Source organism: Stenotrophomonas sp. YJH_SMC_94-11 (assembly GCF_059370435.1).
In genome coordinates this window covers 1-57043 of sequence record NZ_JCAFTR010000014.1, presented here as the reverse complement: position 1 = coordinate 57043, position 57043 = coordinate 1, and the positions used below count along the sequence as shown (strand labels likewise).

Here is a 57043-nt window from a genome sequence, read left to right as displayed (position 1 = left end):
TTTCACCGATGAGGCCAGATACGGCAAACCCGTCCAGCGTATCGGATCGTTGCGTGGGCGGCTTGTACGGGCGAGATATCAAGCCTTGTTGAGAGATGGCAGGCCCTGACGGGCCGAATGGAGCCTACCTATGGGGGCTCCAGGCGTAGCCGTCGATGATCACACCATCTGCCGGCGCTGGGTCTCTTCAAGGGCAGGCTCGGCCTGCTGCGGCGAGGCGGCCAACTGCTTGTCCAACTGATGAATCTGCCGCAGCGACTCCGCAACGGATGGCTGAAGGGCCGTTTCAATGTTGATGGGGGCACGCAGATGGCCCGGGTCATCCAAGGCTCCTTGAATGACGAAGATGTTCTCCGGCCTTGGGGGCTGACCAGTCGGCAAGCCCAATACCACATGGTCGATCCGTTCCAGACCTAGTGCCCGGGCAAGTTGGGTGAGGCTGGCCGCGATGCGTTGGCTGGATTCATCAGATGTGCGACCCAGCGATGCGTCCAGCGCATGGACGCCGGCGAGTGCCTGCTGGTGAAGCGATGCCGAGGCATCGCTCAGCGATGGGATGCTGGTTTCCGGCCGTTCGGTTGCCGGTTGCGGCTGCGAAGGACTGGTGGGCCGCACGCGCTCTGCCTTGCGAATGGACTCGATCAGCTCCCGCGGCGTATCGGTGAACAGCAGTTCGCCTGCATCCAGGGACTGCCCAGTAACCTTGTTCACGGTACTGGTCGCCCACGATGCGCAGGTATTGCCATATGACCAGGTGACATTTTCGCCCAAGGCCTGGTCAAGTCGCTTGACCTGCTCGGGAGTCAATTCGTAATAGCGTGAGGCCGAAGATGTGGCCCGGGCTTCCATGCCTTCGCGGATGTCCGAACCTGGGCCATTGTCCTCAACGAGTGGATGGTTGTCTGGCCACAGGCCATGGAACGTCGTATGGCCGTTTCGCGTCACCGAGATCCAGGCGTGGCCGTCCACGAACTGATTGAACGACCCCTGTGTATTGGGGTCTACGTGACTATGGATGCCGAGGACGACCTTGTCGCTCATGGGATGCCCTTACGGAAAAATCTGTGTTTCGCCATCGGCGTACAGCATCACCACGCGCGGCGCCATCAAGGGAATTTCCTGACGGGCCGGGCCAGCAGGTCCGGGCTTCACGTCGCGCCGCAGCATGGTTGTGCATTGGCCGGATATGGGACAGCGATCGACAACGACTTTCATGGTGTCCCCTTCCACGACATAGCTCATCCCTGCCGCGTAATACATGCTTTCCATCGGTTCATTGAACTGGACCTGGAGCTTCGACGCGGAGAGCTGGGTGACGACGACCGGCTCAAGGCTCGATTTGGAATAGCTGGGTTTCACGTGATCTCCTGAACACCCTGACAGGGGGGCCGCCAGCGCAACCCACGCGAGCGCAGCGTACACATGGCGGCGAGTGATGCAGGCTCTCGTCACGGAGCGGCTCCTTCGTTGGTCCGCTGATTATGCACGGGACGGCCTATGAGGCGCGTGCAACAGAGCACAGCCTGGAGACCAGGTGCAGGAGCTGGCAACGGTATACGGTCAGGACCGCGCCTGCCCCGAGATCGCCGGCGGGTGTGTGGAGCAGCGCCGGGCAGGGCACGGCGCCGCCATTACCGCTTACCAGGTGTACTTGATCCGCCCGTACACATACGCGCCGTTGAAGCCGAACGGCGAGTAGTTGCTGTACGGCAGCATGCCGAAGGTGGAGTTCTGCAGGTCTTCGGTGCGGTCCGGGTACTTGTCCAGCAGGTTGTCGGCGCCCACGGTCAGGGTCCAGTTGCTGCTCGGCTTGTAGCTGGCCGAGGCATCCACCACCCAGGCATCGCCGTAGGTCTGGTCGCGCAGCGCGGTCGCCGAGTTGCGCACGGTGAACTTGCCGTAGCGGGTTGCGGCCAGGCCCAGTTCCCAGTGGTCCGAACGCCAGGTGCCGCTCAGGATCGCCTTGTCGCGCGGGTAGCTGTCCTCGATGCGACCGATCTCATCACGGCCGATCAGCGACTGGGTCAGGCCCAGGGTGCCGAACGCCGCCGGAGTGCCGCCGACACGGCGCACTTCGGTGTCGTTGTAGCTGTAGGCGGCGGTCAGCTCCAGGCTGCTGGCGCTGAACGGCACCGTGTAGCTGGACACGAAGTCGACGCCACGGGTGCGCGTATCCAGGCCGTTGGTGAAGTACGAGAACGCAGTCACCTGCGGCAGGCCCAACCCGGCCAGCAGCGCACTGGAGGCCGCGTTGGTAGTGATGCTGGACGACAGCGCGATGCGGTCATCGATGTCGATCTGGTACGCATCGACGGTGATGTACAGGCGGTCGACCGGCTGCAGTACCAGGCCCAGGCTGTAGGAGGTGGAGGTCTCGGCCTTCAGCGGCGAGGCGCCCAGTGCCTGCGCGGCCGGGCTGGTGGTCGGGAAGGTGCCGCGCTCGACGAACACGCCGTTGAGGAACTGGCTGGTGACCGCCTGGTAGCCCTGCTGCGCCAGCGACGGTGCACGGAAGCCGCTGGAGGCGGTGGCACGCAGCGCGACCTTGTCGGTGAACGCATAGCGCGCCGACAGCTTGCCGGAGAAGCGGTCGCCGAAGTCCGAGTAGTCCTCGTAGCGGCCGGTGATGCCGGCCGAGAACTTCTCGGTCAGGTCCGCTTCCAGGCCCGCATAGACAGCGTAGTTGTGGCGGTCGGCATGCACTTCATTGGTCGGGGTGAAGCCGGCGAAGCCCTGCGCGCCGCTGCCGGTGTACGAGTTCAGTTCGCCCGGGTTCTGGTCCCACTTCTCCTTGCGGTACTCACCGCCGAAGGACAGCGTGACCGGGTAGGCAAGGCCCCAGTCCAGCGACTTGGTCAGGTCGGCGTTGAAGATGTCCTGCTGGTACTTCAGCGTGCCGTCGTAGAACGAGCGCGGGCTGGTCGCACCGAGGCTGTAGTTGATGCTGTTGCGGGTGTGGAAATCGAGGGTGTTCTCGCCGTGGTTCAGGCTCAGGTCCCAGGTCCAGCCGCTGTCGGTGTTGCCCTTGACCCCGGCCACCAGCGAGCGGTCCTTGGAATACTGGTTGATCTCCGGCACGTAGCCGTCCGGATAGGTCTGCGCCAGCAGCGCGCTCTGCCCGCTGTGGTTGCGCGAACGGTAGAACGCAAACGAGGTGATGTCGCGATTGCTGAGCAGCGCGCTGGCGTAGCCGGTCACGTGGTCGCTGAAGTCGAAGCTGGCGTTGGCCGACGCAGCAGTGGCATCCACGCGCGGGTCGCCGACGATGAAGGTCTTCTGGCCGATGCTGGGGAAGTTGCCGGTGTTCGGCGTGGTGCCGCGGTACGGCCCGGCGCGGTTGCTTTCATCCTGCTGGCTGATCTGGCCGGCCACGTGCACGCGGCCACGGCCGTTGCCGAACTCGACGCCGGTATCGCCGGAAAGCTGGTACTTGTTGCCGTCGCCGGCGGAGTACTGGCCGTAGTCCACGGCCAGGCTGCCGCCACTGCCGCTGCCCTTGAGCACGATGTTGATGACGCCGGCAATAGCGTCCGAGCCGTACTGCGCCGACGCGCCGTCGCGCAGCACTTCCACGCGCTCGATCGCGGCGATCGGGATCGCGTTGATGTCCACCGCTGACGAGCCACGACCGATGCTGCCGTTGACGTTGATCATCGCTGAGGTGTGGCGGCGCTTGCCGTTGACCAGCACCAGCACCTGGTCCGGCGACAGGCCGCGCAGTTGCGCCGGGCGCACGCCGCTGGTGCCGTCGGTCAGTGCCGGGCGCGGGAAGTTCAGTGAGGGCAGGGCGCGTGAAAGGGCGGTGGCCAGTTCGCTGGTGCCGGTGGACTGCAGCGCTTCGGGGGTGATGATGTCGATCGGCGACTGCGATTCGGCGACGGTGCGGTCGGCCACGCGGGTGCCGGTGACGATCACGGTGTCCAGGGTGTTGGCGGCGGTGCCGGCCTGCTGGGCGGCGGCGACGAACGGAGAGCCACCGAGTGCGACAGCGACGGCGGCGGCGATCAGGCTGGTCTTGCGGGTCATCGGGATGGGCTCCGGTTGGCGGGGGCGGCACCGGAATCGACATCACGGGGGTGAGGCGGACGGCGGTTGTTGCGGTGCGCAATACAGCAATTAACGGGATATTCAGTGCCTGTCAAATGCCGGTCATCGGAAAAAACGTTGCAGCAGCAACCATTTAGCCCGGACAGGCATCGGCGGGGAGGAGACCCGGGACGCGCGCGGCGAGGACGTGGGAGAGAGGAACGTCGGCCACTGCGCATCCCGGGACGCGTCAAGTATTCGTTAACGCTAGAATTGCGTCGCAGGAACAGTGCTCACCAGCACATTCCATCCGGTTATATGGACCCCTTCCCCGATGATCTCCCTTCGTAATTTCGCCTTGCGCCGCGGCGAGCGGCTGCTGTTGTCCAATGTCGACCTGACCCTGCACGCCGGTTACCGGGTAGGTGTGGTCGGCCGCAACGGTGCTGGCAAATCCAGCCTGTTCGCGGCGGTGAAGGGCGAACTGGAGGCCGACAAGGGTGACGTCGACCTGCCCGGCAAGGTCCGTATCGCCAGCGTCGCCCAGGAAACCCCGTCGCTGCCGGACCCGGCGCTGAGCTTCGTGCTGGGCGGCGATACCGAGGTGGCCGCGGTGCTGGCCGAAGAGGCCGAGGCAACCGCCCGCGAAGACTGGGAGGCGGTGGCCAACGCACACACGAAGATGGCCGAGATGGGCGCCTACGACGCCGAAGCGCGCGCCGGCAAGCTGCTGCACGGCCTCGGCTTCCCGGCCGAGACCCACCACCGCGCGGTGTCCTCGTTCTCCGGTGGCTGGCGCGTGCGCCTGAACCTGGCCCGCGCGCTGATGATGCCCAGCGACCTGCTGCTGCTCGACGAACCGACCAACCACCTCGATCTGGACGCGGTGTACTGGCTGGAACAGTGGCTGCTGAAGTACCCGGGCACCCTGCTGCTGATCTCGCATGACCGCGAGTTCCTCGACAACGTGGCCACCCACACCCTGCACCTGCACGGCGGCGGCGCCAAGCTCTACCCGGGCGGCTACACCGATTTCGAGCGCCAGCGCGCCGAACAGCTGCGCCAGCAGCAGATCGCGCACGAGAAGGAGCAGGCCGAGCGTGCCCACCTGCAGAGTTTCATCGACCGCTTCAAGGCGCAGGCCAGCAAGGCCGCGCAGGCGCAGAGCCGCATGAAGCGCCTGGCCAAGCTGGCCGGCACCGAAGCGGTGCGCGCCGAACGCGAGTTCCGCATCGAGTTCGCGCCGCCGGCCAAGCTGCCGTTCTCGCTGATCCGCCTGAATCACGTCGAGGCTGGCTATGGCCAGGACGCGGTGATCCTGCACAACGTCGGATTCGGCCTGGAAGCGGGCCAGCGCATTGGCCTGCTCGGCCCGAACGGCGCCGGCAAGACCACCCTGGTGAAGACCCTGGTGGGTGAACTGGCGCCGATCGTCGGTGAGCGCATGGCGCACCCGGACCTGAAGATCGGCTACTTCGCCCAGCACACGGTGGAGTCGCTGCACGAAGGCCAGTCGCCGATGGAGCACTTCCGCGAGATTGCCCCGGATGCGCCGAACCAGTCGTTCCGCGATTTCCTTGGCAAGTGGAATTTCCCGGGCGACCGTGCGTTCGAGCCGGTCGATGGTTTCTCCGGTGGCGAGCGCGCGCGCCTGGCGCTGGCGCTGATCGCCTGGCAGCAGCCGAACGTGCTGCTGCTGGACGAACCGACCAACCACCTTGACCTGGAAATGCGCGAAGCGCTGGCCGAAGCGCTGGCCACCTTCGAAGGCGCGATCGTGATGGTCTCGCATGACCGCCACCTGATCGGCCTGGTCTGCGATACCTACTGGCGCGTGGCCGATGGCGTGGTCGAGCCGTTCGACGGTGACCTGGATGCATACGCCGCGTGGCTGCGCACCCGTCCGCAGGCGCAGGGCACGAAGGCCCGCATGGAGCAGGTGGAAGAGCCGGTGGTGGTCAAGACCGCCCCGGTGGCACAGGTGGTGCAGAAAAAGCCCGTGAACCCGCACAAGCTGGCCGCCGCCGAGGCCAAGGTGGCCGAGCTGGAAGGTGTGCTGGCCGAGCTGGACCGCCAACTCGCCGACCCGGCCAACTATGCCGATGCCAGCCGCATGGCGGTGATCGGCCGCGATCGGGAAACCGCTGCCGCGCAGCTGGAAAAGGCCGAAGCGGCCTGGATGGAACTGCTCGAGTCCTGACCGGTAGTGCCGGCCGCTGGCCGGCAGCGCGATGCGCCCACAACGATCAAGGGATTGCCGGCCAGCGGCCGGCACTGCCTACGCGCCCTGCGCCTGCAGCCACTCGCGGAAGCGCTTGGCCGGCTCGCGCTCGGCGCGCGAACGTAGCCGCGTCAGCCAGTATCGGCCCAGCTCCAGCGTGGTGCCGAACGGCTGCAGCAGGCGGCCTTCGGCCAGTTCCTGCTCGAACATGCGCAGCGGCAGCAAGGCCACGCCGGCACCGCCGGCGGCGGCCATCGCCACCGTCAGCGAGGAATCGAACACCGGCCCACGTGCTTCCACGCCGCTGACGCCGGCCGCCTGCAGCCAGCGCGGCCATTCGTCGCTGCGATAGGAACGCAGCAACGGCAGCGTGGCCAGGTCGCGCGGCTGCTTCAGCCGCCGCGCCAATGCCGGGGCGCACAGCGGCGCGAAGGGCGCATTGAGGATCGCCGTGCAGGCCTGGCCCTGCCAGTCGCCATCACCGAAGCGGATGGCCAGATCCAGCCCCTCGCCGGCCAGGTCGATGCGGTTGTTGTGGGTCTGCAGGCGCAGCTCGATGTCCGGATGCGCGGCCTCGAATGCGGCCAGCCGTGGCAGCAGCCAACCGGTGGCGAAGGTGCCGACCACCCCCAGCGTCAGCACTTCGCGGGCGGGCCCGCCGGTGTAGCGCGCGATGCTGGCCGAGATGCGTTCGAACGATTCGTTGAGCACCGGATACAGTGCTGCGCCTTCATCGGTCAGCGCCACGCCGCGCGGCAGGCGATGGAACAGGCGGATGCCGAGCCGGTCTTCCAGGCCCCGGATCTGGTGGCTCAGCGCGGCCTGGCTGACGCACAACTCGAGCGCGGCACGGGTGAAGTTCTGATGGCGGGCGGCGGCTTCAAAAGCACGCAGCGCGTTGAGCGGCAGGGTCGGGTGCAGCATCGGAAAGCCGTGAGCCAGGGTGATGGCTGATCCTACCGTTCAATAAGGAATTTCGTAAATCTCAACAAGTTGATTACGACAGGCATGAGTTCAACTTATGGCTTGCCATTATTCTTCGCGCTGGTCGGCTGCAGGGGAAGCGCCAATAATCGAGCGGTCACCAGGAGAACCCCTATGCTCGCCCGTCGCCGATTCCTGCAGTTCAGTGGTGCTGCCGTTGCGTCCTCGCTGCTTGCCCCGGCGCTGGCGCAACCGGTTTCCGCCTCGTCTGGCATAACCGCCGCGAACGCCGCCATTGCCGGCGCCGCCGATTTCGCCGCGCTGGAGAAGGCCAGCGGTGGCCGTCTGGGCGTCACCGTGCTGAACACCGGTAACGGCCGTCGCATCGGCGGACATCGTCAGGACGAGCGCTTCCCGATGTGCAGCACGTTCAAGTCGATGCTGGTTGCCCATGTGCTGAGCCTTGCCGATGCAGGCCGCGTTTCGCTCGACACACGTGTGCCCATCGCCGAAAAGGATCTGCTGTCCTACGCCCCGGTGGCGCGCCGCCATGTGGGCAAGGACCTGACGGTGCGCGACCTGTGCCGGGGCACGCTGACCACCAGCGACAACACGGCGGCCAACCTGCTGCTGGAGGTGGTGGGCGGGCCGTCGGCGCTGACTGCATTCCTGCGCGGGCAGGGCGACAGCGTTACCCGCAATGACCGCAACGAGCCGGACGTGAATCTGTTCGCGAAGGGAGATCCGCGCGATACCACCAGCCCGGCCGCGATGGCCACCAGCTTGGCCCGCTTCGCGGTGGGCAATGGCCTGCAGCCGGCATCGCGCCAGCAGTTCACTGATTGGCTCATCGACAACCAGACCGGCGATGCCTGCCTGCGCGCCGGGCTGGGCAAGCGCTGGCGGGTGGGGGACAAGACCGGCAGCAACGGTGATGACACGCGCAACGACATTGCCGTGCTGTGGCCGCATGCGGGCGGCGCAGCGTGGGTGGTCACTGCCTATCTGCAGGGCGCGTCGGTCGATGACGATCAGCGCGCAGCGGTGCTTGCACGGGTGGGGGCGCTGGCCGACGCGATGATCGGATGAGGTAACCGGGGTCATTCGAAAATGGCTTGCCGGATCGGTTCAGCGCGCGCATCCTGCGCGCGTTCCAACCCCACGGAAGACCCCATGAGCCATGAACTGATCTACCTGTTGCTGATCTTCGCGCTGCTGGTGATCCCACGCGCGTTGCAGCGTTTCAGCCTGCCTGCCCCGTTGACCTGCCTGCTGTTCGGCATCATCGGCATGCTCTGGCTGGGGGATCAGGCACATGATGCGGTGATCGGACTGCTGGCCACCCTGGGCATTTCCTCGCTGTTCCTGTTCGCCGGCCTGGAAGTGGATCTGCAGGCGCTGCGCCGGGGTATGTGGCCGCTGCTGGCACATCTGGTCATCCGTACCGGCACGCTGTTCGGCGTCGGCTGGTTGGCCTGGCGTTACGCAGGATTGCCGTGGCAGGCCGCCGGGCTGCTGGCGTTGGCGCTGCTGACGCCCTCCACCGGTTTCATCATGGACTCGCTGTCGCGGCTGGGCCTGAGTGAGGACGAACGGTTCTGGGTGACCAGCAAGGCCATCGCCGGTGAGCTGCTGGCGCTGGCTGCCTTGTTCATCGTGCTGCAGGCCGGCGATCCGGGCCACATGGCGCTGTCCAGCCTGGCGCTGCTGGCGATGATGGTCGGCCTGCCGCTGCTGTTCATCGCGCTGGGCCGCTGGGTGGCGCCGCACGCGCCGGGCTCGGAGTTCTCGCTGCTGGTGATGGTCGGCATGGTGGCGGCTTACATCACCTACCTGCTGGGTGTGTACTACCTGGTGGGGGCATTCATCGCCGGCCTGGTCGCGCGCCTGCTGCACCAGCGCATGCCGCTGCTGGCCTCGCACGAGAACCTGCACGCGCTGCGTCTGTTCGCCTCGTTCTTCGTGCCGTTCTACTTCTTCAACGCGGGCACCAAGGTGCCCAGCGAAGCGTTGAGCTTCGAGGCGCTGGGGCTGGGCATCGTGATCACCCTGGTGGTGCTGCCGCTGCGCATCGGCGTGGTCTGGCTGCAGCGCCGGGTGATGTTCGGCGAGAGCTTCCGCAGCAGCCTGCGGGTCTCGCTGGCGCTGGCCCCGACCCTGATCTTCACCCTGGTGCTGGCGGCGATCATGCGCGAGCGCTTCCAGATACCCGCAGTGCTGTTCGGCGCGCTGCTGCTGTACGCCGCGCTGACCACGCTGCTGCCGTCGCTGGTGTTCCGCACGCCGTTCGACGTCGATCCGGTGGAGCAGGAACCGGCGGGCGAGGGCGAGGCCGCACCGGTCGCGGCCACCGAAGTCAGCCAGGCCGAGCCGCCGAAGGCGCCGCTGCCACCGCTGGGCTGAGCCGCAGCCGCGTACAGCGGCTTGCACTCCCGCGCGTCAACACAGACACTGCGCGCCCGTGAAGCGCGCCCTGCCGTGGGCGGCCACAGCCAGGAGCAACAGGCGTGACCCAGGAAAGCAACCCAGACCGCAGCCTGTTGCCGGGCAAGATCCTGTTGTGGTTTTCGGCAATCGCGCTGCTGGTCCTGCTGGGCTGCAGCTGGTCGATGCCCCCGGTCGATGCCTCCGGTTTCCGGCAGACGCAGACTGCCCTGTCGATCGACTGGTTGCTACGTGGCGGGCCCTGGCTGGACTACGTGACCCCGGTGCTGGGCGCGCCCTGGTCGATTCCCTTCGAGTTCCCGTTCTACCAGTGGTTGGCGGCGTTGCTGTCCAGCCTCACCGGCATGAGTGCGGACAACAGCGGGCGGCTGGTCTCCACTGCTTTCCATGTCGGCTGCGTCTGGCTGGTCTACCGCACGCTGCTGGCATGGCGCCCTGACCGCACGCTGGCGCTGTGCGTGGCCGGCGCCTTTGCCGTCTCGCCGTACGCGCAGTTCTGGGGGCGCTCGGTGATGATGGAGTCCAGCGCGGTGTTCTTCGGCCTGCTCTTTGTCTGGGCGATGGCACGCCTGCGCAGCCAGCCGCGCGTGTGGGTGGGCCTGGTCGCCATCGTCGCGGCGGTGCTGTCGGCGGCCATCAAGGTCACCTCGTTCTTCGGCTTTGCCGCGTTCGTTGCGCTGGCCTTCCTGTGGCTGGCCCTGCACGAGCACGGCTGGCGCCCGCAGTGGCTGCAGCAGCATTGGCAGCTGCTGTTCTGGGGTGGTCTGTCCGCGCTTGCCGCGCTGGCCACGCTCAGCCTGTGGCTGCAGCATGCCGATGCGCTGAAGGCGCAGTCGGCGCTGGGCCGGCAGATCACCTCCGATGCACTGTCCACCTGGAATTTCGGCACCCTGCAGCAGCGCCTGGATCCGGCTACCTGGTGGGGCACGGTGTTCAAGAAGCGCTTCTCCGGTGCGATCGGCTCCAACTGGATCTTCCTGGTCTTCGTCATCGCCGGGCTGTGGCAGAAGCGCACGCGCACGGCGGTGGGGATCCTGCTGCTGGCCTACCTGGCGCCGTTCCTGGTCTTCACCAACCTGCACATCGCCCATCCCTACTACCAGGCGGCCAATATCGTGTTCGCCACGTCGATCATCGGCCTGGTGCTGTGGTCGACGGTGCTGGCGGCCGAAGCGGCGGGCAAGCCGCGCCGTGGCGTTGCGCTGGCGATCTTCCTGTGCGTGCTGTCGGTGGGCTTTGGCCTGGTGAAGTCTCTGAAGGACATCAAGGAAGCGCGCGAGCCGACACCGGTTTCGCAGATCGCCGAGGCCATCCGGACCGGCACCCCGGCGCAGGGCGTGGTGGTCGCGTTCGGTCAGGACTGGTCCTCCGAGCTGCCGTATTTCTCCGGCCGCCGTGCCGTGATGATTCCGGACTGGGCATCGGACGACGTGCTCGCATCGCTGGCTGCAGATGACGCAGCACTGGGGGGACTGCCGCTGGCCGCGCTGGTCAACTGCCCCAACCAGGTGGGCAGCAGCCCCGGGCGCGTGCAATGGCTGGCCGAGATCACCCGCCGCTATGCCGCCGGTGGCCAGAAGCAGGACGTGGGCGGTTGCGAGGTCTGGCTGCACCCCTGACGTGACGTGGCCGGTCAGCGCGGTTTGCGCGCACCGGCCCGGGTCGTTAGGGTTGGGGCATGAGACTGCCTGCCGTTGTTGCCGCTTCCGCCCTCCTGCTCAGCCTCGCTGCCTGCTCGCAGCGTTCCGATACGGTCGCCCATGATCTGGCGACCGCACCGGCCGATGCCTTCATGGCCGCCATCGCCGCGCATTGCGGCCAGGCCTTTGAAGGCCGGGTGGTGGAGGACACGCCGGCGCCGACCGGCAAGGACCCGTTCGCCGGGCAGCGCCTGGTCATGCATGTGCGCGGCTGTGCCGATCCTGCCCATGAATTGCGGATTCCCTTCCATGTGGGGGATGACCACTCGCGCACCTGGGTGCTGACCCGCACCGAAAACGGCCTGCGCCTGAAGCACGATCATCGCCATCAGGATGGCAGCGCGGATGCGATCACCCTCTATGGCGGCGACAGCACGCCACCGGGCACCGCCGAGCGCCAGCAGTTCCCGGCCGACTCCGATTCGGTGGCGATGTTCCGTCGTGCCGACATGCTGGCCTCCACGCACAACACCTGGGCGATGGAGATCGACCCCGACCAGACCTTCGTCTACGAGCTGGGCCGCCCGGACGGCCGCCGCTTCCGCGTGAAGTTCGACCTGAGCAAGCCGGTCGATCTGCCGCCGCCGCCGTGGGGTGACGACAAAGCGCCCGCACCGTGATCGCGGGGTCGGATGCCTCCTGTAAAGCGCTCCGCCCCCGGAAAGACCCCCAGTAGATCCGCGCCATGCGTGGAAGCGGGATACCTGGTCGGGTCAGAGCCCCGGCCGCTGGCCAGGGATCCGACGCCGCAACTCAACGCGTACCGAAGCGCGCCCGGCAACCGTTGCTCACCCACACCTGGCCCCGTGCGTAGCCCCAGCTGCGGCCCTCCTGGCAGGCGCTGCCGGACAGCTGCTGCTGCAGCACCGGCCGGCCCTGGCGCTCATCCCAGTCACAGTTCTGCGTGCGGTTGTTGTTGCTGCTGCAGGTGATGGAGTAGTTGCTGTTGCCGCCGCCCCAGCCACCGCCCCCGCCGCCACCCCATCCGCGAGCTTCGGCGAATTCGGCGCGGCAGCCGTTGCTGACCCACACCGCGCCGTTGCGCACTCCCCAGGTACGGCCTTCGTCGCAGGGGCTGCCGGACAGCTGGCGGACCAGGCGGGCATTGCGCCAGCCGACCGGGCAGCTGCGTTCGCGATTGTTCTGGCTCTCACAGCGGATGGTTTCGCCGGGCCGGCCATTGCTGCCGCCCCAGCCACCGCCGTTGCCGCCGCCCCAGCCACCACGGGCCTCGACGAATTCGGCGCGGCAGCCATTGGTGACCCAGATGCTGCCATTGCGGCTGCCCCAGGTGCGGCCCTCGTCGCAGGCGCTGCCGGAGAGCTGGCGGACCAGCTGCGCATTGCGCCAGCCTGTGTTGCACACGCGTTCTCGGTTGTTCTGGCTCTCGCAACGGATCACCCCGCTTTGCGCGGCGGCCGGGGCGGAGGGCAGGGCGAGCGTGGCGATGGTGCCCAGGCTCAGGGTCACGGCCAGGCGGGCCAGGGACAGCGGATTCATGGCGGCATCCCATACGGTGGCAGGTGCCTGACTATAGGGAGGGGGATGATCAAGCCGGTGTGACTGGCCGGATTTGCCCCGGCCGGGGCCTCGGCCGCAGAATACGAGGCTTTCCGGCCCCCATCCGGTGCCGGCGTTCTCCAGCGGAGCTTCCCCCAATGCGTACCCACTTCTGCGGCCTGGTCGACGAGACCCTGATTGGCCAGACTGTCACCCTCGCCGGTTGGACCGACGTGGCCCGTAACCAGGGCGGCGTCTGCTTCATTGATCTCCGCGATCATGAAGGCATCGTGCAGGTGACCGTGGAGGTCGACAACGCCGAAGTGTTCGCCGTGGCGGCTTCGCTGGGCTACGAAGACGTGCTGCAGGTGGAGGGCGTCGTGCGCGCCCGCCACGCGGTGAACGACAAGATGCGCACCGGCAAGGTGGAAGTGATCGCCACTGCCATCACTGTGCTGAACAAGGCCGCGCCGCTGCCGTTCCACGCCCACGAGAACCCGGGCGAGGAAACCCGCCTGAAGTACCGCTACCTGGACCTGCGCCGTCCGGAAATGCAGCGCATGCAGCGCACCCGCATCAAGCTGGTGCAGGCCCTGCGCCGCCACCTGGACGAGAAGGGCTTCCAGGACATCGAAACCCCGATCCTGACCAAGGCCACCCCGGAAGGCGCGCGCGACTTCCTGGTGCCGGCGCGCATGCACCCGGGCGAGTTCTACGCCCTGCCGCAGAGCCCGCAGCTGTTCAAGCAGATCCTGATGGTGGCCGGCTTCGACCGCTACTACCAGATCGCGCGCTGCTTCCGCGACGAAGCGCTGCGTGCCGATCGCCAGCTGGAGTTCACCCAGCTGGACATGGAATTCGCCTTCGTGCGCGAGCGCGACGTGCAGGACTTCGTCGAAGACATGATCCGCGCCATCTTCAAGGAAGTGGTCGACGTCCAGCTGGATGCCAGCTTCCCGCGCATGACCTGGGCCGAGGCGATGCGTCGCTACGGTTCGGACAAGCCGGACCTGCGCATCGCGCTGGAGCTGGTCGACGTGGCTGAGCTGGTCAAGGACAGCGAGTTCCCGGTGTTCACCGGCCCGGCCAACGATGCCGAAGGCCGCGTCGCCGCGCTGCGCATCCCGGGCGGTGCAGCGCTGAGCCGCAAGCAGATCGACGAGTACGCCGCGCATGCCGCCAAGTACGGCGCCAAGGGCCTGGCCTACATCAAGATCGCCGACAACGGCGAAATCAGCTCGCCGATCCAGAAGTTCTTCAGCGAGGCCTCCTTCGCTGCGCTGGTGGCCCATGTTGGCGCCGGCAACGGCGACATCGTGTTCTTCGGCGCTGGCGGCTACAACAAGGTCTCCGACTTCATGGGCGCGCTGCGCCTGAAGGCTGGCAAGGACTTCGGCCTGATCGCCGATGGCTGGGCGCCGCTGTGGGTCACCGACTTCCCGATGTTCGAATGGGACGAGGAAGAACAGCGCTACGTCGCGCTGCATCACCCCTTCACCGCACCGGCCGTGGATGACATCGCCGATCTGCGCGCCAACGCCCGTACCGCCGTCTCGCGCGGTTACGACATGGTGCTCAACGGCAATGAAATCGGCGGCGGTTCGATCCGTATCCACCGTCCGGACATGCAGAGCGCAGTGTTCGAGCTGCTCGGCATCGGTGCCGAAGAAGCCCGCGCCAAGTTCGGCTTCCTGCTCGACGCGCTGAACTACGGCGCGCCACCGCACGGTGGCATCGCCTTTGGCATCGATCGCATCGCCGCGCTGATGGCCGGCACCGAATCGATCCGCGACGTCATCCCGTTCCCCAAGACCACCGGTGCACAGGATCTGATGACCGACGCGCCGTCGCCGATCGTCGACGCGCAGCTGGCCGAAGTGCACATCCAGGTTCGCCCCAAGACCAACTGATCAGGAGATCCAGGCAATGACCGAGTTTGCGTTTTCGCTGGAGTGGGAAAAGCTGGGCAATGAAGGCTCCGAGGCCAACCTGGTCACCGAGCGTGCACGTGTGTTCGGTGGTTGGCTGGTCCGCGTCGGTACCAACCCGGCGGCAATGGCCCTGACCTTCGTCGCCGACGGCGAAGGCCGTTGGGACGGTGAAGACTTCGGCGTCGAGGATTACGAGGACGACGAAGAGGAAGAGTACGACGAGGACGAGGAAGGCGAGGAAGAAGACGACGAGGACGAAGAAGAGTACGAGGAAGAGGACGAGGAAGAAGAAGCGGAGTCGCCTGAAAAGGCTTGACCCCCGCTTCGCCCTGGCGTCAACTTCCTGCATGTATTCGATCCGCCGCGCCACTGTGGACGATGCGCCGACCCTGTCGGCGCTGGCCGCCCGCACGTTCACCGAAACCTTCGGCCATCTGTACCCGCCGCAGGACCTGCAGGCCTTCCTGGAGGAGGCCTACACGCTCGAGCGCCAGCGCGTGATCCTGGCCCATCCCGATTACGCGGTGTGGCTGCTGGAACTGGATGGGGAGGCGGTCGGCCATGCCGCCGCCGGCCCCTGTGGCCTGCCGCATCCGGATGTGAAACCCGGTGACGGCGAACTCAAGCGCCTGTACCTGATCAAGACGCAGCAGAGCTGCGGCTGGGGTAGCCGCCTGCTGGAAACCGCGCTGGCCTGGCTGGAGCGCGAAGGCCCGCGCACGCTGTGGCTGGGCGTGTGGTCGGAGAACTTCGGCGCGCAACGCTTCTACGCCCGCTATGGTTTCGAGAAGGCCGGCGAGTACCTGTTCCCGGTTGGCGATACCAACGATCTGGAATTCATCCTGCGCCGCGCACCGCGCGCGGCCTGACGTTCACCGCCGCTTGCTGCGCGCGCGTGTTCAATCACCTCACGTTCCTGCCCCGCTGACCGCCAGGCTGTTTGCATGACTCCCCCCGTATTGCTGCTGCATGGCATCTGGAATGCCCGCGCCTGGGTCGGGCCGCTGGCCTGGCGCCTGCGCGCGCGTGGTTTCCAGGTGCATGCGTTCGGTTACTCCTCGGTGTTCGGTGGTCCCGACGTGGCGGTGCCCCAGCTGCTGGAACGGTTAGCCGACGCCGGGCCGTTGTCGCTGGTCGGCCACAGCCTGGGCGGGTTGCTGGCGCTGGAAGCGCTGCGGCGCAATCCGCAGCTGCCGGTGCAGCGGGTGGTCTGCCTGGGTTCACCGCTGCGCGGCAGTGGCACCGCACGCTCGTTGTCCGAGCACGGCTGGGGCCTGGCGCTGGGACGCAGCAGCGAGCTGCTGCTCGATGGCCTGCCGGACTGGCAGGGCAGGGCCGAGGTTGGCCTGATTGCTGGCTCGGTGCCGCACGGGCTGGGCAGCCTGCTGGGTGCCATCGACGATGCCTCCGATGGCACCGTGGCACTGGCCGAGACCCGGCTGCCGGGCCTGGCCGACCATTGCGTGGTCCGCACCAGCCACAGCGGCCTGGTGGTGTCGCCCGACGCCGCGCGGCAGACCGCGCATTTCCTGCGCCATGGCAAGTTCGACCACAGCCGCGACGCGGCGGCAGCATAGGGGCGGGGGAGGCAGGCCGCCCTGTAGAGCCGAGCCCATGCTCGGCTGCATTCCGTCGGGCCCATTGGGCCGAGCATGGGCTCGGCTCTACAACAATACGGGCCTAGACACGGTTGCAGCGCCCGATCAGGTAGAATCCGCGCCTTGATCCTGAAGCAGCCAGACGGTAGCACCCATGGGTAGAGGCCCCTCCATCGAAGCCCGCAAGAACGCGTCCGACGCGAAGCGCGGCAAGATTTTCACCAAGATCATCCGCGAGATCGGCGTTGCCGCGCGCGGCGGTGGAGGCGACCCCAACAACAATCCGCGCCTGCGCGTGGCCGTGGACAAGGGCCTGGCCGTGAACATGTCCAAGGACGTGATCGAGCGTGCCATCAAGAAGGCGACCGGTGAGCTGGAAGGCGTCGACTACGAGGAAGTCCGCTACGAGGGCTACGCCCCGGGTGGCGTGGCCGTGATCGTCGACTGCCTGACCGACAATCGCGTGCGCACTGTGGCCGACGTCCGCCATGCGTTCAGCAAGTGCGGTGGCAACATGGGCACCGAGGGCTCGGTGGCCTTCATGTTCAAGCGCCTGGGCGTGCTCAGCTTCGCCGCAGGGGCCGACGAGGAAGCCATCACCGAAGCGGCCATTGAGGCCGGTGCCGATGACATCGTGGTCTACCCCGATGACGGCTCGATCGATGTGGTCACCAGCCCTGACGCGTTCAACGCGGTGAAGGATGCGATGGCCGCCGCCGGCCATGTCGCCGACCACGCCGAGATCACCTTCCGCGCGGACAACGACATCAAGGTTGAAGGCGACGTCGCCCTGCAGGTCAAGAAGCTGTTGGACATGCTCGAAGACCTGGACGACGTGCAGGACGTGTATTCCAACGCCGAACTCGGCGCCGACGCCTACGCCTGAGCCGTCTTCGACGGCCTGGGCGCGGGCCGTTGAACGGTCACCGCGGACAGTCATGAGCCCCTACGCCTGCCAGCGCATCCCGTTCCGCCCCGCCAGGAGTGCAGCATGACCCGCATCCTCGGCATCGACCCCGGTTCGCAGCGGACCGGGGTCGGCATCATCGATGTCGATGCCGCCGGCCGCGTCACCTACGTGCACCACCAGCCATTGGTGCTGCTGGGCGCCGACGACTTCCCGCAGCGCATGAAGCTGCTGGTGCTGGGCCTGGCCGACCTGTGCCGCGAGTACCAGCCGCAGGAAGTGGCCATTGAAAAGGTGTTCATGGCCCGTAATCCCGATTCGGCGCTGAAGCTGGGCCAGGCCCGGGGCGCGGCGATCTCGGCCGTGGTGCTGCGCGACCTGCCGGTGCACGAATACGCCGCCAGCGAGATCAAGCTCGCCGTGGTTGGCCGTGGTGGCGCCGAAAAGCAACAGGTTCAACACATGGTCGGGCTCATGCTCAACCTGAAAACCAAGCTGCAGGCCGACGCGGCCGACGCGTTGGCGGTGGCGATCACCCATGCCCACGTACGGGCAACGGCCAACCGCCTGGGGCTCAGTGCCCGCCAGGCGTGGGGCCGCAAATGAGGAGCTGCACGCAATGATCGGTCGACTGCGCGGCATCGTCGCCTACAAGGCGCCGCCGTGGCTGGTGGTGGACGTGAACGGGGTGGGCTACGAACTGGAGGCGCCGATGAGCACCTTCTACGACCTGCCCGAGCTCGGCCGCGAGGTCACGCTGTACACCCACTACGCGCAGAAGGAAGACAGCGTTTCGCTGTACGGCTTCCTGCGCGAGGGGGAGCGGCGCCTGTTCCGCGACGTGCAGAAGGTCAGTGGCATTGGCGCGAAGATCGCGCTGGCGGTGCTGTCCGGCGTTTCCGTCGAGGAGTTCGCGCGCATGGTCCAGGCCGGTGACATCACCGCGCTGACCCGCATCCCCGGCATCGGCAAGAAGACTGCCGAGCGCATGGTGCTGGAACTGCGTGACCGTGCCGCCCAGTTCGGTGCCGGCGGCGCGCTGCCCACCGGCAGCGGCCCGGCTCCGGCCGACCCGCTGTCCGATGCCACCGTGGCCCTGCAGCAGCTGGGCTACAAGCCGGCCGAAGCGGCACGCATGGCCCGCGACGCCTTCAATGAAGGCGACGAAGTGGCCACCGTGATCCGCAAGGCGCTGCAGTCGGCGCTGCGCTGAGCCGCGTCCCTTTCCTTCAACGAACCGCCTGAGCGTCGCCAGGAGTCCCATGTCCAGCAGTCAAACCCCGCACGCAGCTGCCCCCGGCAGCCACGGTCACGCCCCTCCAGCAGGAGGCATGGCGCTGATCATCGGTGCGATCGGCGTGGTGTTCGGCGATATCGGTACCAGCCCGCTGTACACGCTGAAGGAGGCGTTCTCGCCACACTACGGGCTCAACAGCGACCACGACACCGTGCTGGGCGTGCTGTCGCTGGCGTTCTGGGCGCTGAACATCGTGGTCACGCTGAAGTACGTGACCATCATCATGCGCGCCGACAACGACGGCGAGGGCGGCATCATGGCGCTGATGGCGTTGACCCAGCGCACGCTGCGCAACGGCTCGCGCTCGGCCTACGTGGTCGGCATCCTCGGCATTTTCGGTGCCTCGCTGTTCTTCGGCGACGGCGTGATCACCCCGGCGATATCGGTGTTGGGTGCGGTGGAGGGCCTGGAGGTGGCCGCGCCGGGCCTGCATGCCTTCATCGTGCCGATCACGGTGGTGGTGCTGTTGATGGTGTTTGCGGCGCAGCGCTTCGGTACCGAGAAGATCGGCAAGGCCTTCGGCCCCATCACCTCGGTCTGGTTCATCTCGCTGGCGGCGATCGGCATCTACAACATCGTCGATGCTCCGGAAGTGCTCAAGGCGTTCAACCCCTGGTGGGCGATCCGCTTCTTCATGGAGCACAGCTGGCATGGGATCTTCATCCTCGGCGCAGTGGTGCTGGCGGTGACCGGTGGCGAGGCGCTTTACGCCGACATGGGCCACTTCGGCGCCAAACCGATCCGCCACGCCTGGTATTTCTTCGTGCTGCCGTGCCTGGTGCTGAACTACCTGGGGCAGGGCGCACTGGTGCTCAACCACCCCGAGGCGCTGAAAAACCCGTTCTTCGAGGCGGTGCCGCCGTGGGCGCTGTACCCGATGATCATCCTGGCCACCATGGCGGCGGTGATTGCCTCGCAGTCGGTCATCACCGGTGCGTTCTCGGTCTCGCGCCAGGCGATGCAGCTGGGTTACATCCCGCGCATGCGCATCAAGCACACCTCGCACGACACCATCGGCCAGATCTACATCCCAGGCATCAACTGGGGCATCGCGGTGATGGTGATCGGCCTGGTGCTGGCCTTCCGCAGCTCGTCCAACCTGGCGGTGGCCTACGGCATCTCGGTGTCGGCCACCATGCTGATCGACACCCTGCTGCTGGCCCTGGTGGCCCGTTCGCTGTGGCCGAAGGCGCGCGCCTGGCTGCTGCCGCTGTGCGTGGTGTTCTTCATCATCGACCTCGGCTTCGTCATCGCCAACGGTGCCAAGCTGCTGCAGGGCGCCTGGTTCCCGGTGGTGCTGGGCATCTTCCTGTTCACCATGATGCGGACCTGGCGCCGTGGCCGCGAGCTGCTGCGCGATGAGATCCGCAAGGACGGCATCCGCCTCGATACCTTCCTGCCTGGGCTGATGCTGGCACCGCCGGTGCGCGTGCCGGGCACTGCAGTGTTCCTCACCGCCGACCCGACCGTGGCCCCGCATGCGCTGATGCACAACCTCAAGCACAACAAGGTGCTGCACGAGCGCAACGTGTTCCTGCACGTGGAGACCCTGCCGATCCCGTATGCGATGGAAGGGCAGCGGCTGAAGATCGAATCGGTGGGCGACGAGTTCTACCGCGTCTACGTGCGCTTCGGCTTCATGGAGACCCCGGACGTGCCACTGGCGCTGATGCGCTCGTGCGACCACGGTGGCATCTACTTCGACCCGATGGACACCACCTTCTTCGCCAGCCGCGAAACCATCGTGGCCACCGCCAACCGCGGCATGCCGATCTGGCGCGACAAGCTGTTCGCGCTGATGCACCGGAACGCCGCGCCGGCCACGGGCTTCTTCCGCATTCCCGGCAACCGTTTGGTCGAGCTGGGCGCGCAGGTGGAGATTTAATCTCCACCGTCGATACCTCCAGAGATCCGTCCACGCATGGCGTGGATCTACCGTGCCGACCAACGGTCGGCCCCCACCAAAGCAGAACGCCGTTCCGACAGACCGCAGGAAACTGTCGAAGGCGGGGTGGGTCCGGTTGCGGGGGCGTGAGCGCCATGGATGGCGCGACCGAGCCTACATGGACGTATTTACGGCGTCCCCCGCAACCGGACCCGCCCCGCCATTTCCCAGGAAGCCCGCTTCGGCTGTTGCTCTGGATGTTGCCGTTGCCTCTGCGGGCGCCGGGCGCAGCCCGGCCGAAACCCGTACTTTTGCCGCATAATCAACACATGACCGACGACCGCATCATCGGCGCCGGCGCCACCCGCGAGGATGACGCCGCCGACGCCAGCATCCGCCCCAAGCGCCTGGCCGACTATCTCGGCCAGGCCCCGGTGCGCGAGCAGATGGAGATCTACATCGAAGCGGCCAAGGGGCGTGGCGACGCGCTCGACCACGTGCTGATCTTCGGGCCGCCCGGCCTGGGCAAGACCACGCTCAGCCACGTCATCGCCAACGAACTGGGCGTGGCCCTGCGGGTGACCTCCGGCCCGGTGATCGAGAAGGCCGGCGACCTCGCCGCACTGCTGACCAACCTGCAGCCGCACGACGTGCTGTTCGTGGACGAGATCCACCGCCTGTCGCCGGTGGTCGAGGAAGTGCTGTACCCGGCGATGGAAGACTTCCAGATCGACATCATGATCGGTGAGGGCCCCGCGGCCCGTTCGATCAAGATCGACCTGCCGCCGTTCACCCTGATCGGTGCCACCACCCGCGCCGGCCTGCTGACCGCGCCGCTGCGCGACCGCTTCGGCATCGTCCAGCGGCTGGAGTTCTACAGCGTCGAAGAGCTGACCCGGATCGTGCGCCGCTCGGCCACCATCCTCGGCATCGACTGCACCGCCGATGGCGCCGGCGAGATCGCGCGCCGCGCGCGCGGCACCCCGCGTATCGCCAACCGCCTGCTGCGCCGCGTGCGCGACTATGCGCAGGTGAAGGCGGGCGGCCACATCGACGAGGCCGTGGCGCAGGCCGCGATGAAGATGCTCAAGGTTGATCCGGAAGGCTTCGACGAGCTCGACCGGCGCCTGCTCAAGACCCTGGTCGACTACTTCGATGGCGGCCCGGTCGGGATCGAGTCGCTGGCCGCGGCGCTGTCCGAGGAGCGCGGCACGCTGGAAGACGTGGTCGAGCCGTACCTGATCCAGCAGGGCTTCCTGGTGCGCACCGCGCGCGGCCGCATGGCCACCCACAAGGCCTACCGGCACATGGGCCTGAAGCCGAAGAACCCGCCGCAGGACCTGTTCGCGGAGGTTCCCGATGTCGGTTGAGCCACTATTCAGTTGGCCGACACGCATTTACTGGGAAGATACCGACGCAGGCGGCGTGGTCTACCACGCCCGCTACGTGGCCTTCATGGAACGGGCCCGGACCGAATGGATGCGTGCGCTCGGCTACGGCCAGGAGCGCATGCGCGCCGAGCACGGGATGGTCTTCGCAGTGCGTTCGATGCAGATGGATTTCATCAGGCCGGCACGGCTGGATGACACCCTGCAGGTGAGCGCCCGCCTGGTCCAGCTGAAGAAGGCCAGCATGGTCTTCGACCAGCAGATCCTGCGCGACGGCGAGCTGCTGCTGTCGGCCCAGGTCCGCATCGCCGCACTGGAAGCGGCCAGTTTCCGCCCGCGTGGCATGGACGAGGCCGTCCTTGCCATGCTGCAACCCCACCTCCACCCCGAATCCGAACACTGAGGAACAACGGATGATCGCAACGCTCCTGGCCCTGCAGGCCACGGTCACCGAGGCACTGCCGGCCGACGTCAGCAACGCCGCGACACAGACCCTTGCCCAGGCCACCACCGGCGGCGGCATCAACTACCTCGAACTGATGGCCAAGGCCAGCCTGCCGGTGAAGATCATCGTGCTGCTGCTGCTGGTCGGCTCGTTCGTCAGCTGGGTGATCATTTTCCGCAAGGCCCGCGTGTTCAAGCAGGCCACCCGCGAAGCCGACGAGTTCGAGAACCGCTTCTGGTCCGGCGCCGACCTGGGCAAGCTGTACAGCGCCGCCACCGACCGCAGCCGCAGCGTGACCGGCCTGGAAGCCATCTTCGAAGCCGGTTTCCGTGAGTACACCCGCCTGCGCGACAAGCGCCGCCTGGATGGCCGTGCGCAGCTGGAAGGCGCGCAGCGCGCCATGCGCACCACCTACACCCGCGAAGTGGACCAGCTTGAGCGCAACCTGGAACTGCTGGCCAACATCGGTTCGACTGCCCCGTACGTGGGCCTGGTCGGTACCGTGTTCGGCATCATGGTGACCATGCACGACATGATCAGCAGCGGTGCGCAGGCCGGTATCGCCGCCGTCGCGCCAGGCATCTCCGAAGCCCTGTTCGCCACCGCCATCGGCCTGTTCGTGGCGATCCCGGCGGTGTGGGCCTACAACCGCTTCACCACCCGCGTGGAGCGCATGTCGGTGCGGTTCGAGACCTTTGCCGAAGAGTTCAGCTCCATCCTGCAGCGCCAGAGCGCTGGCGACGAGTAAGCGCCTGACCCGGGAGTCCAAGCCATGTCCGCTGCCATCGGTCGCCGCAAGCGCCGCAAGCTGAAATCGGAAATCAACGTCGTTCCCTACATCGACGTCATGCTGGTGCTGCTGATCATCTTCATGGTCACCGCGCCGCTGCTCACCCTGAGCTTCGACGTCGACCTGCCGCAATCCAACGCCAAGGCGCTGGAAAGCAAGCAGGACCCGGTGATCGTCTCGGTGCGCCAGGACGGCCAGCTCAGCCTGAAGCTGCCCGATGCCAAGGAACCGACCGCCGTGTCGGCCGAGGAACTGGAAGGCCGCCTGGCAGGCATCGCCGCCCAGGACAAGGGCGTGCGCGTGATCGTCGCCGCCGACCGCGCCGTGGCCTATGAAAAGGTCATCGCCGCGATGGATGTGATCAAGCGCGCCAAGGTAGACAAGGTAGGCCTGGCCACCGATGCACGCTGACGCCCTGCCACCTCCACAGCAGCGCGAACCCGGCTGGGGCCTGCCCTTGGCGCTGGCGTTGCTGGTGCACCTGCTGGTCGCGCTGGTCTTCATCGTGGCCTGGTTCTGGTCGCCCGAGCGCAACACCGACGCCGCCGCCGGTGATCCGTCGGTGGAGGCCAGCCTGGCGCTGTCCGCGTCCGAGGCGTCCGCCGCCCGCCAGGCCCTGCGCCAGTCCGAAAAGCTGGAGGACCTGCCGCCGCCGGTGGCCGAGCCGATCCCGGTGCCGGAAGACACCGTTCCGCCGCCGCAGCCGATTCCCGAGCCGCGCCCACAGGACGCCCCCACGCCGCAGCAGCAACAGGCGCAGGAGCGCGTCGCGCAGCCGGATACCAAGGACCAGGAAGCGGTAAGTGCGCTGGCCATCTCGCAGGAGAAGGCCAGGCAGGAGCAGGAAGCCAAGCGCCGCCAGGAGCAGATCGACCTGACCGAACGCAAGCGCCAGGAAGAGGCCGAGCAGAAGCTGCGCCTGGCCAAGCAGCAGGAAGAAGACGCGAAGAAGAAGCTGGCCGATCAGGCGCGTCAGGCCGCGGACAAGGCCGAGGCCGAGAAGCAGAAGAAGATCGCCGAGATCCGTGCCCGTCGTGAGCAGGCCGAGAAGGAAGCCAAGCTGGCCGAGCAGAAGCTGCGCCAGGTGGCTGCTGCGCGCAATGCCGCCGGCAGTGCCGCAGCCGGTTCCAGCGGAGCGTCCCAGCCGGCTGCCGGTGGTGGTGGCAACAGCGATGATCTTTCGGCCAAGTACGCCGCGGCGATCCAGGCCAAGGTGCTGTCGCAGTGGGTGCGGCCGGACACGGTGCCGCTGGGCCAGCGCTGCCAGATCACCATCACCCAGATTCCGGGTGGCACGGTGATGCAGGCCAAGGTCAGCCCGAACTGCCCGTACGACGAGGCCGGCAAGCGTTCGATCGAGGCCGCCGTGCTCAACGCGCAGCCCCTGCCGTACCGTGGCTTCGAGTCGGTGTTCGCACGCACGCTCAACTTCACTTTTACTGCCCAGGATCGCTGAGGCAGCCGGCCAGGGAGGCTCTCGGGCCAACCGCGCCCACCGTTGTCGCGCTTGCCTCTGGTGTGCTCGGTTTCGACCGGGCAGGCTGTGGGCTGCTGTCGAACACCGTCCTCCGGGGCGGCGTGACCAGGGCAGACGGTGCGATGTTAGCCACGACGTTAACGGTGCGTGAGAAGACGGGCTGGAACTGACCCGGAATTCACGTACCCTTGGTTCATGATTGCGAAGCGGTTCACTCCCGCTTTGTTATCCCTCGTTCCGGTTTCCCCTTATTGAGCGCTCCATGAAAAAGATGCCTCGCTGGCTTGCCGTGTTTGCGGCCCTGTTGCTGCCCTTTGCTGCCGTCGCGCAGCAGAAGGGGCTGGATATCGACATCATCGGCGGCAATGCCTCCGCGCTGCCGATCACCATCGTGCCGATGCCCTATCAGGGTTCGTCGGCCGCTCCGCAGACCGACGTCGCCGGCGTGGTCCGTGCCGATCTGGAGCGTTCGGGCCAGTTCCGCACGCTGCCGGAAGCGCAGATCGTCGAGAAGCCCGTGCGGGGGGGGGATATCCAGTTCGCGACCTGGCGCGCGCTGAAGCAGAACTACATCGTGGTCGGCCGCGTGCTTGATGCCGGTGCGGGTGCCTACCGCGTCGAGTACGAACTGTTCGACGTGCCCAAGGGCGAGCGCCTGCTGGGCCTGGCGATGACTGCCCGTGGCAACGCCATGCGCGACGTTGCCCACCAGATGGCCGACGCCATCTACGAAAAGATCACCGGTGTGCGCGGCGCCTTCTGGACCCGCATCGCCTACGTGACCGCCAGTGGCAAGGGTGACGCCATGCGCTACGCGCTGATGGTGGCCGATTCCGATGGCTTCAACCCGCAGACCATCGTGCGCTCGGCCGAGCCGCTGCTGTCGCCGTCGTGGAGTCCGGATGGCAGCAAGCTGGCTTACGTCAGCTTCGAGCGTGGCAATTCGGCCATCTACATCCAGAACATCGGCACCGGTGCACGCGAGCTGGTCACCAGCTTCCGCGGCATCAACAGCGCCCCGGCGTTCTCGCCGGACGGCCGCAAGCTGGCCCTGACCCTGTCGCGCTCCGGTAACCCGGAAATCTACGTGATGGACCTGGGCAGCAAGCAGCTGACCCAGCTGACCAACCACTTCGCCATTGATACCGAGCCGACCTGGGCACCGGACGGCAGCGCCGTGTACTTCACCTCCGATCGCGGCGGCCGTCCGCAGGTCTACAAGGTCGGTGCCGGTGGCGGCAGCGCCGAGCGCGTCACCTTCCAGGGCAACTACAATGCCAAGCCCTCGGTGTCCTACGATGGCAAGAAGATCGCCGTCGCCCAGGGCTCGGGCAACAGCTACAAGATCGCGATGATGGACAGCTCGCTGGGGTCGCCCCGCTGGAGCACGCTGTCCCCGGGTTCGCTGGATGAATCTCCGAGCTTTGCGCCCAACGCAAGCATGGTGCTGTACGCCGCCCGCGAAGGTGGCCGTGGTGTGTTGTATGCCGTTTCGGCCGATGCGCGGGTTCGCCAGCGCCTGGTCCTGGCTGACGGTGATGTGCGCGAACCGGCATGGTCCCCATACCGTACCCAGCGCTAAAAGAGTGTTAATATTTTCGTTGTCTTGAACCCCTCATCGGCTTAGGAGCCACAAAGGTATCGCCATGAACAAGTCCACCCGCGTTCTGCTTGTTTCCCTGCTGTCTGTGGCCGTCCTGGCCGGTTGCTCGAAGAAGGTGAAGGAAGAGCCGGCAGCCCCGGTCGACACCGGCACCTCGACCACCACCCCGACCGGTCCGTCGACCTCCGGCCTGTACGGCCCGGGCGATCTGGACACCGACGCCTGCCTGCGCCAGCGCGTTGTCTACTTCGACCTGGACAAGGAAGACGTGAAGCCGGAATTCCAGGCCATCATGGCGTGCCACGCCAAGTACCTGCGTGACCGTCCGTCCTCGCGCATCACCCTGCAGGGCCACACCGACGAGCGCGGTTCGCGCGCGTACAACCAGGCCCTGGGTGAGCGTCGTGGCAACGGCGTCAGCTCGGCCCTGCAGGCCAACGGTGGTTCGGCTTCGCAGCTGACCGTCGTGTCCTACGGTGAAGAGCGTCCGGTCTGCACCGAGTCGAACGAGTCGTGCTGGTCGCAGAACCGTCGCGTCGAAATCGTCTACACCGCGCAGTAATCCATGCGCATTGGCATCAAACTGATGCTGGTCGTTGCGGCAGCCCTCGTGGCTGCCGCACCGGCGCACGCACAGCGACAGAGCCTGGCTGACCGTGTCGGCGCGCTCGAGCAGCAGATGTACAACAACAGTGCCAACCAGGACCTGTTGAACCAGATCAATCAGCTGCGGCAGCAGGTCACCAGCCTGCAGGCCTCGATCGAGCAGTTGCAGCATGACAACGCCCAGCTCAAGCAGTCCGCCCAGGACCAGTACCTGGATCTGGACAGCCGCCTGAACCGGTTGGAAGGGGGCAACGCCGCCCCGGCCCTGCCGCCCGTTCCGGCGAGCGCGCCGAAGGCCGCACCGGCCCCGGCAAAACCCGCAGCGGCGGCCACTTCCGAGCGGCCGCCTTCCGTCCATGGTGATGCTGGCAGCCTTGCCGCCACCGGCGACGAGCGCACCTCCTACAACGTTGCCTTCGATGCGTTGAAGGCCGGCAGGTACGACGATTCGGCGCAGCTGTTCCTGAGCTTCCTGGAGTTGTACCCGAACGGCGTCTACGCGCCGAACGCGCTGTACTGGCTGGGCGAGAGCTACTACGCCACCCGCAATTTCCCGATGGCCGAGACCCAGTTCCGAGAGCTGCTCTCGCGCTATCCGACCCACGACAAGGCCGCGGGCGGCCTGCTCAAGATCGGCCTGTCGCAGTACGGCGAGGGAAAGGTCGACCAGGCCCAGCAGACGCTGGAGACCGTCGTGGCGCAGTACCCCGGCTCGGACGCCGCGCGCACCGCGCAGGACCGTCTGCAGTCCATCCGCCTGGGCAAGCAGATCCGCTGATCCGCTGGGCGGGCGTACAATAGGTGCCCTGTAGAGCCGAGCCCACGCTCGGCTGCTTTCGTTTCCGGACCAGCAAAGCCGTCCGGTTGCTGTTGTAGAGCCGAGCCATGCTCGGCTGCTTTCGTTACCGGCCACGGTAGCCCACCCGCCACGTGTCCCACCAAGAAGTACCCGCCATGACCGCCGTTACCCCGTCAAACGCCGTCGCCACCCCCAGCGACATCGTGCAGTCGCCGCTGCCGCGCCTGAAGATCACCGAGATCTTTACCTCGCTGCAAGGCGAGGCCGATACCGCCGGCTGGCCGACCGTGTTCGTGCGCCTGACCGGCTGCCCGCTGCGCTGCCAGTACTGCGACACCGCCTATGCCTTCCACGGCGGCACCTGGTGGGACATCGACGACATCGTGGCCGAGGTGCTGGCCCAGGGCGTCCGCCACGTCTGCGTGACCGGCGGCGAGCCGCTGGCGCAGAAACGCTGCCTGGTGCTGCTGCAGAAGCTGTGCGACGCGGGCATGGATGTCTCGCTGGAAACCTCCGGCGCGCTGGATGTCAGCGCAGTGGACCCGCGCGTGTCGCGCGTGGTCGACATCAAGACGCCGGGTTCGGCCGAAGTGGCGCGCAACCGCTGGGAAAACCTGCCGCTGCTGACCGCGCGCGACCAGATCAAGTTCGTCATCTGCAGCCGCGAGGACTACGACTGGGCCAAGGCCATGGTCGCCGAGCACGGCCTGGTGAAGCGTTGCACCGTGTTCTTCTCGCCGAGCAAGGGCGAGATCACCGCGCGGCAATTGGCCGACTGGATCGTCGAAGACCGGCTGCCGGTGCGCTTCCAGATGCAGTTGCATAAAATCCTGTGGAACGACGAGCCCGGCCGATGAGCCGGTGCAGCGTTCCCTGATGTAGCTCCGGCGCGGGACAGCGTGCTGGCTTTCCTCTCCCAACCGGAAGATTCTCCATGAAGAAGGCAGTCGTGCTTCTCTCCGGCGGCATGGATTCAGCCGCCGTCATCGCCATGGCCCAGGAACAGGGCTTTGCCGTGCATGCCCTGAGCGTGCGCTACGGCCAGCGCCATACCTCCGAACTGGATGCCGCCGCCCGCGTGGCCAAGGCCCAGGGCGTGGTCGCGCACAAGACCGTGGACGTGGACCTGCGCAGCATCGGTGGCTCGGCGCTGACCGATGACATCGACGTACCGGAGGCCGGTGGTGCCGGCATTCCGGTCACCTACGTGCCGGCGCGCAATACCATCATGCTGTCGCTGGCCTTGGGCTGGGCCGAAGTGCTCGGCGCCAACGACATCTTCTGCGGCGTCAACGCCGTCGACTACTCCGGCTACCCGGACTGCCGCCCCGAGTTCGTGGCCGCGTTCGAGGCATTGGCCAACCTGGCCACCAAGTCGGGCGTGGAGGGCGCGGGCATCAAGGTGCATGCCCCGCTGCAGTTCCTCAGCAAGGGCCAGATCGTCAGCGAAGGCGTGCGCCTGGGCGTGGACTTCGGCCTGACGGTGTCCTGCTACAACGCCGACGCCAACGGCGCCGCCTGCGGTCATTGCGATGCCTGCCGCCTGCGCGCGCAGGGCTTTGCCGAGGCCGGCGTGCCCGACCCCACGCTGTACGCTTGAGGTAATGGGGGCGATGTCCCCCCGTGGTGGGTGCGAATCGTTGGTTCGCACTCCCTGTTCCGCCGCTACCGGCGGCTGCAGTCTGGTAGTGCCGGCCGCTGGCCGGCAGCCTCATCAGGCAACCACCCCGATGCCTCGATGAAGGCCCGCACCGCCTCCGGATCGGCGTAATCCAGCTCGATCATCCGCGCGATCCCCGCCTTCTCATCGGCCTGCCGCCGCATGTACTCCTGCGCTATGCGATACCCGGCGTAGTACCCCAGATCACTCACCCCGAACGGATTGCGGGCGCTGTTGTAGAGCCAGTTGTCGAGGTTGTCCCCGCTCATCTCGGCAATGAACCGCGTGCGGATCTCCGCTTCGTGCGCGGGCCCGTAGGCATACAGCGGCAACGCCGGCCGACGCCCGCTCAGCCGCTCGGCCACGTACTCGGCCACACCCTCGCGCACCACGTACTGGGCAAGACTGCCGGTGGTCTCGCGCTGCTGGGTGTGCACGTACTCATGCAGGTTGTTCTGCGCGTTGTTCGCGCCCGGCCGGCTGTCGTAGAAGATCCGCAGGCGGTCGCGCATCTTCGCCGGCAGCTCGCTCACGTCCACGCGCTCATCGCCCAGCGCCATCTCCGCGCCGATCAGTACCTTGTCATCCAGCGTGGTGCCACCGGTGCGCAGCACGCCCACCGCATAGGTGATGGTGGCCGGGCGCAGGGCAGGGTAGAGCGCACGGAAGGCGACAAGATCGCGCTCCAGCGTGGCACTGGCCTGCTGTGCGTTGGCGGTGAGCGGCCGCACCGATGTCCAGAAGCGCGGCCACGCGTTCATGGCCTCGGCGTATTCGCGGGCGGTGTAGTTGCGCACCTGCATCAGCGCATGCAGTCCCGGGCTGCCCGGATCGATGTAGCGCTGCTGGACCAGCGCCACCCGGCGCTCGGCATCGGGTTCGGCGCGCACCGCGTCATAGGTGGCCCAGAAGCGGGCGATGTCGTCGGTGACGACCTGGGGCGGCGAAGCCAATGCTGTGTAGGGCAGCAGGGCGGCAAGCAGGCTGACGATCAGACGCATCCATGGCTCCAGAAAGGACCCCAGATGGGATGCGCCAGTGGCGCCAAAGGTTTAATCCCGCTGGTAGTGCCGGCCGCTGGCCGGCAACCCCGACACACCGGGGTTCCACGCGACCGGCCAAAATAGGGTAGAATGCCCACCCCGCCGAAACGCCGGGGCAATGCACCGGGCCGTTAGCTCAGTCGGTAGAGCAGAAGACTTTTAATCTTTTGGTCGAAGGTTCGAATCCTTCACGGCCCACCAATTGCATCAATGATCCAGGTCATTCAAAAAGGCACCGCCAAGCGGTGCCTTTTTTGTTGCTTGTGCCAACCCCTACTTGGTCTTGGCACCCTGCGCTCGCGCCGTCTCGCGCTCCGCCGCTGCCTGTGCGGCAGAGGCCGCTGCATTGGCGGCCCGCTCGGCCGCGGCACGATCCGCATCGAACCGCGCCTGTCGTTGGACGCTGTAGGTGCGCTCCAGTTCCAGTGAGGCAAGGAAACTGTCGGGATGCTTCGCGGCGCAGGCCTGCTGCACAAGTTGCACAGCGCGATCGGACAGGCCAGGCTGAATGTTGCTGAGCAGGCAATCGGCGTACGGTACGGATGCAACGGGGCCAGCAGCCAGTGCGGCAACGATCACGAGATTCAACATGCAAACCTCCTTGCAGGCTTCGATGGGACTCGGGGTCGGTCCGGCCCCAGTATGGTCCAGTTCGTGGCACCGCGGCATCTACTCCGGCCGCACATCCCGGCACACCAGTTCCGCCAGCCCGCGGACGGCAAAGAACAGCCCTTCAACCACGCTGGCATCCAGATGCCGGTCCGGCGTGGCCATTGCCCGGCAGCGGTCGGCGGCGTGCAGCATTTCCGCCACGGTCAGCATGCCGATGGCGGCCCGTTCCACCCGCGACAGGGCAACCCCGCGCCCTGCGGAAATGCGGGCTTCAGGCCAGGGGAGGCCATCGGCGCCTTCGCCCGCGCGGATGCGTTTGAGGCAGCCCAGAAACGTGCTCAGTTCGGGTGAAGGGTTGTCGTCGTCATCGTGGGTGCTGGCGGTATCTGAAGCATAGGGCGGACGCTGGGTCATGTCGGCTTCCTCGGCGCTGGGGTGGGAATGCCACCGCGCAGGGCGGGTGGCGGGCGATGCGTGGCTGCAAGCCGGAATGACATCACGCAGTAACCGGCGGGCCCGAAGGCCCCCACGCACCGCCCACCATGAAGGCCGACGGATCACCCGCCGGCACGGTCCAAGGACAGTGTCGGCGGGTGAGCGCAAACAACAGCGTGAATGTCATTGCGGGCTTGCAGGCCCGCCGCCACCCGTTGTCGGTGGCGCTGCATGGTGTTTACGCACGCGCTTGGATTTCAATGAGGATTCTCCGAAGAGAAATGCGGAAACCAGGCACGCGACGATGGTGGCGCAGGCGCATCTGGTGCAGCAAGCGACAGCACGCGACGTGTTCATGCTTGCGCCCAGCCTATCGCGTTGGAAAATGTCGGAATCTGCTGGCGGCGGCGACTATGCCGTGATGTATCACGTGGATAGTTGGCGTGATTATCGCCTGTAGTGGTGGCACGACCCGCGAGTCATGTCCTCAAATATCGGTGCATTTGCGACGACCATGGGGCTAACGTCCGCGCCTGGGTGAGGTGTTGTAGAGCCGAGCCATGCTCGGCTGCGGTTTGCACCAAGGCCTAGCCGAGCGTGGGCTTGGCTCTACAGTGATCCATCCAAGCATGGCGTGGAACTACGCATCTGGCAGGCATGTTGAGCGCGCCGAAGCAGCCAATGCCTGCGGCCTGACGCTATGCTCGGCATCTTTCCCAGGGTGGGTTTTCCCATGCGCCTCATCGTGCTGTCGCTGTTGTTGTCCGCTGTCTCCGCCGCGCCGCTGATGGCTGCAGAAACCGCGCCGCCCGCTGCCGCCTCGCCTTTGGTCATCGGCGAAACCTTCACCATCGAATCGAAGGCGCTGGGCGAGACCCGCCGCATCAATGTCTACCGTCCGCAGCCCTGGGGCCTAGACCCGAAAGCGCCGCTGCCGGTGCTCTACATGCCCGACGGCGGCATCGGTGAGGATTTCCTGCATGTGGCCGGGCTGGTGCAGGTGCTCAGCGGCAACGGCAGCATGCGTCCGTTCCTGCTGGTCGGCATCGAGAACACCGAGCGCCGTCGTGACATGACCGGCCCGAGCAGCGATCCGCAGGACCAGAAGATCGCGCCACGCATTGGTGGATCGGCGGCCTATCGCAGCTTCCTGCGCGATGAACTGATGCCGCAGGTGCGCCAGCGCTACCCGACCACCGACGAGCGCGCGCTGATCGGTGAATCGCTGGCCGGCCTGTTCGTGGTCGAGACGCTGCTGCAGGAGCCAACGTTGTTCAACAGCTACATCGCGCTGGACCCCAGCCTGTGGTGGAACCGTGGCGCAATGCTGGCCGGCGCAGCCAAACAGCTGCTGGCGGTGACGCGTGCGCAGCCGCGCGTATTCCTGGCCAGCAGTGGGCAGCCGGAGCTGGCCGCATCCACTGCACAACTGGCCGAGTTGCTGCAGCAGGCTTCGCCGTCGCCGCTGGTGAAGTACCTGCCGTTGCTGGAAGAAACCCACGCTACGATCTATCATCCGGCCGCATTGCAGGCGCTGCGCACACTGTTCCCGGCGCCGCCGGCTTCGCCCTGACCGCACTGGCAGTGGATTGCGCACCATGCAAGGATGCGGCAGCGGCGCCATCCGGTGCGCCGCCCGCAATGGGAGCGTGTGGATGCAGCGTGTGCGTGGATGGAGTGTGGCGGCCTGCCTGGCCGTGAGTGGCTGTGCGATGTCGGTGGCGCCACCGGCAACGCAGAATGAAGCGAAGGAAAGCGCGGCCACCGCTGCGCCGGGCGTGGTGCTGCCGGATACCGAAGCGCTGCGCGTGCACGATCCGGTGGGCCGCGATTACCCGATCTGGGTAGCGCTGCCGGCTGACTACGCTGCGCATCCGGAGAAACGCTACCCGGTGCTGTATGTGACTGATGCGCTGTACAGCTTCCCGCTGGTGCGCAGCGTGCGCAACATGGTGGGGCAGAAGGGCGTCAACATCGAGGATTTCATCCTGGTCGGGCTGCCGCCGCAGGAAGGCCTGACGTCCAAGCAGAGCCGCTCGCGCGACTACACGCCCAGCGACCCGGCGCGTACCGATCCGCGTGATTACAGCGATGACGTGAGCTACGGCGGCGCGGCGCACTATCGCGATTTCCTTGCCGAGCGGGTGCTGCCGATGATCGATGCGCGCTACCGCACTGATCCGGCGCGGCGCGCCTATGCGGGTCATTCCTATGGTGGCCTGTTCGGCGCCTACGTGCTGACCACGCGCCCGGACATGTTCCACAGCTACATCCTGTCAAGCCCGTCGCTGTGGTTCGACAACCATCGGGTGCCGCGCATGCAGGCCGAGGCCAAGGCGCCCACGCAGCCGACCACGGTGGTGCTGTCGATCGGCAGCTTCGAAACGGTGAAGCCGGAGCCGCGATATTTCACCCGCAACGACATGCTGGGCCACAACGCCGAGTTCGCCGAGCAGCTGCGCGCCAGCGGGCATTCGTTGAAGGTGGAGAACATGGTGATCGACGACGAGGACCACTTCACCGTGTATCCGGACATGATCACCCGCGCGCTGCTGAAGGTGTTCCCGGGTACCGGACCGTACAGCAGCGGTTGAAGGTGGGCGCCATCCACGCATGGCGTCGATCTACTGCAAGAACCCGGTAGATCCACGCCATGTGTGGATGAACGCCTCACGCTGCCTGCGCATCCGGCCCGATCAATACGCCCACATCGGCGTGCCGGAAGCACAGGCGGATGGCGTCGAGCAGCTCGCTCATGTTGTAGGGCTTGGGCAGGAAATGAATGCCGTCGCGCAGCTGCGGCAGCACCTGGTGCTGGTCCATGCCCGACGTCACCAGGATCGGCAGCTGGGGATACAGGCCGCGGACCCGGTTGGCAGCTTCAATGCCGCTGATCGGGCCCAGGTTGACGTCGGTGAACAGTAGGTCGAAACGCTCACCTGCGGCCAGCAGGCCCAATGCTGCTTCGGCAGAGCTCACGCCCACCACGTGGCAGGCCTGGCTTTCCAGCGCAAGACGGCTCAGCTCGCGAGTTTCCTCTGCGTCCTCGATCAGCAGGACGCGGGGTTCAACGTGGCGCTTGGACAGCAACATGGCGCTACAGCTCCGGAAAGCAGCAATGAAAAGGCGCGCAAGTATGAGCAAGCCGGGGGTGATCCCGGCGTGCACGGCAGGCTAAGTGAGCGTTACAGCAGGCGCGGGCGTCGCTGGCGTACCTGCCAGGCCAGCACCGCCACCGCCAGCAGCGCGGCGCCGATACGCAGGCTGGTGGCCTGCCAGCCCAGCGCGACGGCGTCGTCGAGGTTGAACACGTTCCACGCCATGTTCATCGATACATGCAGCACCAGGCCGCACCACAGGGTGTCGCCGTCCAGATGGTCAAGCCAAGCGAAGATGAAGCCGCCCAGTGCGATGACCGCGCCGACGAACAGGGCAGTGCCGCCGCCGTCGAAGCCGCCGAAGCCCAGCCAGTGCACCCAACCGAACAGCAGCGCCTGCGGCAGCGCGAGCAGGGACCATGGGCCACGCATGAGCTTCACCAGCAGCAGGAAGCCGAGGCCACGGAACAGCACTTCCTCGGCCAGTGGGAACAGCACGGCGAGCATCGTCGCATCGAGTGCGGTCAGTGCGGTGTTGGGCGTGCCCAGCACCGCCAGGCCCAGCCAGCAGGGCAGGCTGGCCAGCAGCACCCAAAACGGACCGCGCCAGCCGTTCCCGTGCAGCCCCAGGCTGGCCATCAGGCCCACCCCACGCGGGCGCAGCAGTGCGGCCAGGAGCAGCGCCAGCAGGACGGCCAGTGCGTTGTCCAGCAGGCTGCCGCCGTAGGGCATAGGCAAGGCGGGAATCGGCGCGCCTGCGGCCGCAGCGACATCGCGCAGATTCAGGCCAACGCCGACGCCGAGCAGCACCAGCAGCAGGCGCGCGGCGTCGGGCAGGCGGGACAGGACGGTCATGCACGCACTCCCTGCGGAACCAGCGTGGAGTGTGGAAGGCGGCCGGGGACGCTGGCACGCGCCGGAAGTCTGTGTGCCATCGGTCATGTGTTACCGCACAGTCATCGGTGGGCAGGTAGAGTCGTTGCCGGACCTTCAGGAGCCATGCCCATGCTGTGCCCCGTGTGCAAGACCCAGACCCTGCAGATGGCCGAGCGCCATGGCATCGAGATCGATTACTGCCCCGGCTGCCGTGGCGTGTGGCTGGACCGTGGCGAGCTGGACAAGATCATCGAACGCGCCGGCGCTGCGCTGCCGCCGCCGGCACCTGTGCAGGCGCAGCCGGCGACCACGCCGCCGCCGGTGATGCATCGTGATACCCGCCACTTGGGCCAGCGCTACGAGGACAACCGGGGCCACGGATACAAGAAAAAGAAAAAAGACAGCTTCCTGTCTGAGTTGTTCGATTTCTAGTTTGTAGCGTCGAGCCATGCTCGACTGGATGTTGCCGCCTATAGTCGAGCAAGCTCGACTCTACATGGAGCGCGTGATCACGTCCGCCGCAGGATGAACTCACGGTCGCGCATATCCCCGACGATGAAGTCGTACTCGCCGACCTTGCTGCAGCCATAGCGCGCGTAGAAGCGCTGCGCGCCGAAGTTCTCCTCCCAGACGCCCACCCACAGGGTGCGGCGGTGCGGTTGGTCCAGCCAGGCCATGAACGCGTCCATCAGGCGTGCACCATGGCCGCCGTTCTGGTGTGCGGCCAGGATGTAGAACCGCTTCAGTTCGATGTCGCCTTCGCGGGCCTCGGCATGCGGCAGGGTGTTGGCACCAGCAGCCAGGTAGCCGACCACGTTGTCGCCGTCCACCAGCAGCCAGATCGCGCTGCGCGGGTCGGACAGTTCGGCGCGCTGCGGTTCGCTGCTGTAGTGCGCCTGCAGGAAATCCTGCAGCTCCTGCGCCGGGTACGAGTCGCCCCAGGTTTCGTTGTAGGTGGCAATCGCGATGGCCGACAGGGCGTCGACATCGGCAAGGGTGGCGCGGCGGATCTGCAGCGACATGGCGGAGCCTGCATTGGAACGTGGCGCAGTGTAGCCGGCCCCGGCGGCTGCCGGGGCTGGCCAATGCTCACGAACCGCTGCTCAGAACCACATGCGCACGCCAGCCACCCAGCGCGTGTCGCGTGCGTGGTCGCCAGCATGATCGGCGGTGTCGCCAAACGTGCGCTCGTGGCTGATGCCGATGTATGGCGCGAAACGGCGGCTGAACTCATAACGCAGGCGCAGCCCGGCTTCGACCTTGTTCAGTCCGCGACCAATGCCGTACTCCGGCTCATCCTTGGCTGCGACGGTGGCTTCCAGCAGCGGCTGCAGGATCAGGCGGTTGGTCAGCAGCACGTCGTACTCGACCTCGGCCTTGGCCAGCACCTGGCCACCGGAACCCATGTACAGCGTCGCCGAGCTTTCGAACTTGTACGGCGCCAGGCCCTGGATGCCGATGGCCGCCCAGGTGCGCGAGTCGGCCGGCCGGAAGTCCTGGCGCACGCCGATCAGCACGTCCCACCACGGCGATACGCTGCGACCATACAGTGCTTCCAGTGACGACGATTCCGTGCTGCCGCGGCTGCGTTCGCCATCGGTGCGCAACCACAGGCGGTTGAGGTTGCCACCGATCCAGCCGGTGGCCTCCCAGGCCTGGCCGGTGCTGTTCTTGCCGTCCCAGTGTTCGAGGCGATCGATCAGCAGCAGGCTGTTGATCTGCGGTGCATGCTCCATCGCACCATGCGTGATCGGAGGGAAGGCGGCAGCGCGGTCGGCATCGGTGGGAACCGGGATCGGCTCGCGCGGTTCGATCGGTGCGGGCGTGCCGTGACCCATGGCGGCGTGATCCATCGTGGAATGGTCCATCGCCGCTGGCTGCATCGCGCCATGGTCCATCTTCGAGTGGTCCATCGTGGAGTGGTCCATGCCGGCCTGACCCGCCGCACCCATGTTCATCTTCGAATGATCCATCTTCGAATGATCGACCGGTTCGGCCGGGGTCTTCGCGGTCTTCGGCGGCGGGTCCATCGTGCCCATGCCATGCCCGGCATGCGACTGCGCGAACACCGGCAATGCGGTGGCCAGGCCCAGGGCCAGCAGGCTGGGGGAAAGCAGTGAGCGGCTCATTCTTCGATCCTCACTTCGCGCATCATGCCCGCTTCCATGTGGTACAGCAGATGGCAGTGGTAGGCCCAGCGACCGAGCGCATCGGCACGCACGCGGTAACTGCGGCGGGTGCCGGGTGGCATGTCGATGGTGTGCTTGCGCAGCTGGAATTCGCCCTGCGCGTTCTCCAGATCACTCCACACGCCGTGCAGGTGGATCGGGTGCTGCATCATGGTGTCGTTGACCAATACGATGCGCATGCGCTCGCCGTAGTTCAGTCGCAGCGGCTCGGCGCTGGCGAACGGAATGCCATCGAATGACCAGGAGAACTTCTCCATGTGGCCGGTCAGGTGCAGCTCGATCTCGCGGCTCGGCTCGCGGCCATCGGGGTCCTCGAACAGGCTGCGCATCGCGCTGTAGGTGAGTACCTGGCGACCGTTGTCGCGCAGGCCGATGCCGGGATCGTCCAGCTTCGGTTCGGTGGCCGAGCTCTGCATGTCCACCAGCGGGTTGTTGCGCTCACTGGCCGGGTGCTTCGGTGCCCTGCTGGCGGTATCGCCGTCGTGGTCCATGCTGGCGCCGCAGCCGCCTTCCATGCCCTTCATCGCGGCCATGTCATGGCCACCATGGCCACCACTACCCATGTCGTGCCCCATGTCGCTCATCGTCAGCAACGGGCGTGGGTCGCGCGCGGGAATCGGTGCCTGCAGGCCATGGCGGACTGCCAGCGTTCCGGCGGCAAAGCCGGTACGGCCCATGTCCTGGCAGAAGATGGTGAACGCATCCTGCCCGGTCGGTTCCACCAGCACGTCGTAGGTTTCGGCCGGCGCGATGCGGAACTCGTCGATGCTGACCGGATGGATGTACTGGCCGTCGGCGGCGACCACGGTCATTTTCAGGCCGGGAATGCGCACGTCGAAGTAGGTCATCGAGGCGCCGTTGATGAAGCGCAGCAGCACTTTCTCGCCGTTGCGGAACAGCCCGGTCCAGTTGCCGGCCGGCGCGGTGCCATTCATCAGGTAGGTGTAGGTGTGGGCATTGATGTCGGAGATGTCGGTGGGCGTCATCCGCATCCGCCCCCACATGCCACGGTCGGACAACGCGGCCGACCAACCGTCGCGCTTCACGTCACGCAGGAAGTCGGGCAGGGTGCGCTTGTAGTAGTTGTCATGCTCGGCGAGCTTCTTCATGCGCCGGAACAGCGCGCCGGGGTCCATGTCGGTCCAGTCGGACAGCAGGATCACGTGCTCGCGGTCGTGGTGGTAGGGCGCCGGCTCGGCCGGGTCGATGATCAGCGCTCCGTACAGGCCGGCCTGCTCCTGGAACATCGAGTGGCTGTGGTACCAGTAGGTACCCGACTGCTTCAGTTCGAAGTGGTAGTGGTAGGTCTCACCGGGGCCGATGCCATTGAAGCTCAGTCCCGGCACACCGTCCATGTTCGCAGGCAGCAGGATGCCGTGCCAATGGATCGAGGTCGGGTGGCGTTCCAGGGTGTTGCGCACGAACAGGTCCACGGTCTGGCCTTCGCGCCAGCGCAGGATCGGGGCCGGCAGCGATCCATTGACGGTGATCGCAGGACGGGTGCGGCCAGTGAAGTTGGCCAGCGATTCGCCGATGGCCAGATCGATGCGGGTGTCGCTGAGCACGGCGGGGGCGCCGGCCAGGCGTGGGGCGGCCGTGGCGGCGGCGAGCGCGCGCTGCGGCACGCCGACAGCGGCGATGCCGGCAACCACGCCACCGGCGGCCAGGCCCTGCACGAACAGGCGGCGCGACGGCATGGGCACAGGGCCCGGACCGCGGGGGATACGGGTATTCATGGTGGTGACTCCAGACACGTAAAGACGCCGGCAGGCGGCCGGCTGCGGTGCGCAGGGCGCACGGTGCGTGTGGAATCAGCCGATGGGAGGGCGTGAGATCGGCGGCAGCGGCGGCGCCGGCCGGCCGGTGGCCGGCATCGGCTGCGGGGCCAGCGACAGCGCCGGTCCGGCGATGATCGGCAACGGCTGCACCATCAGCAGCGGGTGCTGGGCGCAGTTGCGCACGCAGTCCTTGATCTGGCAGTGGGCGTCGTGGGCCGGGGCCTTGGCCTGCGGGGCCGGGTCGGCCTGCATGCCCGCGTGGTGGTGGCAGTCGGCAGTGCCGCCATCAACAGCCGCGGCTGCGGCGTGGGCCATCCGCCCCATTTCTTCGTGACCACGGGCCAGGGCCGCGTTCAGCCCGTTGAGCAACAGGCTGAGCATGAGCACGACGCGGAGCAGGGTCGAGGCCAGGGACATGACGCTAATCTAGCCGCAAGCGGACGCGGATGCACTTCCGGCTGAATGGCCGGTTCAAGATTGGACCTGCACCAGCGTAGCGCCGAGCCCACGCTCGGCTGCTGTTCGCGCAGAGGCAGCCGAGCGTGGGCTCGGCTCTACAGGGGCGCCCGCGCGCCGTTGGGGCCATGCCCGGCGGCCGCGCCGCAGCGCGGCAACGCGATACCGTCAGCCCTCTTCACGCACGATCTCGACCAGGCGCGGGCCGTAGCGGCTCAGCTTGGTACCGCCGATGCCGCCGACCCGGGCCAGTTCATCCAGGCTGGTCGGGCGCTGCTCGGCGATGTTGCGCAGGGTGCTGTCGTGGAAGATCACGAACGCCGGTACGTTCTGTTCCCGGGCCAGTTCGGCGCGCAGGCCGCGCAGCGCGTTGAACAGGGCCAGGTCCTGCGGCAGCACCGACAGGCCGGTGCGCTGCGCGCTGCGCTCGCGTCCGCTGGTGCTGCTGGCCGGGTCGCGGCGCATGCTGATCTGGCGGCGGCCGGTCAACACGTCGCGGCTGGCATCGGTCAGGCGCAGGCCACCGTGACCCTCGCTGTCCACTTCCAGCAGGCTGGCCGCGACCAGCTGGCGGAACACGCTGCGCCAGGTGCGTGCATCGAGGTCGCGGCCGATGGCATAAGTGCTCAGCTTGTCGTGGCCCTGCTGCCTCACCTTCTCGTTCTCGCTGCCGCGCAGGATGTCGATCAGGTGGCCGACACCGAAGCGCTGGCCGCTTCGATAGACGCAGCTCAGCGCCTTCTGTGCCGGTATGGTCGCGTCCCACGAGGCCGGTGGCGTCAGGCAGTTGTCGCAGTTGCCGCAAGGCTGGGAGTAGGTCTCGCCGAAGCCGGCCAGCAGCACCTGGCGGCGGCACTGCATCGATTCGCAGTAGCCCAGCAGATGGTCGAGCTTGGCCCGCTCCAGCTGCTTGCGCTCTTCGCCCGCCTCGGACTGCTCGATCATCTGCTTGAGCAGTACCACATCACCCAGGCCGTAGCACAGCCAGGCCTCGGCGGCTTCGCCATCGCGGCCTGCGCGTCCGGTTTCCTGGTAGTAGCCCTCCATCGACTTGGGCAGGTCGGTATGCGCGACGAAGCGCACGTCCGGCTTGTCGATGCCCATGCCGAAGGCGATGGTGGCACACATCACGATGCCGTCCTCGCGCAGGAAGCGGCGCTGGTTGCCGGCGCGCACTTCCGGCGGCAGGCCGGCGTGGTAAGGCAGAGCGTTGAAGCCCTGGCCGCAGAGGAATTCAGCGGTCTCCTCGACCTTGCGCCGCGACATGCAGTAGACGATGCCGGCCTCGCCACGGTGGCCGCGCAGGAAGTCGGTCAGCTGCTTGCGGGCGTTGTCCTTCTGCACCACGGTGTAGCGGATGTTGGGACGGTCGAAGGAACTGACAAAATGGCGTGCTTCCTGCAGATCGAGGCGCTCGGCGATCTCGCGCTGGGTCGGCGGATCGGCGGTGGCGGTCAGCGCGATCCGCGGGATCTGCGGCCAACGCTCGTGCAGCACGGTCAACTGGCGATATTCGGGGCGGAAGTCATGGCCCCACTGCGACACGCAGTGTGCTTCGTCGATGGCGAACAGGGCGATCTGGCTGCGCGACAGCAGCGACAGGAAACGCCCGGTCAGCAGCCGCTCAGGGGCGACATACAGCATGTCCAGTTCGCCGGCGAGCAGCTCGCGCTCGACGCGGCCGGCGGTCTCGGCATCCAGGGTTGAATTCAGGTACTCGGCGCGCACGCCGAGCTGGCGCAGGGCTTCGACCTGGTCCTGCATCAGTGCGATCAGCGGCGAGATGACGATGCCGCAACCGTCACGCAGCAGGGCCGGGACCTGATAGCACAGCGATTTGCCGCCGCCGGTGGGCATCAGCACCAGGGCGTCGTGACCGGCAGCCACATGCTCCACGATGTCCTGCTGCGGACCACGGAAATCGTCGTAACCAAAGACGCGTTGAAGCAGGTCGTGCGCGGGACGGGAAGCCATCGCGCTAGTTTACCCCGGCGGGGGTGTCTCGGCAGGGCTGCGCCTTGGGAACGCGCCATCGCATGCGCGCTGCCGCTCCCACGCTTCGCTGCGCGAAACGCGGGCCCCACTTACCATCTCCCAGACCCCCGCCGCTTCGCGTCCGCCCCCTGACTCAGGGGGCTCTCCCCCAGACTTGGCCCGGTGGCGGGTAGATCCACGCCATGCGTGGATGAAATCTGTCAGATATCGACAATCAAAATGGGGTCAGATCCGTTTTCCTGCGGAAAACGGATCTGACCCCAAGCAATGCCCTGGCAGATCGCGAAAATCTGTCGAAGGCGGGGTGGGTCCGGTTGAGGGGGTGTGAGCGGCATGGATGCCGCGACCAAGCCCCCATGGACGGGTTCACGGCGTCCCCCTCAACCGGACCCACCCCGCCAACCTTCAGGAAACTGGCTTTTGCTCTGGCTCTGGCTTGAAGGCTTCGGCGGGTGCAGGGCTGCAAGCCCTGCCGAACACCCCCAACCCTTACTGCAACAGCGAGCGCAGCATCCAGGCGTACTTCTCGTGGGTCTGCAGGCGCTGGGTCATCAGATCCTCGGTCGGGGCGTCGTCCCCTTTGGCCGCCACGTCCAGGACTTCACGTGCCGTACGGCATACCGCTTCGTTGGCGACCACCAACTGGCGTACCATTTCACGCCAGTCCGCACTGTCGGTCAGGCCCGGTTCCTCGACGATCGAGGTCAGCGCAGCGAATTCCCGGTAGGAGCCCGGGGCATTGAAGCCCAGCGCGCGGATGCGCTCGGCCACGTCGTCCAGTGCCGCCCACTGCTCGGTGTACTGCGTCTCGAACATGGTGTGCAGCGAGTTGAACATCGACCCGGTCACGTTCCAGTGGAAGTTGTGCGTCTTCAGGTAGAGCGTGAACGCATCGGCCTGGAAGCGCGACAGACCGTCGGCGATCTTCTTGCGGTCGCCCTGGGTGATCCCGATATCGATGTTCGGCGCCGACGGTGCCGCCGCTGCAAGCTTCTGCTTGCCGGTCTTGGCCTTGGTCGTGCTTTTGGTCTTCGCCATGAGGTTCCTCCTTATGGAATCGTTGGCCTTCACAATAAACCGGTCGTGATGACTGGTCGCTTTCAAAGTTTTGAACGAACCGATTGATGAACTCTATCGATAAAAATCCATCGCCCCGCCTGCGCCAACAGCGCGCCGCCATCGACGGCGCCATGAGCCGCGACCGGGGCCGTTTGCTGGGAATGCTCTCGCGTTGCCAGGCCAAGCCGCAGGATGCGGCACTGGCCGCTACTTTCGAGCAGGCCTTGCAGGCGTCGGTGCAGCGCCGGCAGGTGCGGGCGCAACAGCAGCCGTCCATTACTCTGGACCCGCAGCTGCCGATTGCGCGTGAAGCCGACGCGATCATCAAACTGATCCGCGACCACCAGGTGGTGGTGATCGCCGGTGAAACCGGTTCGGGCAAGACCACCCAGCTGCCGAAACTGTGCCTGGCCGCAGGCCGTGGCCAGGCCGGCATGATCGGCTGCACCCAGCCGCGACGGATCGCCGCACGTGCGGTCGCCAGCCGCGTGGCGCAGGAACTGCAGAGCGAACTGGGCCAGCTGGTGGGCTACCAGGTACGCTTCAATGACAAGGTCAGCGACGACAGCCGCATCAAGTTCATGACCGACGGCATCCTGCTGGCGGAGATCGCCAGCGACCGCTGGTTGTCGAACTACGACACGATCATCGTCGACGAGGCACACGAACGCAGCCTCAACATCGACTTTCTGCTGGGCTACCTGAAGCAGCTGCTGCGCAAGCGCCCGGACCTGAAGCTGATCGTCACTTCGGCCACCATCGACACCGAACGTTTCGCCCAGCATTTCGACAACGCACCGGTGATCAGCGTCGAAGGCCGCACCTACCCGGTGGAAGTGCGCTACCGCGCGCTGGAAGGCGAGGGCGAAGACCAGGGCGAACGCACCGTCAACGATGCCATCGTGTCGGCTGTCGACGAGATCACCCGCCTGGACGCACGCGGCGACGTGCTGATCTTCCTGCCGGGCGAGCGCGAGATCCGCGATGCGCACCAGTCGCTGGAACGGCGCAAGTACCGCAATACCGAGGTGCTGCCGCTGTACGCCCGCCTGTCCAACCAGGACCAGGACCGGGTGTTCAACCCCGGGCCGAACCGGCGCATCGTGCTGGCCACCAACGTGGCCGAGACCTCGCTGACGGTGCCACGCATCCGCTACGTGGTCGATCCGGGCTTCGCCCGCGTCAAGCGCTACAGCCCGCGCAACAAGCTGGATCGCCTGCACATCGAGCCGATCTCGCAGGCCAGCGCCAACCAGCGCAAGGGCCGCTGCGGCCGTATCGCCGAAGGCATCTGCTACCGCCTGTACGCCGAGGCGGATTTCCAGGCGCGGCCGGAGTTCACCGATCCGGAAATCCGCCGTTCCAGCCTGGCCGGCGTGATCCTGCGCATGCTGCAGCTGGGCCTGGGCCGCATCGAGGAGTTCCCGTTCCTGGAGGCGCCGGACGAGCGTGCCGTTGCCGATGGCTGGCAGCAGCTGACCGAGCTGGGCGCCATCGATGCCGAGCGGCGCATGACCACCATCGGCAAGCAGATGGCGCGCCTGCCGGTGGACGTGAAGCTGGCGCGCATGCTGGTGGCCGCGCAGGCTGCTGGCTGCCTGCGGCCGATGCTGGTGATTGCCTCGTTCCTGGGCATCCAGGACCCGCGCGAACGCCCGCCGGAAGCGCGCGGTGCCGCCGACAACGCGCATGCGCAGTTCGCCGATGGCCGCTCCGAGTTCGTCGGCGTGCTGCGCCTGTGGGATGCCTACCGGCAGGCCCACGAAGACCTGACCCAGTCCAAGCTGCGCGACTGGTGCGGACGTCATTTCCTCGGCTTCCTGCGCATGCGCGAGTGGCGCGAGCTGCATCGCCAGCTGCGGCTGCTGTGCGAGGAACTGGGCTGGAAGGAAGAGGCCAGCGAGGCATCGATGGCACCGCTGCTGGCCGGCAGCAGTGCACCGGCACCGGCACGTGATGACGCGGCCTCAGTAAAGGCCACCCGCGGCCAGTTGCATCGTGCCGCGCGCCTGGCCCGCGAGGGCAAGGCCGAGGCCGCACCGGCACCGGCACCGGTGGCCGTGCGCGCGCAGAAGGAACAGGCGCCCGCCGGCGGCGGCTTCAGCGAACGCGTGCGTGGCGCTGCGTACCAGACCCTGCACCGGGCGCTGGTGGCGGGCCTGCCGACGCAGATCGGCCACCGCACCGAGAAGGGCGATTTCCAGGCGCCGCGCCAGCGCCGCTTCCTGCCGTTCCCGGGCTCGGCGCTGTCCAAGCGCCCGCCGCCGTGGCTGCTGGTGGCCAACCTGCTGGACACGCAGAAGGTCTGGGGCATGACCCTGGCCGCGATCGAACCGGACTGGGTGATTGCCGAGCTGCCGCACCTGCTGCTGCGCAAACACTTCGACCCGCACTGGTCGCGCGCGCAGGGCCAGGTGTTGGCCTCCGAGCAGATCAGCCTGTTCGGCCTGGTGCTGGCGCCGAAGAAGCCGGTGCACTACGGCCGCATAGCGCCGGGCGAGGCGCATGACATCTTCGTGCGCCAGGCGCTGGTGACCGGCGAGATCAATACCCGTGCCAGTTTCGTCGCCGACAACCAGAAGGTGCTGGAGGTCGCGCGCGAGGAAGAAGCCAAGCTGCGCCGCGCCGGCATCGTTGCCGACGAAGACTGGCAGGCACGCTGGTACCTGGACCGGGTGCCGCCGCAGATCCACTCGGCGGCGGGACTGGATAGCTGGTGGAAAGGGCTGGCGCCGGAGCAGCGCAAGGCGCTGCACTGGTCGTTGGCAGACCTGTTGCCCGGTGAGGGCAGCGAACAGGAACGCTATCCGAAGTACCTGGCGCTGGGCCAGGCGCGCTTGCCGCTGCACTACCGCTTCGAACCGGGGGCCGACGACGATGGCGTGACCCTGGACGTGCCGCTGCACCTGCTCAACGCATTGGATCCGGTGCAGCTGGGCTGGCTGGCGCCGGGCTTTGTCGCCGACAAGGCCTCGGCACTGATCCGCAGCCTGCCCAAGGCGATGCGCCGCAACTACGTGCCGGCGCCGGACTTCGGTCGCGCGTTCTACGAGGCCTTCCCGCAGCCCAGCGCTGATGCCATCACTGGCGAGCTGGCGCGTTTCCTGTCACGTGCGACCGGCGCGACGGTGACCGCACTGGATTTCGAGCCGGGTTCGATCGAGCCGCACCTGCACATGAACATGCGGCTGCGCGACGAACAGGGCAAGGTGCTTGCCACCTCGCGTGATCTGGAAGCGCTGCGCGCGAAATTCGGTGGCCGTGCTGGCGATGCCTTCGCCGCGCGTGCCGGGCGCGAGATGGCGGCTGACGGCCTGCGCACGTTCCCGGCCACGCCGATTCCGCTGCAGGTACCCGGTGAAGCCGGCGTGCCGGCCTATCCGGCGCTGCTGGACGAGGGCGACAGCGTGGCGCTGCGCATCTTCGCCGATCGCCAGCAGGCGCAGGACGCCCATCCGCTGGGCGTGCGCCGCCTGCTGGAGATCGCCCTGGCCGAGAAGGTGAAGCAGGCACGCAAGCAGTTGCCGGTCGGTGCCAAGACCGGCCTGTTGTATGCCGCGATCGAATCGCAGGAGCGGCTGCGTGGTGACCTGGTCGATGCGGCGATGAACGCGGTGCTGGCCGAGGGCCTGGAGGAAATCCGCGATGCGACGGCGTTCGAGCAGCGTCGCGAACACGCCGCCAAGGCCCTGTTTGGCGAGGCGATGTCGCGGCTGAAGCTGGCCGAGACCATTCTGGCGCTGGTGGCGGAGCTGAAGCCGATGCTGGAAGCGCCGTTGATGGGCTGGGCGCGTGGCAACCTGGACGACATGGAAGCGCAGCTGGCCGGGCTGATCCACCCCGGCTTCCTGCGCGACACGCCGGCCGACGCGCTGGCGCAGTACCCACGCTATCTGAAGGCGATGATCCTGCGCACCGAACGTGCCAAGCGTGATCCGCCGCGTGACCAGGCGCGCATGCTGGAACTGCATCCGTTCCTGGAAGCGCTGGAGGCGGGCGAGCAGCAGGGCCTGCGTGATCGCCCGCAATGGCAGGCGCTGCGCTGGGATCTGGAAGAACTGCGGGTATCGCTGTTCGCGCAGGAGCTGGGTGCACGCACCGGTATCTCGGCGAAGAAGCTGGCGCAGCGCGTGGCTGCATTGCGCCAGGCCTGAGCGCGCCACGGTCGCCCCGTCGGGCGACCGTGGCCGGCCAGGCAGGGAGCCGGCATGGCCGGAATGCCCGGGCGTTACTTGGTGCGGCGAACCTTCGGCTGCACGTTCACCCCTTCCACCTTCATATACCAGGCGCCCATCACCCCTGGGCGCATGCTGACGCCCGGGGCATCCTTGCGGCCACCGGAATAGTGCGTGGCGTCTATCTGCTCCCACTCCTGGCCGTTCTGCAGCACGTAGCGGCGGCCCTGGCCGAATCCACGGAATTCGCCCTGCAGGTTGCTTTCGATCGGTTCGCTGCTGCCGAAGTCCAGGAAGCCGCGGTTCTTCTTGATCACTTCCTGGCGGCCTTCTTCGCGCGCTGCGGCGACGGCCTGGGTGGTGGCCGCCTCGACCTTGCCCTGCAGCCAGCGGTTGAGCGTGGCCAGTTCACCGGCACTGAGCTTGTCCAGGCCGGCGGCCTTGAACTCGGAGGGCGACATCTGCTGCAGGTCGCCCTCCACCACGCGCTGGGCCAGCGCAGGCGCGGACAGGGACAGCAGCACGGCGGCACAGGCCAGCAGCCGTGGACGGACGCGCGGGGCAATCGAAGGCATGGCGGGTCTCTCCTGAGTGTGTGGGCGAGTGTAGCGGCATGTCTTCATGCCGGGTGATGGTGGGTGCAGTGATTGTCCCTGAACGGCGCCGGCGCTAGTGTAGGGGCCTCTGTCTTGCCTGCTCGATGCTGTGAACCGCGCTTCCGTCCCTGGCCTGGATGCCTTGTTGAACCGTCCCTCGGCAGCGGTGCTGCCTGCTCCGCTGCGCCAGGCCCTGCGTGAGCATTGGGAAGCGCCGGATTGCGAGCACCAGATGCGTGCCACCTGGTCGGTGCTGGGCGATACCCTCGATGCGCTGGCGATGCTCTCGGCCGATGAAGGCGCAGTGGTGGCCGCATTGCTGTTCGACCTGCCGGGCCTGCGCGCCAGCCTGGACCAGCTGCCGCTGGGCAACCACAAGGCGGCGGTGATCGGCCTGCTGGATGGCCAGGATGCGGCCGACCCGGTGTGGGCGCTGCACGCCGGCCGTGAGGCGGGGCGCAACAGCGAAGGCCTGCGCCGGCTGCTGCTGGCGATCATCCGCGACCTGCGCGTGGTGCCGATCCTGCTGGCACGGCAGCTGGCGCGGATGCGCGCGGCCGACAGGCTGGACGAGGAGCAGCGCCGCGCGCTGGCCCAGCTGACCCGCGACATCCACGCGCCCCTGGCCAACCGGCTGGGCATCTGGCAGCTGAAGTGGGAGCTGGAGGACCTGGCGTTCCGCCACCTGGAACCGGAAACCTACCGCCGCATCGCCCGCGAGGTGGATGAAACCCGCATCGCCCGCGAGCGTTACGTCGAGAACGTCAAGAAGGTGCTGTCGCGCGAGCTGGTCGCCCAGGGCATCAAGGCCGAAGTCAGCGGCCGCCCGAAGCACATCTACAGCATCTGGCGGAAGATGCAGAAGAAGCGGCTGGCCTTCGACCAGCTGTATGACATCCGTGCGGTGCGCGTGATGGTCGACGACGTCGCCGCCTGTTATGCCGCGTTGGGCGTGGTGCACGCGCTGTGGGCACCGGTACCCAGCGAGTTCGATGATTACATCGCCAGGCCCAAGGCCAATGACTATCGCTCGCTGCACACCGCCGTGGTCGGCCCGGAAGGGCGCACCATCGAAGTGCAGATCCGTACCCACGAGATGCACTCGCAGGCCGAGCTGGGCGTGGCCGCGCACTGGAAGTACAAGGAAGGTGGCAAGGGCGCGGAGAAGTCCTTCGACCGCAAGATCACCTGGATGCGCCAGTTGCTGGAACAGGCGCAGGACGGGCAGGGCAATGAACTGGCCGGGGCACTTGATGCCGAGCTGACCGAGGACCGGGTCTATGCGCTGAGCCCGAAGGACGAGGTGCTGGACCTGCCGCAGGGCGCTACCCCGCTCGATTTCGCCTACCAGGTGCATACCATGGTCGGGCACCGCTGCCGCGGCGCAAAGGTCAACGGCCGCATCGTGCCGCTGACCTACCGCCTGCGCAGCGGCGACCGCGTCGAGATCCTGACCGGCAAGGAGGCCGATCCGCGCCGCGACTGGCTGATGCCGGCCAACGGCTTCCTGGCCAGCAACCGCTCGCGCGAAAAGGTGCGCAGCTGGTTCCACAAGCTGGACCGCGCGCGCAACGTGCAGGCCGGTCGCGAGCTGCTCGAGCGCGAGCTGAAGCGGCTGGGCCTGCAGCACGCGGACCTGGCCGTGGCGGCGAAGAAGTTCCATGCCGACAGCGTCGATGACCTGTACATCCAGGTGGCGCTGGGCGATACCGGCCCGAACCAGGTCAGCCGTGCGCTGCTGGAGGCGGAGCGTGCCGCCAGCCAGCCCGCGCCCGCACCGTCCCTGCCGCGGCCGACCGCGCGCCGCGAGAACCTGGGCAAGTCCAAGTTCACCGTGCAGGGCGTGGGCAACCTGCTGGTGCAGCTGGCACGCTGCTGCCAGCCGGTGGCCGGCGAGCCGATCATCGGCTACCTGACCCGTAGCCGGGGTGTCACCGTGCATCGTGCAGACTGCGCCGCGCTGGCCCGGCTGGCGGCCAGCAGCCCGCAGCGCATCCTGCCGGTGGAGTGGGGCCAGGCCGGGGGCGGCTACGAGGTGGACGTGGTGGTCGATGCGGTCGATCGCCGCTGGCTGCTGAAGGACATCACCAACCTGATCGCCCAGGAAGACGCCTACGTGCTCGACATCCACAGTGACAACGTGCGCAACAGTGGCCGTGCCCACCTTCGGCTGCGCCTGAAGGTCAGTGACTACGGGCAGTTGTCGACGCTGCTGGGCAAGCTCGATGCGCTGCCGGGCGTGAGCGAGGCGCGTCGCCTCGGCTGAGCTTCACGCTGCCCCGGCTACCCTGCACGCATGGAACGCGAGCCCCCGCATCGCCCGCATGGCGCTGAACATCCTGCGCTGGACCGCGTCCGTCGCGAGGGGCGTTGGTGGTGGCTGCAGGCGCGCCATGCGCGCCGGATCTGGCGCTGGGCGCTGCTCGCAGCGCTGGCCGTGTTCGTGCTGCTGGTCCTGCTGCGCAAGCCGTTGGCAGACTGGTTCTGGGATGAGCCGCAGATCGAACAGCTGCTGGCCGAGGGGGATCGTGCATTGGCGGCTGGGCGCCTGAGCGATGCCGATGGCAGTGGTGCGCGCGAGCGCTACCAGGCGGCGCTGGCGCTGGACGGTGATCGCCCGCAGGCGCGCCAGGGCCTGGCCAATACCGGCGCGGCAGCGCTGCAACAGGCGCGCGATCGCCTGCAGGCGGATGACCTAGACGGCAGCGCGCAGGCTCTGGCACTGGCCCGTGAGCTGCAGGTGCCGCAGGGCGACGCCGATGCGGTTGCCCGCCAGTTGCAGGCGCGACGCAGCGCCGGAGCCGGTATTGGTGCGTTGTTGGCACAGGCGCGTAACGCGTTCGCGGCCGGACGCCTGGATGACGGCGACAGCAGTGCGTTGCCCTTGTTCCAGCGCATCCTGGCCCTGCAGCCGGACAACCTGCCGGCGCTGGAAGGGCGCGAAGATGCGCTGAGCGACCTGCTGCTGCAGGCACGCACGCTGGCGGAGCGAGGGGAGTTGGCCGAGGCGGCCGCGCTCCTGCGTCGTGCCCGTCAGTTCGATGCTGGTCATGCCGATCTACCGGCGAGCGAGGAGGCCCTCGCGCGCGCCGCCGACCGGCGCCTGCGGCAGGCGCAGCGTGCGTTGCGACGGCAGCAGCTGGAAGCTGCGGCCAAGGGCTTCCAGGCGGTGCTGGTGGTGGCCGCCGATGATTCCAATGCCCAGCGCGGGCGTGAGCAGACCCTGCAGGCAGTGGTTGCACGCAGCCAGAAGTCCGCCGACGACTTCCAGTTCGATGCGGCGCAACGTGATGCGGCCCTGGCGGCGGAGCTGGGGGCTTCGCAGGCAGTCCGGCAACAACTGGCGCAGCGCCTGCAGCGCGCGCAGCAGGCGCAGCGGGCCCTGCAGCAGCCCGCGGTCAGCACGGCGCAGCGCGAACGCCAGCTGCGCGACCACCTGCGGAAGATCGAACGTGCCGAGCGCGCGGGGCAGTGGATCAGCCCACCCGGGCACAGCGCGTTCGACGCGTTGCGCGAAGCCCAGTCGCTGGCTCCCCGCGATGCGCGGGTGAAGGCAGCCGCCGCACGCTTGCTGCCCGCCAGCCGACGCTGCTTTGACGACAATCTGCGGCAGAACCGCGTGCAGGCGGCAGGCGCCTGCCTGCAGGCCTGGCAGACCCTGTCACCGACCGCAGCCGGACTGCCCTCGGCGCGGCTGCGGTTGGCCCAGCGCTGGCTGGCGATCGGCAGCGAGCGGCTCGGCAACGGTGACCTGGCCTTCGCCGCGCATGCCGCCGAACAGGCGCGGTTGCTGCAGCCGGATCTGGCCGAACTGCCGGCGTTTGAAGATCGCCTGCGCCGCGCCGGTGGACGGGCGGACTAGGCGAAGAACACCCGCTGCACGGTCGCACGGGCGGCTTCGAGTGAGAAATGTTCGGCGACGTTGGCCAGGCCAGCATCGGACAACTGCTGCCACAGCTGCGGGTCCTGGTACAGGCGGACCACCGCATCGGCGAAACCGGTAGCGTCATCGGCCACCAGTACGTCCTGGCCGGGATGCAGGTGCATGCCTTCCACGGCGCAGGTGGTACCGACTACCGGTTGGCCATGGGCCATGCTCAGGTTGATCTTGCCTTTTACGCCGGCACCGAACCGCAGCGGTGCGATGGCAATGCGCGCGCCGTCCATGTAGGGCGTGATGTCTTCGACGAATCCGTGCATCTGCACGCCGGGGTGGCGTGCGGCCAGTGCCAGCAACGATTCCGGCGCCGCGGCGCCGATGCAGTGCAGGCGTACCTCCGGTAGCCGGGCGCGGATGTGGGCGAAGACCTCGCCGATGAACCACTCCATCCCGTCCAGGTTCGGCGGATGGCGGAAGCCACCGACAAACACCAGATCGTGTCGTTGCTCGTAGACGGCGCCGGCGCCGGCAACCTCGTGCAGGTTGGAAATCAGTTCCACCCGTACCCGCGGCGCATCGGCCTGCAGCTGCTCCCGTTCGGCCGCACTGACCAGCACGGTGATGTCGCACTGCTCCATCACTGCCAATTCACTGCTGCGGGTGCGTTCTGCTGCGCGCAGCAGCGCCGTATCACCGGCCACTTCGGCACCGCGGCGTTCGCGCAGGTAGTGCAGGTCGACCGTGTCGAACACGGTTCGTGCCTGCGGCGCATAGCGCTTGAGCAGGGGCAGGCACTCGTGGGCGACGTGGTGGCGCACCAGCATCGCCACGTCGAAACGCGACCCATGGCTGCGCAGCCAGCCGGCCACGCCGTCCAGGAAGGGGGCGTACCAGACTTCCACGCCCATCCGCTGCAGCGCCTCGGTCGCCGCGCCGGCATGCTCGCGCCGGGTCGGGACGAATACCACGTGGGCACCGCCCTGCAGCAGCAGGCGGATCAGATTGACCTGGCGCAGCGACCCGGAATCGCGATCGGGCTGCGGTACTTCCTCGTCCAGGATCAGCACCTGGCGCCGGCCGCGCAGCAGCAGCGCTGGCGACGGCACTGCGCCGACCGCCGGATGGCGGGCCAACTCGGTGGCCCAGCGCGCGGCGAAGATGGCCTGGTTGCGCACCTGGTAGGCCTTAACCCCGCTGCCGGTGTCGGTGCCGTTGCTGGTGCCTTCGTCGTGGATCACCCGGCTGGCCGGCTGCACCAGCACGCGCAGGCCCTGTGCACGCACGCGGAAGGCCAGGTCGGTGTCCTCGTAGTACGCCGGCCTGTAGCGGGTATCGAAGCCGTCCAGCTGCTGCCAGAGGGTACGCGGCAGCATCAGCGCCGCACCGGAGCAGTAGTCGACGTCGCGCAGGCTGGCAAAGCGCGGGTCGTCAGCGGCCTCGAAGCGGCCATAGCTCCAGCCACTGCCATCGGCGAAGATCACTCCGCCCGATTCCTGCAGGCGGCCATCGGGATACAACAGCTGGCTGCCGACCAGGCCGGCGTCGGGGACGCTGCCGAAGGTGTCCAGCAGGGCGTCGAGCCAGCCCGGCTGCGGCACCGTATCGTTGTTGAGCAGCACCACGTAGCGGCCGCGTGCGCGCGATACACCCTCGTTGCAGGCTTCGATGAAGCCGCCGTTGTGCGCACGCACCTCATAGCGCAACCCCGCCACCTGCGGCATCCACTGTGCGGTGGCGTCGCTGCTGCCGTCATCCACCACCAGGATCTCGCACGCGGCTGCGGGCGGGTGTGCCGCCAGGGCGCGGAGGCAGGCCAGGGTGTGGCCGACATGGTTGTAGACCGGGATGACGATGCTCACCTCCGGCGACTCGCTGAACGGCACCGTGAAGGGGGCGAAAGCCTGTGCTGGCGGCAGGAACAGGGGCGTGCGCGGCGCGGGAACGGCGCGCTGGGTGTGCACGCGGATGCGTTGCCAGGTGGCCCGCCACCCGCGGGTGCGCAGGCTTGCCAGGCTCCGGCGGGCCAGGCCCGACAGGCGGTTGATCAGGTATCGGATCTCGGCCAGGGACATCGCCATCCGGTTGCAACTCCAGCTTAAGCAGGGGAACCCGGGAGAATTCGCCAGCCGCAGTGGCTGGGGTAGACTCGCCAGACCCTACATTCTCGCATTCCCGTGCCCCGACGCTACGATTCCGACGACATCGACGATTTCGACGACGACCAGCAGGACAGCGGTCCGCTGTGGCGGCGCCGGCTGATCACCTGGAGCATGGCTGCGGTCGCATTGGGATTGGGTTTCCTCATTCCCTATACGCTGTACCTGAATCAGCAGGTGACCCAGCGTTTCGGCGAGCTGCGCTGGCAGATTCCGACGCGCGTGTATGCGCGCCCGCTGGTGCTCACCCCCGGCAAGGCGATGGATGCGTCCACGCTGAAGACCGAACTGGCCGCCTCCGCCTATCGTGATGACGGGCAGGGCAAGGAGCCGGCCACCTATGCGGTGAACGGCGGTCGCTTTGTGATCTCCAGTCGTGGCTACAACGACGTCGATGGCCGGGTGGCGCCGCGCCGGGTGGAGCTGTCGCTGGCCGATGGCGGCGTGGCCTCGCTGCGCGACGCCGACAGCCGCAAGGCACTGAAGGCCGCGCGGCTGGATCCGGCGCGCATCGCCACGCTGTACGGCCAGAAGCAGGAAGAACGCCGCCTGATCCGCATGGACGAGGCGCCGGACCTGCTGGTGACCGGCCTGCAGGCAGTGGAAGACAAGGACTTCAACCGCCATCACGGCATCGACCTGTCAGGCATCGCGCGCGCGGTGTGGGTGACGATCCGTTCCGGTGGCCAGAGCCGCCAGGGCGCTTCGACGCTCACCCAGCAGCTGGCCCGCAGCGGCCTGCTTGGCATCGGCAAGGAACAGACGCTCACCCGCAAGTTCAATGAGGTGCTGTACGCGCTGATCATGGAAGCGCGCTACGACAAGCGCACGATTTTCGAGGCGTATCTCAACCAGGTGTACCTGGGCCAGCGTGGCAGCCAGGCGATCCATGGCATGTCCTCCGGCGCCGAATTCTGGTTCGGGCGTGACCTGCAGTCGCTGGAGACCGAGCAGATCGCCCTGCTGATCGGCCTGGTCAAGGGGCCGTCCTTCTACGACCCGCGGCGCAACCCGGAACGCGCGCTGGATCGCCGCAACTTCGTGCTGGGCAAGCTGCACGACGCCACGCTGATCGACGATGCCGAGTACCAGCGCGCGCTGAAGGCTCCGCTGGGCGTGCCCAAGACACCGGGCCTGGTGGCTGCCAACCGCTTCCCCGCCTACGTCGACCTGGTCCGCCGGCAGCTTGCGCATGACTATCCGGAATCTGCGCTGCAGGGCGCGGGCCTGAGCGTGATGACCGGCATGTCGCCGTCCGCGCAGGCCTATGCCGAAGGCGCGGTGACCCGCACCATCAAGTCGCTGGAAAGCCAGCGTCGCCCTGAGCTGCAGGCCGGCATGGTGCTGACCGACGTGCACAACGGCGACGTGCTGGCGGTGATCGGCAGCCGTGAGGTGTCCGAGGTCGGCTTCAATCGTGCGATCGAGGCGCAGCGCCCGGTCGGTTCGCTGCTCAAGCCGTTCGTGTACCTGCTGGCCCTGGCGCAGCCTGACCGCTATTCGCTGGCCAGCTGGGTCGATGATTCGCCGGTGACGGTGCAGCTCGGCCGCGGCCGCAACTGGAGCCCCGGCAACGCCGACAACCGCAGCCACGGCACGGTGCGCCTGATCGATGCGCTGGCGCATTCGTACAACCAGGCGACGGTGCGCTTGGGCATGCAGGTCGGCCCCGAGCGCGTGACCCAGCTGATCCATGTGCTGGCCGGCATCAAGGCCGAGGCCAATCCGGCGGTGATCCTCGGCTCGACCGACCAGAGCCCGTATGCGATGGCGCAGCTGTACCAGTTCCTCGCGTCCGGTGGTGAGATCCAGCCGTTGCACGCCGTGCGTGGCGTGCTCGATCCGCAGGGCAAGCTGCTCAAGCGCTACGACAAGACCCCGGCACCGGCACAGGAAGGCGATTCGATTGCCGCCAACCTGATCAGTGTCGGCCTGCAGCAGGTCGTCGCCAGCGGTACCGCGCAGCGGCTCAATGCTGATGGCCTCGGCCGTCTGCAGCCAGCCGGCAAGACCGGCACCACCAACGATGGCCGTGACAGCTGGTATGCCGGCTACACCGGCGACCACCTGGCGGTGATCTGGATCGGCAACGATCAGAACCAGCAGGCCGGCCTGTATGGCGCCACTGGCGCGATGCGGGTCTGGTCGGGCATCTTCCAGCGCCTGCCGAGTGCGCCATTGCGGGTCAGCAACAAGGGCCTGGATTGGCAGCCGGTGGCTCCCACCGGTCTCAACAGCACCGATGAAGGCTGCCCCGGCGCGCGCCGTTTCCCGTTCGTGGTGGGCTATGCGCCTGCCTATGCGCCGTGCGCGCCGGCCGCGTCGCCCGAGGGGCAGGGCGAGGCTGAAGGCGAGGGCGGTGGCTGGCGCAGCTGGTTCGGCCTGGACCGCAAGCCGGAAGCACCCGCCGAACCTGCCGCCACCACTTCTCCCCCGAGCCGATGATGCCGATGAACATGCGTACCCTGCTGCAGCCCCTGGCCCTGACCGGCCTAAGCCTGGCCTTGGCCGCCTGCGTGAGCAGCGCGCCGCCGGTAGTCAAGCCGGTCGATACCACCACGCCGGCGCAGCGCCTGGCGGCCGTGGATGCTGCAGCGGGTCCGGACGACAAGGAACTGTCGGTGCAGCCGCTGCGTGATTCGCAGGTGGAAGACCTGAGGCTGGCCGCACAGGCGCAGCGCCAGGCCAACGACCTCGCCGGTGCCGCCAGCAGTCTGGACCATGCGCTGGAGATCGTGGCCGGTGACCCGGCCGTGCTGCAGGAGCGTGCCGAACTGGCGCTGCTGCAGGGGCAGTGGGCACAGGCGGAGACGTTCGCGCGCAAGGCCGTGGATCTGGGCTCGAAGACCGGGCCGCTGTGCCGCCGGCACTGGGCGACGATCGAGCAGTCGCGGCTGGCCCGGGGCGAGAAGGAGAATGCGGTGTCGGCGCATGCGCAGATTGAAGGCTGCACCGTGCCGGGCATCAAGCGGTACTGAGGTATTCCACTCCACCGGGCGCTGCCCCCTCTGCGGCGCGCGCACTGATGGATGCGGGTGATGGGCCGGGCGGGTGGGGCGTGCAGGACACGCCGTAAACCCATCCATGGGGGCTCGATGGCGCCATCCATGGCGCCAACGGTCCTGCACGCCCCACCCACCCGGCCCGCCATACATCGCGCGGGCCGCAGGCAAGAACAAAATCAAAAACAAAGGCGGGTCGCGCGCTGCGCGCGCTCGCAGTAATCCGTCTTCTTTTCCCGTTCCTTCCACCGCTTCCGAGCTGCCAGTAGAGCAGGCTCGACGCTACGAAGCGCGTCCCGCCGTCACCGGGAAACTGTCGAAGGCAGGGGACTGTGGGTTTGCGGGGTGTCTGATCTGGCCCCCCGTCAGCGGACGCCAAGAAGCGATACTTTGATCGCACCTGGAGGTCCCTTATGTCCCGTATCACCCGTCGTAGCTACACCGATGAGTTCAAGCACCAAGCCGTGGAGTTGGCCGAGTCGCTCGGGCCT

50 protein-coding genes and 1 tRNA gene are annotated in these 57043 nt (G+C 67.3%); 33 read left to right on the top strand and 18 right to left on the bottom strand.

Translation table 11 applies throughout. From position 1 onward, the window contains the following. Positions 1-159 precede the first annotated feature (159 nt). The 3 genes from AC5P74_RS19355 to AC5P74_RS19345 all read right to left on the bottom strand — a co-directional run bounded on the left by AC5P74_RS19355 (position 160) and on the right by AC5P74_RS19345 (position 4026). Entirely contained in the window at positions 160-1041 is an 882-nt protein-coding gene (locus AC5P74_RS19355; RefSeq protein ID WP_495205034.1) for an XVIPCD domain-containing protein, read from the bottom strand. Positions 1042-1050: 9 nt separating this feature from the next. Next, on the bottom strand, positions 1051-1359 hold the full coding sequence (locus AC5P74_RS19350) for a hypothetical protein (RefSeq protein ID WP_005418535.1): 309 nt from the start codon (positions 1357-1359) through the stop codon (positions 1051-1053). A 279-nt stretch (positions 1360-1638) separates the two neighbouring features. After that, on the bottom strand, positions 1639-4026 hold the full coding sequence (locus tag AC5P74_RS19345; protein WP_171957534.1) for a TonB-dependent receptor plug domain-containing protein: 2388 nt from the start codon (positions 4024-4026) through the stop codon (positions 1639-1641). Positions 4027-4360: 334 nt separating this feature from the next. Between AC5P74_RS19345 and AC5P74_RS19340 the strand changes: the two genes are divergently transcribed. Further along, positions 4361-6226, top strand: coding sequence for an ABC-F family ATP-binding cassette domain-containing protein (locus AC5P74_RS19340; RefSeq protein WP_005418533.1), 1866 nt, complete (start codon positions 4361-4363; stop codon positions 6224-6226). 78 nt (positions 6227-6304) lie between these two features. Here the strand turns inward: AC5P74_RS19340 and ampR are convergent, their stop codons facing one another. Continuing rightward, positions 6305-7171, bottom strand: a complete 867-nt coding sequence (gene ampR / locus AC5P74_RS19335) for a LysR family transcriptional regulator AmpR (protein ID WP_053501019.1) — start codon at positions 7169-7171, stop codon at positions 6305-6307. Positions 7172-7345: 174 nt separating this feature from the next. On the opposite strand from ampR, the gene blaL2 reads away from it, so the two are divergent. From blaL2 to AC5P74_RS19315, 4 genes are all read left to right on the top strand, one after another. Beyond that, a complete protein-coding gene (gene blaL2 / locus AC5P74_RS19330; RefSeq protein ID WP_053501017.1) occupies positions 7346-8260 on the top strand; it encodes a L2 family extended-spectrum class A beta-lactamase in 915 nt (304 codons plus the stop codon). Between the two features lie 84 nt (positions 8261-8344). After that, a complete protein-coding gene (locus tag AC5P74_RS19325; protein WP_053501015.1) occupies positions 8345-9574 on the top strand; it encodes a cation:proton antiporter in 1230 nt (409 codons plus the stop codon). Positions 9575-9678: 104 nt separating this feature from the next. Next, positions 9679-11235 (top strand): hypothetical protein, encoded by a 1557-nt coding sequence (locus tag AC5P74_RS19320; RefSeq protein WP_495205033.1) that lies wholly within the window; start codon positions 9679-9681, stop codon positions 11233-11235. A 59-nt stretch (positions 11236-11294) separates the two neighbouring features. Further along, positions 11295-11936, top strand: a complete 642-nt coding sequence (locus AC5P74_RS19315) for a hypothetical protein (protein ID WP_053501011.1) — start codon at positions 11295-11297, stop codon at positions 11934-11936. 133 nt (positions 11937-12069) lie between these two features. Here AC5P74_RS19315 and AC5P74_RS19310 read toward each other — a convergent pair whose 3' ends face one another. Further along, positions 12070-12816, bottom strand: coding sequence for a DUF3011 domain-containing protein (locus AC5P74_RS19310; protein WP_346607918.1), 747 nt, complete (start codon positions 12814-12816; stop codon positions 12070-12072). Positions 12817-12974: 158 nt separating this feature from the next. On the opposite strand from AC5P74_RS19310, the gene aspS reads away from it, so the two are divergent. The 18 genes from aspS (at position 12975) to queC (ending at position 29142) form a co-directional block, all read left to right on the top strand. Continuing rightward, on the top strand, positions 12975-14726 hold the full coding sequence (gene aspS, locus AC5P74_RS19305) for an aspartate--tRNA ligase (protein ID WP_053499386.1): 1752 nt from the start codon (positions 12975-12977) through the stop codon (positions 14724-14726). Positions 14727-14742: 16 nt separating this feature from the next. Beyond that, complete coding sequence (locus AC5P74_RS19300; RefSeq protein ID WP_005418522.1) at positions 14743-15063, top strand: hypothetical protein; 321 nt, start codon at positions 14743-14745, stop codon at positions 15061-15063. Positions 15064-15094: 31 nt separating this feature from the next. Then, positions 15095-15616: a GNAT family N-acetyltransferase gene (locus AC5P74_RS19295; RefSeq protein WP_005418521.1), complete on the top strand. Its 522-nt coding sequence runs from the start codon at positions 15095-15097 to the stop codon at positions 15614-15616. A 75-nt stretch (positions 15617-15691) separates the two neighbouring features. After that, positions 15692-16324, top strand: coding sequence for an esterase/lipase family protein (locus AC5P74_RS19290; protein WP_032954421.1), 633 nt, complete (start codon positions 15692-15694; stop codon positions 16322-16324). 175 nt (positions 16325-16499) lie between these two features. Then, on the top strand, positions 16500-17231 hold the full coding sequence (locus AC5P74_RS19285) for a YebC/PmpR family DNA-binding transcriptional regulator (RefSeq protein ID WP_005418519.1): 732 nt from the start codon (positions 16500-16502) through the stop codon (positions 17229-17231). Positions 17232-17336: 105 nt separating this feature from the next. After that, entirely contained in the window at positions 17337-17858 is a 522-nt protein-coding gene (gene ruvC / locus AC5P74_RS19280) for a crossover junction endodeoxyribonuclease RuvC (protein WP_005418518.1), read from the top strand. A 13-nt stretch (positions 17859-17871) separates the two neighbouring features. Further along, positions 17872-18465 carry a Holliday junction branch migration protein RuvA gene (ruvA, locus tag AC5P74_RS19275; RefSeq protein WP_005418517.1) on the top strand — a complete coding sequence of 198 codons (594 nt, stop codon included), beginning with the start codon at positions 17872-17874 and terminating at the stop codon, positions 18463-18465. 49 nt (positions 18466-18514) lie between these two features. Further along, on the top strand, positions 18515-20434 hold the full coding sequence (locus AC5P74_RS19270; RefSeq protein ID WP_072167670.1) for a potassium transporter Kup: 1920 nt from the start codon (positions 18515-18517) through the stop codon (positions 20432-20434). Positions 20435-20763: 329 nt separating this feature from the next. Then, the gene (gene ruvB, locus AC5P74_RS19265; RefSeq protein ID WP_005418515.1) at positions 20764-21804 is read left to right on the top strand and encodes a Holliday junction branch migration DNA helicase RuvB; all 1041 of its coding nucleotides are present in this window, start codon (positions 20764-20766) and stop codon (positions 21802-21804) included. Continuing rightward, positions 21794-22225 (top strand): tol-pal system-associated acyl-CoA thioesterase, encoded by a 432-nt coding sequence (gene ybgC, locus AC5P74_RS19260; RefSeq protein ID WP_005418514.1) that lies wholly within the window; start codon positions 21794-21796, stop codon positions 22223-22225. Before ruvB ends, ybgC begins: the two co-directional genes overlap by 11 nt. Positions 22226-22235: 10 nt before the next feature. Next, on the top strand, positions 22236-23015 hold the full coding sequence (gene tolQ / locus AC5P74_RS19255; protein ID WP_005410752.1) for a protein TolQ: 780 nt from the start codon (positions 22236-22238) through the stop codon (positions 23013-23015). 24 nt (positions 23016-23039) lie between these two features. Beyond that, a complete protein-coding gene (tolR, locus tag AC5P74_RS19250) occupies positions 23040-23468 on the top strand; it encodes a protein TolR (protein WP_005410751.1) in 429 nt (142 codons plus the stop codon). Continuing rightward, positions 23458-24513 carry a cell envelope integrity protein TolA gene (gene tolA, locus AC5P74_RS19245; protein ID WP_053499379.1) on the top strand — a complete coding sequence of 352 codons (1056 nt, stop codon included), beginning with the start codon at positions 23458-23460 and terminating at the stop codon, positions 24511-24513. The genes tolR and tolA overlap by 11 nt, the downstream gene beginning before the upstream one ends. A gap of 283 nt (positions 24514-24796) precedes the next feature. After that, positions 24797-26116, top strand: a complete 1320-nt coding sequence (gene tolB / locus AC5P74_RS19240) for a Tol-Pal system beta propeller repeat protein TolB (RefSeq protein ID WP_005418511.1) — start codon at positions 24797-24799, stop codon at positions 26114-26116. Between the two features lie 64 nt (positions 26117-26180). Continuing rightward, complete coding sequence (pal, locus tag AC5P74_RS19235; RefSeq protein WP_005418510.1) at positions 26181-26699, top strand: peptidoglycan-associated lipoprotein Pal; 519 nt, start codon at positions 26181-26183, stop codon at positions 26697-26699. Positions 26700-26702: 3 nt separating this feature from the next. Beyond that, complete coding sequence (gene ybgF, locus AC5P74_RS19230; protein ID WP_019660125.1) at positions 26703-27521, top strand: tol-pal system protein YbgF; 819 nt, start codon at positions 26703-26705, stop codon at positions 27519-27521. Between the two features lie 176 nt (positions 27522-27697). Further along, entirely contained in the window at positions 27698-28399 is a 702-nt protein-coding gene (gene queE, locus AC5P74_RS19225; protein WP_069139343.1) for a 7-carboxy-7-deazaguanine synthase QueE, read from the top strand. Between the two features lie 77 nt (positions 28400-28476). Next, positions 28477-29142: a 7-cyano-7-deazaguanine synthase QueC gene (gene queC, locus AC5P74_RS19220; RefSeq protein WP_005418507.1), complete on the top strand. Its 666-nt coding sequence runs from the start codon at positions 28477-28479 to the stop codon at positions 29140-29142. A gap of 65 nt (positions 29143-29207) precedes the next feature. On the opposite strand, the gene AC5P74_RS19215 is transcribed toward queC, so the two are convergent. Beyond that, positions 29208-30203, bottom strand: a complete 996-nt coding sequence (locus AC5P74_RS19215) for a DUF2268 domain-containing putative Zn-dependent protease (RefSeq protein ID WP_053499370.1) — start codon at positions 30201-30203, stop codon at positions 29208-29210. 167 nt (positions 30204-30370) lie between these two features. Between AC5P74_RS19215 and AC5P74_RS19210 the strand changes: the two genes are divergently transcribed. Beyond that, positions 30371-30446 (top strand) — tRNA-Lys (locus AC5P74_RS19210). 72 nt (positions 30447-30518) lie between these two features. On the opposite strand, the gene AC5P74_RS19205 is transcribed toward AC5P74_RS19210, so the two are convergent. After that, positions 30519-30836: a hypothetical protein gene (locus AC5P74_RS19205; protein ID WP_206620868.1), complete on the bottom strand. Its 318-nt coding sequence runs from the start codon at positions 30834-30836 to the stop codon at positions 30519-30521. Positions 30837-30914: 78 nt separating this feature from the next. Beyond that, positions 30915-31271, bottom strand: coding sequence for a hypothetical protein (locus AC5P74_RS19200; protein ID WP_053499365.1), 357 nt, complete (start codon positions 31269-31271; stop codon positions 30915-30917). Between the two features lie 271 nt (positions 31272-31542). Here AC5P74_RS19200 and AC5P74_RS19195 point away from each other — a divergent pair, with 271 nt between their 5' ends. The 3 genes from AC5P74_RS19195 to AC5P74_RS19185 all read left to right on the top strand — a co-directional run bounded on the left by AC5P74_RS19195 (position 31543) and on the right by AC5P74_RS19185 (position 33886). After that, positions 31543-31752 carry a hypothetical protein gene (locus AC5P74_RS19195; protein ID WP_141750763.1) on the top strand — a complete coding sequence of 70 codons (210 nt, stop codon included), beginning with the start codon at positions 31543-31545 and terminating at the stop codon, positions 31750-31752. Between the two features lie 273 nt (positions 31753-32025). Next, positions 32026-32865, top strand: coding sequence for an alpha/beta hydrolase (locus AC5P74_RS19190; protein ID WP_346607916.1), 840 nt, complete (start codon positions 32026-32028; stop codon positions 32863-32865). An 82-nt stretch (positions 32866-32947) separates the two neighbouring features. Continuing rightward, entirely contained in the window at positions 32948-33886 is a 939-nt protein-coding gene (locus AC5P74_RS19185; RefSeq protein WP_346607915.1) for an alpha/beta hydrolase, read from the top strand. A 76-nt stretch (positions 33887-33962) separates the two neighbouring features. Here AC5P74_RS19185 and AC5P74_RS19180 read toward each other — a convergent pair whose 3' ends face one another. Continuing rightward, positions 33963-34385, bottom strand: a complete 423-nt coding sequence (locus AC5P74_RS19180; RefSeq protein ID WP_005418495.1) for a response regulator — start codon at positions 34383-34385, stop codon at positions 33963-33965. Between the two features lie 92 nt (positions 34386-34477). Beyond that, on the bottom strand, positions 34478-35245 hold the full coding sequence (locus AC5P74_RS19175) for a CPBP family glutamic-type intramembrane protease (protein WP_346607914.1): 768 nt from the start codon (positions 35243-35245) through the stop codon (positions 34478-34480). A gap of 150 nt (positions 35246-35395) precedes the next feature. Between AC5P74_RS19175 and AC5P74_RS19170 the strand changes: the two genes are divergently transcribed. Further along, complete coding sequence (locus tag AC5P74_RS19170) at positions 35396-35698, top strand: TFIIB-type zinc ribbon-containing protein (protein WP_053499357.1); 303 nt, start codon at positions 35396-35398, stop codon at positions 35696-35698. A 77-nt stretch (positions 35699-35775) separates the two neighbouring features. Here the strand turns inward: AC5P74_RS19170 and AC5P74_RS19165 are convergent, their stop codons facing one another. The 6 genes from AC5P74_RS19165 to AC5P74_RS19140 form a co-directional block, all read right to left on the bottom strand. After that, entirely contained in the window at positions 35776-36288 is a 513-nt protein-coding gene (locus AC5P74_RS19165) for a GNAT family N-acetyltransferase (protein WP_346607913.1), read from the bottom strand. Positions 36289-36369: 81 nt separating this feature from the next. Then, positions 36370-37395, bottom strand: coding sequence for a copper resistance protein B (locus tag AC5P74_RS19160; protein ID WP_495205032.1), 1026 nt, complete (start codon positions 37393-37395; stop codon positions 36370-36372). Beyond that, on the bottom strand, positions 37392-39191 hold the full coding sequence (locus AC5P74_RS19155; RefSeq protein ID WP_495205031.1) for a copper resistance system multicopper oxidase: 1800 nt from the start codon (positions 39189-39191) through the stop codon (positions 37392-37394). Before AC5P74_RS19155 ends, AC5P74_RS19160 begins: the two co-directional genes overlap by 4 nt. Before the next feature lie 75 nt (positions 39192-39266). After that, a complete protein-coding gene (locus AC5P74_RS19150) occupies positions 39267-39650 on the bottom strand; it encodes a CopL family metal-binding regulatory protein (protein ID WP_206620874.1) in 384 nt (127 codons plus the stop codon). Positions 39651-39857: 207 nt separating this feature from the next. Beyond that, positions 39858-41663, bottom strand: coding sequence for a DNA helicase RecQ (gene recQ / locus AC5P74_RS19145; RefSeq protein WP_495205030.1), 1806 nt, complete (start codon positions 41661-41663; stop codon positions 39858-39860). Positions 41664-42173: 510 nt separating this feature from the next. Continuing rightward, on the bottom strand, positions 42174-42722 hold the full coding sequence (locus tag AC5P74_RS19140; protein WP_005418469.1) for a Dps family protein: 549 nt from the start codon (positions 42720-42722) through the stop codon (positions 42174-42176). 86 nt (positions 42723-42808) lie between these two features. Here AC5P74_RS19140 and hrpA point away from each other — a divergent pair, with 86 nt between their 5' ends. Then, positions 42809-46897: an ATP-dependent RNA helicase HrpA gene (gene hrpA / locus AC5P74_RS19135; protein WP_495205029.1), complete on the top strand. Its 4089-nt coding sequence runs from the start codon at positions 42809-42811 to the stop codon at positions 46895-46897. Between the two features lie 74 nt (positions 46898-46971). On the opposite strand, the gene AC5P74_RS19130 is transcribed toward hrpA, so the two are convergent. Further along, complete coding sequence (locus tag AC5P74_RS19130; protein ID WP_495205028.1) at positions 46972-47493, bottom strand: hypothetical protein; 522 nt, start codon at positions 47491-47493, stop codon at positions 46972-46974. Positions 47494-47623: 130 nt separating this feature from the next. Here AC5P74_RS19130 and AC5P74_RS19125 point away from each other — a divergent pair, with 130 nt between their 5' ends. Both AC5P74_RS19125 and AC5P74_RS19120 read left to right on the top strand, forming a co-directional pair. Further along, a complete protein-coding gene (locus AC5P74_RS19125; protein WP_053500606.1) occupies positions 47624-49780 on the top strand; it encodes a RelA/SpoT family protein in 2157 nt (718 codons plus the stop codon). A gap of 30 nt (positions 49781-49810) precedes the next feature. Next, entirely contained in the window at positions 49811-51376 is a 1566-nt protein-coding gene (locus AC5P74_RS19120) for a hypothetical protein (protein ID WP_005418464.1), read from the top strand. Here AC5P74_RS19120 and AC5P74_RS19115 read toward each other — a convergent pair. Then, entirely contained in the window at positions 51373-53472 is a 2100-nt protein-coding gene (locus AC5P74_RS19115; protein WP_053500602.1) for a glycosyltransferase, read from the bottom strand. The genes AC5P74_RS19120 and AC5P74_RS19115 overlap by 4 nt on opposite strands. A gap of 96 nt (positions 53473-53568) precedes the next feature. Here AC5P74_RS19115 and mrcB point away from each other — a divergent pair, with 96 nt between their 5' ends. Together mrcB and AC5P74_RS19105 are read left to right on the top strand one after the other, a co-directional pair. Continuing rightward, positions 53569-55995 (top strand): penicillin-binding protein 1B, encoded by a 2427-nt coding sequence (gene mrcB, locus AC5P74_RS19110; protein ID WP_069139358.1) that lies wholly within the window; start codon positions 53569-53571, stop codon positions 55993-55995. Continuing rightward, complete coding sequence (locus AC5P74_RS19105; protein WP_050562713.1) at positions 55992-56528, top strand: hypothetical protein; 537 nt, start codon at positions 55992-55994, stop codon at positions 56526-56528. The genes mrcB and AC5P74_RS19105 overlap by 4 nt, the downstream gene beginning before the upstream one ends. The last annotated feature ends 515 nt before the right edge of the window (positions 56529-57043 follow it).

Excerpts from the sequence above, each read along its gene's own strand:
- AC5P74_RS19190 (WP_346607916.1), top strand. The coding sequence starts at position 32,026 with ATGCGCCTCATCGTGCTGTCGCTGTTGTTGTCCGCTGTCTCCGCCGCG.
- recQ (WP_495205030.1), bottom strand. The coding sequence starts at position 41,663 with ATGGCTTCCCGTCCCGCGCACGACCTGCTTCAACGCGTCTTTGGTTAC.
- AC5P74_RS19160 (WP_495205032.1), bottom strand. The coding sequence starts at position 37,395 with ATGAGCCGCTCACTGCTTTCCCCCAGCCTGCTGGCCCTGGGCCTGGCC.
- AC5P74_RS19115 (WP_053500602.1), bottom strand. The coding sequence starts at position 53,472 with ATGGCGATGTCCCTGGCCGAGATCCGATACCTGATCAACCGCCTGTCG.
- ruvA (WP_005418517.1), top strand. The coding sequence starts at position 17,872 with ATGATCGGTCGACTGCGCGGCATCGTCGCCTACAAGGCGCCGCCGTGG.
- AC5P74_RS19130 (WP_495205028.1), bottom strand. The coding sequence starts at position 47,493 with ATGCCTTCGATTGCCCCGCGCGTCCGTCCACGGCTGCTGGCCTGTGCC.
- ybgF (WP_019660125.1), top strand. The coding sequence starts at position 26,703 with ATGCGCATTGGCATCAAACTGATGCTGGTCGTTGCGGCAGCCCTCGTG.
- aspS (WP_053499386.1), top strand. The coding sequence starts at position 12,975 with ATGCGTACCCACTTCTGCGGCCTGGTCGACGAGACCCTGATTGGCCAG.
- AC5P74_RS19310 (WP_346607918.1), bottom strand. The coding sequence starts at position 12,816 with ATGAATCCGCTGTCCCTGGCCCGCCTGGCCGTGACCCTGAGCCTGGGC.
- AC5P74_RS19200 (WP_053499365.1), bottom strand. The coding sequence starts at position 31,271 with ATGACCCAGCGTCCGCCCTATGCTTCAGATACCGCCAGCACCCACGAT.
- AC5P74_RS19150 (WP_206620874.1), bottom strand. The coding sequence starts at position 39,650 with ATGTCCCTGGCCTCGACCCTGCTCCGCGTCGTGCTCATGCTCAGCCTG.
- AC5P74_RS19205 (WP_206620868.1), bottom strand. The coding sequence starts at position 30,836 with ATGTTGAATCTCGTGATCGTTGCCGCACTGGCTGCTGGCCCCGTTGCA.
- AC5P74_RS19155 (WP_495205031.1), bottom strand. The coding sequence starts at position 39,191 with ATGAATACCCGTATCCCCCGCGGTCCGGGCCCTGTGCCCATGCCGTCG.
- tolB (WP_005418511.1), top strand. The coding sequence starts at position 24,797 with ATGAAAAAGATGCCTCGCTGGCTTGCCGTGTTTGCGGCCCTGTTGCTG.
- AC5P74_RS19340 (WP_005418533.1), top strand. The coding sequence starts at position 4,361 with ATGATCTCCCTTCGTAATTTCGCCTTGCGCCGCGGCGAGCGGCTGCTG.
- AC5P74_RS19120 (WP_005418464.1), top strand. The coding sequence starts at position 49,811 with ATGGAACGCGAGCCCCCGCATCGCCCGCATGGCGCTGAACATCCTGCG.
- AC5P74_RS19290 (WP_032954421.1), top strand. The coding sequence starts at position 15,692 with ATGACTCCCCCCGTATTGCTGCTGCATGGCATCTGGAATGCCCGCGCC.
- hrpA (WP_495205029.1), top strand. The coding sequence starts at position 42,809 with ATGAACTCTATCGATAAAAATCCATCGCCCCGCCTGCGCCAACAGCGC.
- tolQ (WP_005410752.1), top strand. The coding sequence starts at position 22,236 with ATGATCGCAACGCTCCTGGCCCTGCAGGCCACGGTCACCGAGGCACTG.
- AC5P74_RS19355 (WP_495205034.1), bottom strand. The coding sequence starts at position 1,041 with ATGAGCGACAAGGTCGTCCTCGGCATCCATAGTCACGTAGACCCCAAT.
- tolA (WP_053499379.1), top strand. The coding sequence starts at position 23,458 with ATGCACGCTGACGCCCTGCCACCTCCACAGCAGCGCGAACCCGGCTGG.
- AC5P74_RS19270 (WP_072167670.1), top strand. The coding sequence starts at position 18,515 with ATGTCCAGCAGTCAAACCCCGCACGCAGCTGCCCCCGGCAGCCACGGT.
- pal (WP_005418510.1), top strand. The coding sequence starts at position 26,181 with ATGAACAAGTCCACCCGCGTTCTGCTTGTTTCCCTGCTGTCTGTGGCC.
- queE (WP_069139343.1), top strand. The coding sequence starts at position 27,698 with ATGACCGCCGTTACCCCGTCAAACGCCGTCGCCACCCCCAGCGACATC.
- AC5P74_RS19285 (WP_005418519.1), top strand. The coding sequence starts at position 16,500 with ATGGGTAGAGGCCCCTCCATCGAAGCCCGCAAGAACGCGTCCGACGCG.
- ruvC (WP_005418518.1), top strand. The coding sequence starts at position 17,337 with ATGACCCGCATCCTCGGCATCGACCCCGGTTCGCAGCGGACCGGGGTC.
- AC5P74_RS19300 (WP_005418522.1), top strand. The coding sequence starts at position 14,743 with ATGACCGAGTTTGCGTTTTCGCTGGAGTGGGAAAAGCTGGGCAATGAA.
- AC5P74_RS19295 (WP_005418521.1), top strand. The coding sequence starts at position 15,095 with ATGTATTCGATCCGCCGCGCCACTGTGGACGATGCGCCGACCCTGTCG.
- ampR (WP_053501019.1), bottom strand. The coding sequence starts at position 7,171 with ATGCTGCACCCGACCCTGCCGCTCAACGCGCTGCGTGCTTTTGAAGCC.
- AC5P74_RS19315 (WP_053501011.1), top strand. The coding sequence starts at position 11,295 with ATGAGACTGCCTGCCGTTGTTGCCGCTTCCGCCCTCCTGCTCAGCCTC.
- AC5P74_RS19185 (WP_346607915.1), top strand. The coding sequence starts at position 32,948 with ATGCAGCGTGTGCGTGGATGGAGTGTGGCGGCCTGCCTGGCCGTGAGT.
- AC5P74_RS19105 (WP_050562713.1), top strand. The coding sequence starts at position 55,992 with ATGATGCCGATGAACATGCGTACCCTGCTGCAGCCCCTGGCCCTGACC.
- AC5P74_RS19180 (WP_005418495.1), bottom strand. The coding sequence starts at position 34,385 with ATGTTGCTGTCCAAGCGCCACGTTGAACCCCGCGTCCTGCTGATCGAG.
- blaL2 (WP_053501017.1), top strand. The coding sequence starts at position 7,346 with ATGCTCGCCCGTCGCCGATTCCTGCAGTTCAGTGGTGCTGCCGTTGCG.
- queC (WP_005418507.1), top strand. The coding sequence starts at position 28,477 with ATGAAGAAGGCAGTCGTGCTTCTCTCCGGCGGCATGGATTCAGCCGCC.
- ruvB (WP_005418515.1), top strand. The coding sequence starts at position 20,764 with ATGACCGACGACCGCATCATCGGCGCCGGCGCCACCCGCGAGGATGAC.
- AC5P74_RS19165 (WP_346607913.1), bottom strand. The coding sequence starts at position 36,288 with ATGTCGCTGCAGATCCGCCGCGCCACCCTTGCCGATGTCGACGCCCTG.
- AC5P74_RS19325 (WP_053501015.1), top strand. The coding sequence starts at position 8,345 with ATGAGCCATGAACTGATCTACCTGTTGCTGATCTTCGCGCTGCTGGTG.
- AC5P74_RS19175 (WP_346607914.1), bottom strand. The coding sequence starts at position 35,245 with ATGACCGTCCTGTCCCGCCTGCCCGACGCCGCGCGCCTGCTGCTGGTG.
- AC5P74_RS19140 (WP_005418469.1), bottom strand. The coding sequence starts at position 42,722 with ATGGCGAAGACCAAAAGCACGACCAAGGCCAAGACCGGCAAGCAGAAG.
- ybgC (WP_005418514.1), top strand. The coding sequence starts at position 21,794 with ATGTCGGTTGAGCCACTATTCAGTTGGCCGACACGCATTTACTGGGAA.
- AC5P74_RS19170 (WP_053499357.1), top strand. The coding sequence starts at position 35,396 with ATGCTGTGCCCCGTGTGCAAGACCCAGACCCTGCAGATGGCCGAGCGC.
- AC5P74_RS19215 (WP_053499370.1), bottom strand. The coding sequence starts at position 30,203 with ATGCGTCTGATCGTCAGCCTGCTTGCCGCCCTGCTGCCCTACACAGCA.
- AC5P74_RS19345 (WP_171957534.1), bottom strand. The coding sequence starts at position 4,026 with ATGACCCGCAAGACCAGCCTGATCGCCGCCGCCGTCGCTGTCGCACTC.
- tolR (WP_005410751.1), top strand. The coding sequence starts at position 23,040 with ATGTCCGCTGCCATCGGTCGCCGCAAGCGCCGCAAGCTGAAATCGGAA.